The following is a 57,671-nucleotide window of genomic DNA, read 5'->3' on the forward strand; positions in this document are numbered from 1 at the left end:
TGCCCCCCCTTCTTTTTTTAAAATCACCCTCTTTTTTTTGGCGACCCCCCCCCCCCCCACCCAAAAAACTCTTTAAACCGGGGGGGTCGCCCGTGGGCCCCCCCCGACAGATGTTCCGGATGTGTGGACCAACAGCTGACGTGCGGGTTCCGTCCTGAAGACCGGGCGACGCAGGCCGAGGGCCGGCTTGACGGCCCAGCGCAACCACGCGTCAAAAACTTTTTGCCATCAGCGAACCGCGGAGCTCAGGCACCACGCCGCCGCAATTGGACACTCGAAAACCTTACAACCAAGGTGATGCAGACCAGCCACTCGTACCGGCTCAGGCGAACACCGCGCTCATCCCGCAAGACACGAGTCACATGAACGCTCCGGCAATCGCGAGGGAATCTCGCCTCGCTGATCGCTACCCTTCCAAACATCACGGGTGTCATTCAAACGGACGAGGACAGGCATCTGGTGTCCCCCTAGCGTGCACTCGGGCGGCATGCGCTCAGAGGTGATGAAGCCGGGCCATGGCAGCATGAGAGCCAATCGGCCATGTGCGCTTGGGAGAGGCAGATGAACCCGCACCTGGTCTGCGTGGGAGGCGAGGATCACGCCTTGAGAGTTCCCTTCCTCATCGCGCTGCGAGAGAAAGGCTTTCGCGTTACGGCGGTCTCGAGCGGTTCTCCCGTACCGTTTTTACGGCATGACATTTCGCATCACAGGTTCACCTTCGACCGCTTTGCAAGCGGAGGCGGGGAATGGCGCACTCTCGGAACGATGCGCCGCTTGATGCAGGAGCTTCAGCCTGACCTCATCCAGAGCTTCGACACCAAGCCAAATCTGTTAACGCCCCTTTCGGTACGGGGAACTGTTCCGGTCATTCGCACCATCAACGGACTGGGGTGGACGTTCTCATCGCTGGAGCCTCGAGCCCTGGCGTTGCGTCCGGTCTATTGCGCACTACAATGGCTTGCGTCTTCCTGGACGGCTGCGACCGTATTCCAAAATAGCGACGACCAACTGTTCTTCGAGCGCTTTCGGCTGATCGGTCGCGGAAGTTCGCGACTGATACGCAGTTCCGGAATCGATGTCGACGCGTTCGCAACGGTGCGCCATCTCGGGTCCTCAGCAACGAAGATGCGAAAGGACCTCGGCCTTCAGTCCGCCGAAGTGGTGATCTTCGTCGGCCGTTTGACGCGCCAGAAAGGCGTGGCGACCCTTCTCAATGCGATCCCTCGCATCCTGTCCGCAAGGCCCGCGGCACGGTTTGTGCTCGTCGGCCCACGAGAATCCGAAGGCTCATTCGCAATCGACAAGTCGGAGCTTGATCGGCATGCACCTCATGTGCTGGCCTTGGGTCCACGACGCGATGTCGCCGATCTCCTTGGCATGGCCGATGTATTCGCCTTTCCCACTCAGTATCGCGAGGGGGTTCCGCGTGTATTGCTCGAGGCGGGGCTGGCGGGACTGCCCATCGTGGCCTCAAGGATGCCAGGCTGCAGCGACGTCGTCGAAGACGGATGGAACGGCTACCTGGTTGCGCCGCATGATGCCGAAGCCCTCGCCTCGCGAACAATAGACTTGCTGTCCGACCGCGCGGCGGCCAAGGCGATGGGCGCCCGTTCTGTTGAACTTGTCCGGAGGCGATTTGCCCTGCCACTGGTGGTCGACCAGTACTGCGACCTTTACGACAACACACTCCGCGCGGGGCACATGCGACCGCTCCCTGCCGTTGGGCTTGGAGGCGGCCTCGCAAATCACCGAGGCGGGGCACATCAATGATCCGGGACGCCTTGCTCGCCCTGGGGGTTGCTATGTCCTATGCGACGCAACTAGGCGTTCCGGGATTGCCGCTCGGCTATGGCGAATTGTTCATCGCGATCTGGATCGTGCTGGCGATTGGACGAATACTCGCTGGCGGTCGTCTCCAGCTCACACCCGCTTTTGTCCAACTGGCGAGCTTCTGGCTGCTCCTGTCGCTCGCTTTGGGGATCGGCACGATCGTCGGTTACCTGACCACCGTTCTTTATCTGACCGGGTTTGTACATGACATTATGGCATATGTGTTGCTGGCAAGCTTTACGTGCCTGGCCGCGGCGGAGCCGGACGCCGATCGGCATCTGCGCCGCAGCGCATGGTACGTGGTCGCGTTTGCCAATGGAGCCTTTGTGATACAGCTTGGCTTGGCTTATGGTGCGATCCACCAATCCGGCGTCGATCCATGGTATTGGGACCGGTTCCGCGGCTGGTCAGAGAACCCGAACCAACTCGCGCTCTATTGCGCGCTCTTTGGCCCGCTGGCTTTGCATCTTGCCACGACCACGCGCAACCCATGGGCTCGTTTGCTAGCATTCTCATGCCTGCTCCTGACGTTCTATGTCGGCCGACTGACGAAGAGCGACACCTATCTCTATACCAGCATCCTGAGCTGCCTCATCTTCATCGGATTGCGGCTTCGTGCATGGATAGCAACGAGCGGCCGCGCCAGCATGCCCCGCCTGGCGGCAATTATGCTGTTGGCAGGCTCCTTCCCTCTAGCGCTTGCAATGACGCCGTACGCGCTCACCGAAGAGACCAGCGTCGCCAATTTTGCGAAGAGCCTTACCAAAGACGAAGGCGGGGAAGCGACCGTCGAAACGTTCGAACTCCGGCTTTATCTGTGGCAGGAGGCTGTGGAAAAAGGATTGAAATCCGGGTCCCTGGGACTGGGCCCTGGCCCCCACCTCGAGCGGCCTCCCGTGGCCGACCGTCAATTTCTACAGCGACCTTTCGAGGCGCATAACACCGTTCTCGACCTTTACCTGCAGGGCGGATTGCTTGCCGTGATGGCGTTGGTCTGGATCGTGGGCGCCGCCATGTCCTCCGCCTGGCGAGCGGGATTCGACGCCCTGCTGGTGCTCGGGGGATCGACGATAATCTTCAGCATGCCTCACCTGATCATCCGCCACCCGATCGTGTGGTTTTCGCTGGCTTTCTGCCTCGTTGCCGGAAATCCGACCGCACTTCGGCGGCAGCTTGCTGAACCGAGGGTGGCCTAATGTGTGGGATCGCGGGAATTCTATTGGCTTCGGACGCTCTGGACATAAAGCCGCTTGGAGCGATCGGGCGGATGACTGCATCGCTGCGTCACCGGGGGCCGGATGGCGAGGGGCTCTGGATCGACCGCGAAGCTGGAATCGCACTGGGCCACAGGCGGTTGGCAATTGTCGACCTGTCAGCCGCCGGGCACCAGCCGATGCATTCCGCCAGCGGTCGGTACGTGATCACCTTCAACGGTGAGATATACAATTTTCGCGATTTGCGTAGCGAACTCGAGTGTGCGGGCCAAACCTTTCAAGGTGCTAGCGACACCGAAGTGATGCTCTGCGCAATCGAGCATTGGGGGCTTGAGGCCGCCCTCAATCGCTTTGCCGGTATGTTCGTCTTCGCATTGTGGGATCTCAAGACAAGAACCCTGCATCTGGCCCGCGACAGAATGGGCAAAAAGCCCCTCTATGTCGCATCGACCCGAGATGCGCTGGTTTTCGCGTCTGAGCTGAAGGCGATCAATTGCTTTCCGGGCTTTTCTCCCGACCTTGATCTTGATGCCGCCGCGGCAATGCTTTCGACGGGATGGGTGCCGGACCATCGCTGTATCTGGCGAAGCGTGTTCAAACTGCCGCCTGGTTCTGTCCTTTCCGTCACGGCGGCGAATTTTGCCGAAGACCGCAGCGCGGACCGTCTTTCCCGATGCGTTCACCGCTGGTGGTCGCTGGCTGCCGTCGCTGCCGATGGGCGACGGAATCCCGCCATCGGCACCGACGAAGATCTGGTTGACGAACTGGACAACCGGCTTCGGCTGGCTGTGCGGGAACGTATGATCGCCGACGTGCCTCTGGGCGGCTTCCTGTCGGGCGGGATCGACAGCTCAGCCGTGATCGCCTTGATGCAGGCCCAATCCTGCAAGCCGGTTCGCAGCTTCACGATCTCGTTCGGAGAGGGCGGCTTTGATGAAGCTCCATACGCAGCGGCCGTTGCCCGTCATCTGGGTACCGACCACTCCGAACTTCACCTCTCGCCAAGCGCCGCACGTGACGTCATTCCCGAGTTGCCCCAGGTCTGGGATGAACCCTTCGCCGATGAATCACAAATACCGACCTTGCTCGTTGCCAGGCTCGCTCGTCAGCACGTCACCGTAGCGCTGTCGGGCGACGGTGGTGACGAATGCTTCGCAGGATACGGCCGCCACTTTATGGCGGAGCGGCTGAAACGGCACCTGCGCCTGCCCCGACAACTGCGCCGAACCTTGGCGGCAGGGGCAGGGTTTTTCGCACGCGCCGGACGTGACGATGCCGTTGGCAAACTGCCGCTCTCTGCGAGCGCGAGGCATTTTATCCGGAGCGACCGAATGGAACGCCTCGCCCGGCTGCTCACGGCATCGAACGAAGACGAATTGTTTCAGCGGCTGGCGCGGCCACAAGCTGAAAACCTTGGATATCAGCGGCCGACCGAACCAACCCACGGCTACGGCGGTCCGCCGCTTGACGACCTGCTCTCCCGTCTTCTGTACGATGACATGGCGGGCTACTTGCCTGGCGATATCTTGGTGAAGCTGGACCGTGCCACCATGGCCAACAGCCTTGAGGGTCGGTGTCCTCTGCTTGACCACCGCGTTGTCGAATTCTCCTGGCGGCTGCCATCCAACATGAAAGTTCGTGATGGCGCCGGCAAATGGATCCTTCGCCAATTGCTACGCCGCTATCTCCCGCAGCACCTGATCGAGCGTCCGAAACAAGGCTTCGATGTCCCTATCGCTGCATGGCTGCGGGGTCCGCTGCGCAACTGGGCCACCGATCTTCTCGCCGACATGCGAACCGAAAGCAGTGACGTATTGGACACCGCGAAGATCGACGCCTGCTGGCGCGATCACATTGATGGCCATAACCGCTCGCGCGAATTGTGGTCCGCGTTGATGTTCCAGGCCTGGCGGAGCAAGGCCAATCGGCAAGCACAGCAAACCGGCCCAACTCATGAACGCGACCTGGCAGGAGTGTAAGATGGTAGGTTCCGCAATCAGCCCGATCCAGCTGCCACGGGTCAATCAACTACCAGCACCGGTTCTCGAAGGCAGAGTGCCCGTGCGGTCATTGCGTGAGTATGTCGAGCCGCCCACCGCGTCGCGCCAACTCTTCGTGATTCTGGCAAGGAGAAAATGGTCTATTGTTGCCTTCGCTGTGTTGGGCGGCTTGTTGGCGGGGTTGCTGGGAAGCCTTCGACCAGTTCTCTACGAGTCAACAACCCAGCTTATCGTCGACGCCCCCTCGCGCGGTTCACTGCCCGTCGGCGCCCCGTCTTCGCAGGACCTCGTTGATTCAAGCATAGATGACCACATCACGATGTTATCGTCGCAAGATCACCTGCGCCGCGTCATGGCGGCACTGCGCAAGACAGGTGCGGCGGAAACCGGACAGGACAATTCCGCGAGCAGGAATTCCCGGCTTGAACCGTCTGCCACCCCTCCCCCAAGGACACGCTCACTTGCCGGCGGTCTACTGGACTGGCTGTGGCCAGGGGCGGACCAGGTAGCCAACGGTCCACAAGCCGAGGATGCCTCCGAGTTGAGAGCTTTGCGGCGAGGCATGCGGGTCGGGCAGGAGCTGCGATCGAGAGTAATCTCCGTCGCTTTTGCCGATGACAGCCCCGCGCGGGCGGCGCTCGTGGCCAACACATTCGCTCAGGTTTATGTCGACTCCCTAGCGAAGAAAAGGCAGGCATCCGACCAGCAAGAGCTCGATGCGATCACCGCCAGTTTGCCCGGGCTGCAAAATGATCTGCAGGCAGCGGCAGACCGCCTTGAGAAATATCGGCTGAGCCACGGAGCCATCGACCAAGGCTCGGCGGACAATGCAGCCAGGGAACGGGCCGACCTCAGCCAGCAATTGTCGATGTCAAAGGCGGACCTCGCCGCTGTGGAATCTCGGCTTCGATACGTCCAGGGGCTTCGAGAGCATGGGGCCTCTCTCACCGCCTTGGCCGAAGCTATTGGCGCGCCTGAACTTGCCGACCTTGCGGCTCGACAGGCTCTCGCGCCGGCAGACCAGGAACTCAGAGCCACGACGCAAAGCAAGATCGAACAAGGCGTCGACAAGATTGCTGCCGATGCAAACATTTTCCGTGCACAGATCGCCGCTCTTGAAAGCCGAAAGAACATCCTGGATGCGGTCATGGCCGACACCGCCAGCCGGCTTTCCGGTTTGCGGGCTCTCGAGCCGCAGGTCAGCCTGCTGACCCAGCGATATAACGAACTCCTTGGTCGACAACAGGATTTGACGCGGCGTATCGGAGTTCCCTCAGCTGGAATTTCCATCCTGTCCGCTGCTTGGCCGCCGACTATCCCGCAGACCTTGCCAGCCATCTTCCTTGTTCCCCCTGGGATGATCCTATTCGCCATTCTGGGGGCGATGTACGTCACGATGCGCAATCATTTCGACCGGACTTTCCGTGGCGAGGCCGAGGCAGAAGCGGTGCTCAAGGTTCCCTGTGTGGGGCAGATTCCCGAAGCAGGCGGAATGCATGCCAAACAACTGCGAAACCTCGTGCTGGGGGAGCGCAGGTCCGCATATAGCCGCGCCGTGACGTCGTTGCTGATTGCGGCGGCACCAAATGCGCTAAGGGCTCGTTCGTCGTACACGGCGCTTGTCACCTCCAGCGTGCCGCAGGATGGCGGGACCGAGCTCGCGTGGAGCCTGGCGCTCGCCGGCACGCGACTGGGCGGTCGAGTTCTGTTGGTCGATCTTGAACGCAAGGGCGTTCAGCTCACGCTCGAGTTCCTGCACCAGTTCAGCGAACGCAAGAACCGCCATTCCTTCGCTGACTATGTTTGCAATCGCTGCGACCTGGAAGGTGCCGTTGCCAGGCTGCATGAAATCGGGATCGACGTAATGACCGCCGCTCCGTCGGACGACCTGCTGGCGCTGCTATCATGCGAGGACGGAGGCAAAGTGATGGCGGATCTGCACGCGACCTATCGCATCGTGATCATAAACCTGCCGTCGGCGCTGGGGCAGCCGGAAGCCAAATTTCTGCCAGGATGGGCGGACGTGGTTCTTTTCGCCATCCGGTGGAGGAAAACGCCACGCACCCTCGCTCGCGGGGTGCTGGAACTCCTTCAGGGCAACGGTTCTCTTGCGATACCTGTTGGCAGTGTCCTCACGCGAGTGAATCTGAAAAAACATGCCGGATATCGGCTCGAGGACAGCGCTGACCTCTTGCGCGAGCAAATAGCATGACGGCCACAGGCTCGTCCTTGGGCTACGGACGATCCTGGGGCGGTTCATCCAGGGAGCGGCCAGGACGATTCACGGTGCAGCCTGTCAGCAGAGCGCGTCATTCAGGTGAATGATGGCAAGGTCCGGTGTGCATCGTAGGCTGCGGCAATCCCCGATATTTGCCTCTCTCGGAAGCGCGAACCGATGGCACCAAGCGACCTTCTGAGACCCAAGACGGTTCCTGCGGCAGGCACAGCCATCATCGTTGTTCGGCCGAGCCCGATCGGCTCGATCATTCGTGCAGCAAGCGGAGTGTCGGCAATGGCGATTGTCGGCCAGCTCACCCTTCTTGCCGCAATCCCGGTTTTGGCGCGGCTCTATTCGCCGGCCGATTTCGGCATCTTTACGATTTATCTGTCGATCGTGAACATACTCGCCGGGGTCGCGGCATTGCGCTTCGAGGCTTCGCTCTATGGGGTCAAGGGGAACGCGCAGGCCTATGTGACGGTCAAGCTTATTCTCTTGGCTGTGTTCGTGACGACCGTCCTGGCCTTTTCGGCCGGACAGATGCTGTCGAACCTTGCTCCCAATCGCCTCGGCTCGCTCGCCTGGCTCATTCCGATTGGAATGGGAGGCGCAGGTCTGGTCGAAGCCATGAACTGCTGGAGTCTGCGTGCCGGGCTTTTGCGCGATTTTGCTCTCGGGCGCCTGATCCTGCCGGCGAGCATGGCTGCACTGCAATTGGCTTTCGGCATCGCCGAACTCGGCGGTGAAGCGATGATCCATGCCCATATTCTAAGCCAGTTCGTCTTCATCGGGGTGATCGGCTATCGGGTGATGAGTTGGGAGGATTTGCGTGGCATCGCCTGGGCACCTTGGCGTGCGGTATTGGAAAAGGCTCGGCGGGAATACAAATTTCCTCTGTTCGATATTCCCGCAACGCTCGCGAGCATAGCAATCAACAATCTTCCAGCAGTCCTTGTCGGCGGGCTGTTCGGCACCGCATTTGCCGGATATTTGGGCGTGGCCGCGCGGCTGGTCACCGGTCCGGTGACGCTGATCGCCACACCGCTCAGCAATGTTTTTGTCGCCGAAGCAAACCGGAACAGCAATCGTGGACACCTGCTTGGTGTGGCGCGCGGGCTTCTCCTGCTGGCCGCCGCCTTTACCGCGGTGCCGATCTTGCTCCTCGGCCTCGCCGCGCCCTATGTGGTCGTTCCGCTTCTGGGCGAGCCTTGGATGCCCACTGCGGAAATCATGACCGCACTGGCGCTGATGGGCGCGGCACAGGCGTTGTCGACTCCGCTCAGCGACGTTCCCGCTCTGTTACGGCGGCAAGGAACAAGACTGGTCATCGACCTCGCACGGGCGGTTCTCGTGTTTGGCCCGCTGCTCGCCGGCGCCCAGGCGGGCTGGCAGCCAGTCACCGTCATCTATTTCATGGCCGCCGGCGGCGCGTCGGGTTTCGCTCTGAAAATGGCAGCATCACTGTATCTGTTGACCCACGACCCTCAACCAGCAGGCGCTGCAACGTGCATCCAACATGAATGTCTCGAGGAAAAAACACCATGAATTCGTCGTCGGTTGACAACCTTCAAGCGGCAGTTGCGGTCACCCAGCATGACCGGGCCGATCTCTCGTGGTCACGCCCTTTTATCTCGGTCGGGATACCAACCTTTCGTCGACCGGATACGATCCGCAGGGCGATCGACAGCGTCTTGGGCCAGGATTACTCCGATTGGGAGTTGGTCGTGAGCGACGACGAGGGGCCGGAGGGCGAGACCTGGGCTATCGTGACCGACTACGCACGGAGCGAACCTCGCATCCGCATCATCGAAAACAGTCGAGGTCGCGGTCAGGTGGAGAACACCAACAACGCTATGCTGGCTTGCTCCGGACGATGGATCAAGTTGCTACATGACGATGACTGGCTTGCGCCAGGTGCACTCAGGACATTCGCCGAAATTGCCAAACAGTACCCCTCAGTCGCCTTCATGACGTCAGCCGCAAACATAATCGAGGACAAGCGAGTGCGATTTCGCCAAGTCCCCAAGCAGCAGGAACCGATCTCGCTTTATTCCAGCCAGCAGTGCCTGATGGACCTCTATCTGGTGCGCGCGACACGCTGCCTGGGGATTATTCCATCCACATTGTTGATCAACAGCGACGTCATTCGTGCCGGCTGCTTGATGCGCACGCACAAAGAGATTCCGGCCGGAGTGGATCAACTGTTCTTCGTGGATCTAGCCAGCCATGGGGACATGGTGGCGATAAGCGATCCGCTTACCTTTTACGATGCAACGAACCATCCAAGCATTACAACGTCAAAAAGTTTCCGCGAGGTCGACGAAGTGACCCTCGCCGTCAAACAGCTTAACTGGAATCTCATCAAGGACCGCAACCATCTCCCGCCTCCCGAGACATTGCTGCGGGCATTGCGGGTTGCTCGTATTCCCATGAGGTTCCACCAGCAGTCCTGGTTGACCACGTTCCTGGACGGGATTCAGATCTTCCGGCCTTCCGTCATGAAGGTGGCGGGCTGGCACGTGCTTAACCACGTGTTTGCAATCCGCCCAAGATTGGGCCGGGTGCGCACACGACGGCGGTAGGGTGAGGCTGGCGGACAAGCACGCCGGCAACAGATTGCGCGCGCACAAGCCTGTTGCGCGCGCGCATGGTACGGCCGTTACCTCACGGCAAGACGCATATGCGCCCAAGAAGAGCTACCAGTTCCGCCTGGCGCCGTGTTTCGGTCTTGGCGAAGAGCGACGCCAGCTGTGACCTTATCGTGGTCCGGCTCAAGCGCCGCTTGCGGGCTATCTCCAAAGGGGCATCGCCCTGCGCCAAGCGCAGCGCGAGTTGCGTTTCGGCACTCGTCAGACCAAACATTCTTTGCAGCGTCTGGGGATTTGGCCCGGACCTGTTTTCACGATCCAGCAGCGCCACGATACTCGTCGCGTCAGGCGTTGCTATGCCCTTCTCGTTCAAAATCAAGGGCCTGTCGCCCATACCGCGGATCACCACCCATGAAAGCGTGCCAGGAAGAAAATTCCCCGGCACGTTTGCGATCAGCCGCCTCAGAGCAACCGACACCTTGCCGGCCGTATCAGCTGCCTCGCCCTCGCGCTCCAAGGTGTTTTGAGCGGCTGAATTCCACTCCATGACCTTCCTGTCGCTGTTCAGGATCAGATAGCCACACCCGATGCGATCAAGCATTCTCACAACAGATGCAAGGCTGCTCTGCTTTGGCTCGACAGCCACGCCGTCGAACCTTTGTGGTGCTTGGTGCCAGGCGGAACTATGGCCACCCTGCGTTCTCAAGGCCGAGACGGGCTTTCCCCCGAAACTTCCATATTGGCGACCAAGAATTCCATCATGCTGCCTACCAACCAGTGCCATTTTCTTACCTCCCGCAAAACGGCAACGCCTCCCTGTCAGGAGGTGCCTTAAACATGTCAGTCAGGTCGCTTGGAGAGTTGCGGTCCGATCCGCCCCCGACAACGGACAAAATGCGCGCTACAATCCCGGGGAACAATCCTGCGGTCGGACTAGTCTGTACGCTTTTCGGTCTAATCTCGACGGACTAGTCAGAAGGTTATAGTCTGGCACATGCGTTTGCATTCGCTCAGTTTGCATCCGAACAGCTCAGGCAAGTTGCTAACCCACCTTGCCTCGATGTCGCTCCTGGTCGCGACACTTGCGGTCGAGACAGCGCTGCCCGCCTCCATGGCATACGACATCGGCTTTTTTGAGTTTGTTCCCACCATTATTGCCATCTCATATCTCGAAGATCGCCTGATTGCCCTTGCGGCAACGTTTGTGATGGTGACTGTCGGCTTGTTGGCGCGGGATGTCCTTCACAATCCAACCGACGTCGACGTTTGGATTAGGGCCATCCTGCTGCTGGTTGCAGGGGGGATGATCGCCCTGACTTTCCACCGGCAGAGGCAGGACTACCGCACCCTTTTGCGGGTTGCAGAGGCTAGACTCGTGGCCTTGGAGGCGACCGAAAACAGTTATCGCTGGGCATTTGAACGTGCCGCTATCGGCTTTGCCAATATGAGCGAGAACGGAGAGTTGCAACGATCCAACAAACGTCTTTGTGAGATGACAGGGTATGCCGAGGAGGAGCTTTCTAGTTTGCCAGTCAGGGCACTCGTCCATCCTGACGACAACCACACTTTGGCGGAAGCATTGACTCGCCTCAAAGACACGACTTCGTTCGGCTCGGAGATCCGTCTCCTGAGAAAGGACGGCACGGTTTTGTGGACAAGATTGGCGCTGTCTTTGGCCGTGCCAGCTGATGCTCTCCCTCAAAGCATCTTTGTAATGGTGGACGACATATCGGGAGAGCGAACCGCCCGCGAGGCACTCCGGGCTCAGAAGGAATGGTTGGACCTGGCGCTGTCGTCCAGCCGGTTGGGAACATGGCGCATAGACTTCGAGAGCGGATCCGTGAACGGCTCGGCCGCGTTCTGGGAAATGATGGGACTGGCACCCGCGCCGAGCCGTCCGCTGCAGGAACTGGCTGCGGTCGTTCATCCAGCCGACTTGCCTAATTTGACGGCCCCGGGAGAGCTTGCATCCGGCGCCAACTATGACGCGGAGATCCGCATCAGGCGAGCTGGCGGACATATCCGCTGGATTGCTCTTCGCGGACGGGACGAATTGCGCGATGGTCGTGCACAGCGAATAGGAGTCGCCGCGGATGTCACCGATCGGCGCATAACCATTCTGCTGCGGGCTGCGGCGAAGAAGCGAGAGCGGGCCATGCTTGAACAGCGCCACAGGCTCAACAATCTGTTTCCGGTGATCACGGCGCTTGTGAATATGGTTAGTGCCCCCGACAACGATATCGCCCGCTATAAGCAGACACTGATCCAAAAAATCGGCGCACTCCAGGCGACGCATCTGCTTCTTTCACGCGATGGCAACCTGTCGGCGTCCTTGCGCGACCTCATCGTTCAGGAATTGCAGCCCTACATGGGGACGCACAACATCTCGATCAGTGGGCCCGAAGTAAAAATCGCAGAGGGTTCGGCTGAGAGCTTCGCAATGATCGTTCACGAGCTTACGACCAATTCCGTGAAGCATGGGGCTCTCGGCACTCCGGCAGGCCGGATCGAGGTCATGTGGCAATTCACAGCCCAGGAGCCCGGCGCCGACATCGTGTTTGAATGGTCGGAATCGGGAGAGCGCCGGGTCTCCACCTCGGCTCGGCGCGGTTTTGGGTCGTTGATCATTGGAGCCGACGGTGAGCCTATCGTGGGTCACTCTTCCAAGCTTGAGATGCTGGCTCACGGACTGAAATATTCGGTCCGGCTGCCGCCAAAAGCAATCGGCGCTAGTTGACGTCTCTGGCGGCCCATGTCTTCAGCAGAACCGCGGCCTCTGTCCGATTTCGTGCCCCAAGTTCGCGCAGGACGGCGGCGGCATGAATCTTCGTCGTCGCTTCTGCAATTTCAAGAGAGCGGGCAATCTCTTTGTTCGAGTAACCTTCGGCCATCAACCTGAGGACTTCCTTCTGTCTGGACGTAAGCCTGCCCAGATTGTTGACGCTGGTGGTCCTGTGGGGCATTCGCGTGGGAGCCTCGGATGGAAGGCGTACCGGCTCCTTGGACCTTTGTGAAAGAAGTGCCGGAACGTAAATACGGCCGGCCAGGATTTCCTTCACCGCCAGGACCACCTCCTCGTCCGTTTGGGACTTTACGATATAGCCATGAAGTCCAATCGAGAGGGCAGTTAGAATCTCGGCGCGTGAATCGGTCCCTGAAACAATTGCAAACCGTGTGTCGGGATGAGCCGGTAAGACGTCGCGAAGATCGTCCTGGCCGGACAGTCCTGGCATGTTCAGGTCGATGACGGCGAGATCAACGGGCGCCTGATCTTCAAGCAGGCTTATGACGGTATCAAAACACGCCGCTTCGAATATTTCCAAGTCTGGAATGCCGGCCATCAATGCCAGTCGCAGCCCACGACGATACAAGCCGTGATCATCGGCGATGATAATACGATACATGAACCACCCACCTTTTGGCAGCCCGCATGTGTCCCTAGCTGCCGAACCCTCCCTTTGGATGGACTGTACGGTGACCCAACACAGATCAGCCGCCCGCTGATCCCCCGTATGTCGACGCTCGTCGCCGCCCATCCGCACATTTCAACCTGCTAATATAGCTTACAATCGCACACATTTCAGGGCCAGATGGCAAAGTGTTTTTTTCGTACGAACGGTAGCGATGCCCTTCCGAGAAGGTCGTTACCGGCGCCGGACATGCGCACAGCAGTTGCCAATCGAGCGGCTACAGCTCCCAGCTCTGATTGACCGCCCTGCCGCGCCCATGCCCTGCCGGCTGGAATATTGAAATCAAAACGCCGGGAAAGTGCCATTCAAATGCACGACGACGCCTTCTCGGGCGCCACTTACCATCGCTGCACCCGGAGAGGCGAAACCAACACTGGCGTACCTTCCGGCCGGTGGGCTGGACCCATCACACCGCGACAGTCGTATCAATAGGAGGACGAGATGAAAGCGGTCATTCAGTGCGGTGGAATGGGAACACGCCTTCGGCCTTTCACATCCATCTTGCCCAAGCCTCTCATGCCGATCGGTGCTCGACCGGTTCTTGAATTGCTTTTGAAGTGGCTGCGACGGAACGGCATTCAGGAAGTCTACGTCACGACCGGCTATCTGGGGCACTTGATCCGCACCGTATGCGGAGACGGATCACAGTGGAATCTAAGGATACGCTATACCCAGGAGCTGGAACCTCTCGGCACTATCGGCCCGCTCTCCCTGATCAGGGAGGAACTGGACGAGCCGTTCATTGTTCTCAATGGGGACGTACTTACCGATCTCAGTCTCAGCCGGTTTGTGGCATCACACCGGACTCACACGGATCCAGTCACCATAGCCACCGCTTCCCGCGTTATCAAGATGGACTTCGGCGTCATCGACGAGATCGACAATACTGTTAAAGTATTTCGTGAAAAACCGACTCTATCTCATCTGGTAAGCATGGGTATATATTGCATGAACCCAGATGTTTTCCGTTTTATACCTGACGGTATCGCCTTCGGATTCGACGACCTCATGCTGCAGATGATGCAAAACGGCACGAATGTGCACGTCTACAAACATGATGGGCTTTGGCTGGATATCGGACGCGTTGAAGATTTTCAAAACGCACAAACCATTGCCTGGGAAGAGCAGTCCGCATCGATCGAGGTCTCGGCAGCGGCCGCTTGAGGGCCGAACGCTCGGCCGCGCCAACATGAGGAGGTCGTAATGCTCTTGGTCAGCGCTCCTATTCTTGGCTTTCCGGAAAAGGCGGCCCTGGCCAAAGTTGTCGACAGTGGGTGGCTGACGATGGGGGACCAGGTACGAGCCTTTGAAGAGGCCTTCGCGGCCGTGCATGATGCGGTCGATTGCGTCGCCGTCAGCTCTTGCACCGCCGCCCTGCATCTCATTCTCCATGCACTTGGGATCGGCCCTGGAGACGAAGTGCTGGTTCCCTCGCTGACCTTCGTGGCGACCGCGAATGCAGTGCTCTACGTAGGAGCAACACCGGTATTCGTCGACATAGAGTCGGCCGAAGTGCCACTGATGTCTCTAAGCGACGCGGAAGCCAAGTGCACCGGACGCACCAAGGCAGTCATTCTCGTCCATTTTGCCGGCTACCTCGCCGACCGGGAAGAATGGCAGAGATTTGCCCGTGTGCGAGGACTGCATATCGTCGAGGATGCCGCGCATGCTCCCGGCCTTAAGGAGGTGGGGACTTACGGTGCGGCCGCGGCCTTTAGCTTCTACGGCAACAAGAACATGACCACCGCGGAAGGCGGGGCCGTTATCGCCCGGGATGCACAGCTCCGTGAAGCGATCCGCCAGGCTCGCGGACATGGGATGACCAGTGGCACACATCAGCGGCTGAACAGCCGCACGCCGCAATACGACGTGACGATGCTCGGTTTCAATTATCGCATGGACGAATTGCGCGCCGCTATCGGCTTGGTCCAACTTCAGAACCTGCAGGAATGGAATGAAATCCGGCGCATATTGGTCGTCCTCTATCGGCGTCTGATCGCAGATTATTGCTCGGCTGTGACAGTCCCGTTCGGCAAACCGCGGACCTCGGCCTACCACATCATGCCTGTCCTCCTGCCGCATGACGTCGACCGGCAAACGGTAATCGACCATCTGCGAACGAAGGGTATACAGACCACAATCCACTATACGCCCGTGCACCAGATGACGTTTTATCGCCAGATGTTCACTGAAATCCATCTGCCGAAGACCGAGGACTTCGCGCAGCGGGAATTGACGATTCCACTACACCCGCAAATTACGGCAAGTGCGATCGAGTCGGTGGTTGTTGCGTTGGCCACGGCGATTGAAGGCAGCGGGCGGGCGGGAGCCGCGGCATGAACGCACTCGACGTGACGATGCATCGGCCCGCCGTAGCTGGCACCAGCCACGGAATTGCCAGACGCGCTATGGACATCATCCTCGCCGCAGTAGCGGGAATGGTACTCGCTCCACTGATGCTCCTGATTGCCGTTGCACTCTTTGTCGAGGGCGGTTGGCCCGTGCTTTTCGCACAGACGCGCCTGGGTGCCGGCGCAAAACCGTTTCGCATGTACAAGTTCCGCAAATTCAAGACGACAGCCGATCCTTTCGGCCTTGCGCTGACCATGAACGATGACAGCCGCATGACGCGGGTAGGCCGTTTTCTCGCGGCAACGAAACTTGATGAGCTGCCCCAACTGTGGAACGTTTTCACGGGGGACATGGCAATTGTCGGGCCGCGGCCGGAAAGCCTTGCCTTCGCCGATTGTTTCCGCGGCGGCAATGAAGCTGTCCTACAGTGGAAGCCTGGCCTGCTCGGCCCAACCCAGGTTCTCTTCCGTCACGAAGCCTGTTTTTACCCGCCCTCCCTTGATCCGCTCCTGTTTTATCGAGAGGTCCTGTTCCCGGCCAAGGCAACGATCGACCTCGCCTACTATCCGCGGCGCACCATTGCATCGGACCTCGTCTGGATAATGCGGGGCTTCAGGGCGGTTTTCGGCGTGTCCCTGCCTCCCGCGGCAAGTGGGTAGAGTTGGCAAGTGAGGAGAGTTTGGCATGAATGGATTGTTGTTCGTTCGCCAGTTTGACGGCTCACATGATCGAAGGAGTGCACGGTCGTGAACTATCACGGCAGGAAGGTCCTGGTCACGGGTGCGGATGGATTTATCGGATCCCACCTCACGGAAGCGCTGGTGCGCGAAGGTGCCGATGTCACGGCACTGGCCCTCTACAACTCGTTCGACAGCCATGGCTGGCTGGATGATTTGCCCGACCACGTTCGAAGCCAGTTGCAGTGCATTCGGGGGGACGTTCGTGACAGCGCCTTCATCAACCGGATCGTGCGCGGCCAGGCGGTGGTGTTTCATCTGGCTGCGCTGATTGCGATTCCCTATTCCTATGCGGCTGCCCAATCCTATGTGGAAACCAATGTGCTGGGTACCGTGAATGTCCTCGAAGCGGCACGCCACTGGGAAACCGAGCGCATTGTGCATACGTCCACAAGCGAGGTTTATGGCACCGCTCTGACCATGCCGATCCACGAATCCCACCCGTTGCAGGGACAATCCCCCTACTCCGCATCCAAGATCGGCGCGGACATGATGGCGGCGTCCTATGCCAGGTCCTTCGATGTGCCGGTGGTGATCCTGCGACCGTTCAATACATACGGGCCGCGCCAGAGCGAGCGGGCCATCGTGCCGACCATCATAAGGCAGGCTCTGGACGAGAACTGTTCGGCGATCATGGTCGGCGACACCAGCCCTATCCGCGACCTTACCTTTGTGGAAGACACTGCGGCGGCATTTGTGGCGGCAGGGGCGGCCAAGCTTGAATTTGGCCATGCCTACAATGCCGGCAGCCAGCGCGCCGCCAGTGTCTCGGACGTTTTGGAGTTGGTGCTCGAGTTGAGTGGCACCAGGAAACCGGTCCGCCGCGATGAAAGCCGGGTGCGGCCGCAGAACTCCGAGGTTCGTGCGTTGCTCGCCGATTCCTCAAACCTTGAAAGTAAAGTCGGATGGCGGGCACATACGAGCCTGCGTGATGGTCTGGAAAGGACCATCGAGTGGTGGCGCTCGCGCCTCAGCGAAGGCCGCGTCCGTCGTGAAATGAGCTATATGACATGACCTTTCCGCGGCTCATACCGGCTGTGCTGCTGATGGCCGCTCTGCTGGCGCTGCACACAGCCGGAAACCGGCCGAGCGGTGCGGCAGGCACGGAGCCGTCAATGGATCTGCCCGCTTACCTGAAACCTGTCACTGATCCGGCGACAGGGATCAGCTTTACTCGGATTACCCAGCCCGGAGCTCTTGGCAGCGGAATTGTCTGCGGCAAGATATATTGCAGTCACCGATACTCGAGCGCGCAAGCGTGGAATGCGGATCAGAGCCTCCTCGTCCTCATGAACGGCTGCAACGGCATGTGTTTCCTCGACGGGAAAACCTACCTCCCTTTGTTTCACCGCAACAAGTCGGGTGAGTGCGAATGGCGCCCTCGAAAGGCGGAGATGATGATCTGTGTCGACGGTCAAAAGATCTCGACTTGGGCTCCCCGCACCAATCGTGAGGACATAGTGTATGCCGCAACGAAATATCGGGATCTCGAATTCGGCCCGTCCAAGGGAAATCCTAGTCGTGACGGCAACCGCATTGCCGTACGCGCGACCCGCGATGATGGAGCTGCCGTCGTCTTCGCATACGACATCGACCGGCGTCTGAAATACCCGGACATCGATCTCGCCCAGGTTGCCGGAACGACCAGTTCCTGCACCATTTCTCCGCTTGGAGAAAACATCCTGTGTTTCCAAAACCTGGTCGACGGCACCGAGCAGCGAGCCATTTTCGCAGTCGACGGCACCCTGCGCCAGAGGTGGAAGGACCATCATCGGCCCGGCCATGGCGATTTGACTCTCGATGCGGATGGTAGCGAGATTTACGTCGGAACCAGCAAATCCGCTCCGGACGAATATCAGGTGATCAAGCGTCGGCTGTCCGATGGAAAGGTCACGTCGCTCACGAAGTACGGTGAGGCCGAGCATACGTCGCTGCGTGCTTTGGACAGGCCCGAATGGGCATTTATAAGTTACGGGGGCAATCCCGATGAGGTTCGGAGCCATCCAAACTGGGCGCCATACACGCGCGAAGTGATCGCGCTGCGTGTTGACGGTCGTCAGGAGGTCCGACGCATCGTGCAGACGCGAAACGCTCCATTTGACTATTGGAGCGAGACACATGCCTCACCGTCCCCTGATGGGTCGCAAGTGATCTGGTCGAGCAATTGGGGGGTGCCTGGTGGGCCGGTCTACGAATTCGTCGCCCGTCTCGATTGGCCGCAGCAGCCGAGCTTGAATTAAAGGGAGATTGCCATCAATGGCCTTCGTTAGCCGAATTTTCTTTGCAGCGCTTGCCGGCTGCCTGGCCCTGGATATCGCAGCCGCGGCTGAAGCGCCGGTGGCCTACAAGCTTTCCCCCGGCGACACGGTAGAGATAGGAATTGCCTCCATAGCGGAACGAACGCAACGCGCGATTGTCCAGATGGATGGCTCGATCGCGCTGCCCGAGTTCGGGATGATCCCAGTTGGCGGGTTGACGCCGGCTGAATTGCAGACGCGCATGGAAGCGGTGCTGCCAACCAAGATCGTCCACCAGCGTCTGCCTGATGGACGGGAGCAAATGATCGTCATCAAGCCGAGCGACGTCACGGCCGTGATCGCGGAGTACCGGCCGATCTACGTGACTGGCGATGTGCTGACGCCAGGGCAGCAGGCTTACCGGCCACTCATGACAGTCCGGCAGGCGATTGCGGTCGCCGGCGGTTTCAGCCTTCTGCGGTCGCGGGCAAGCCAAAGCGGACCTGATCCCGTTGATCTGCGACGCGACTACGAGTCGATCTGGGGGGATTATATCAGGGACTACTTTCATGGCGCCCGTATCCGCGCCGAACTTCAGAACCAGGCAGAATTTGACATGCAGCCGCCGCAAGGTTCACCCCTGTCGAATGCATTGATATCGGCGGTCGCGCAGGCGGAAGCGGAGGGTCTCAGAATTTCGCTGAACAATTTTCAACAGGAGCAAAGCTATCTCGACAAGACCGCCAAGGATGCCGAGGCTGAGGTCGAGGTTCTGCTCAAGCGCGAGCAGACGGAAGCGGCCGCGGTGAAACAGGATGAGGACGATCTGGCGCGGGTCACCAAATCGTTCGAATCGGGCAACCTGACCAACAGCAGGCTCGCCGACGTCAGACGTGCCGTGCTGATGTCGTCGAGCCGGGCGCTCGAGACGTCGGTCGAACTCATGAGAACGCGACGCCAGCAGGAAGACTTCGTCAGGCAGCAGGAACGCAATGAAAATCAACGAAGGATCGGCCTTCTGAACGAGTTGAGGGACACCGACCTTCGCCTCGCCGAGACCACTGCAAGGCTCCACGCAGCCAGCCAGAAGCTTCAGCCATCAGGGGCGTCCGCTCTTCCACTGCCGGTCGCCGGCGAAACCTTCCAGGCGCGGATCACAATAACCGGCGGGGCCGGCGACGCGTCGAGAAGTCGACCGGTCGACCAGGACACTGAGGTCGCGCCTGGAGACACGATCGAGGTGAGGTTCAGCAGCGACCTGCAGAGTGCGGCGATCCAGTAGCTACGCGGACGTGAACCTAGCCGGGAACGATGAGGCTGATGCCTCGCCTCACAGCATGAAGACATGGGCGACCTGAGAAATCGAGCATGGGAAAATCAAGAAAGCGGGTTTGTCGTGATTGGTGAAATAGATGTCGCCAGCGCCTACAGCACCGGCCGCACCGACTTCATGGGACTGAAGTTGGTTGTCGCGCCCGGCGTGCTCGTCCCTCGCCCGGAGACGGAATTGCTCGGCTGCACCGCCCTCAATGTGCTGCGTGAACTTAATCGGCCGGTCCCGCGTGTCGTCGACATGTGCTGCGGGGCAGGCAATCTCGCCTGCGCCATTGGATACAAGGTCCCCACCGCGCGCGTCTGGGCGAGCGATCTCACTGACAGCTGTGTAGAAACCACGTGCCGGAACGTCGCCCATCTTGGCCTGGCCGGACGCATTTCGGTGCTGCAGGGCGACCTGTTCAATTCCTTCTCGGGTCTGGAGCTCGAAGGCACGATCGATCTGGTCGTTTGCAACCCGCCTTACATCTCCGAGAAGCGGCTCGAAAACGACCGCGCGCATTTGATGGAACTTGAACCACGTGAGGCGTTCGCTGCCGGGCCCTACGGCCTGAGCATTCACATGCGGGTGATCAAGGAGGCGCGGCGCTATCTGCGGCAAGGTGGTATGCTGCTTTTCGAGGTCGGGCTTGGCCAGGACCGGCAGGTCATGAGTTTGGTTGAACGTTCCAAAGGCTACGAGAGCATTCGCACGGTTGCGAACAATGCTGGTGAAGCCAGGGTGGTTTGTGCACGAGCCAGAACGCCAGCGTGAGCCGCGCCATGGGTTTGCGCGCTCGGTTGGGAAGACGCCCTTATTACCATCGCCCGGCGATCAGTTTTCCTTGCTCACCACGTAACGTGCAATTCCCTGGATGGAATCGAAATTCTCAGGCAGAAGTTCACTGTCCTCGACAGTGATGCCGAATGTCTCCTCGACGAAGCCGATAACTTCAAGCACTCCAGTCGAGTCTATGATGCCCTGGTCGAGCAACGACGTTTCAACCTCCAGGGCACGCGGGTCGGCCACGTAGAAATTTGACGCCAGAAAGGCGCGTATCTGATCGCTGTAGGTGTCAATTCTGTTGTTCGTGCTCAGCATTGAATTGGCCTCCGATCCAAATGATTTCCAGGTATCGCTTTATGACAGCGCTATTTTCTTGAGCTTGCCCGTGTCCGTCATCGGTAGACTGGACACAATTTGGATGGACTTCGGAATCATGAAGTTTTCCAACCGCTTCTGACATTCCATCCGCAGCTGCTTTTCGCCTATGATCGTTCCTTGCTCCATGACGACAAACGCTTTCACTGCTTGCCCCAGCAGGTCGTCGGGAACTCCGACAACCGCGGCTTCCCGTACTCCCGGGATTTCCATCAGCACGTTTTCGACTTCCCTAGGCGCCACCTTTTCTCCCCGCGATTTTATGATCTCATCGCTGCGGCCGACAAAATAGAGGTACCCTTCCTCGTCCATTCGGCAGTAGTCGCCGGTGTACAGAACCTGCTCGCCGGGCAAAGGGCCAGGCTTGAGCTTCCTCGCGGTAGCCTCCGGCTTACCCCAGTAGCCCTTCATGACCGTTGCTCCGCGGATGACCAACTGGCCGACGACATTGGGACCGACCTTTCGGTCATCCTCATCGACAATCCACATTTCGGTGTTCGGGATGGCGATCCCCACGCTCAACGGTTTTCGCGCAAGATCTTCCGGCGGAAGATAGGTGCAGCGTTTGCATTCGGTCAGGCCGTACATCGAATAGATCCGGGCATCGGCAAACAGTTCCTGGAGCAGGCGAATGTGCTTGAGCGGCAGTGCCGCAGCAGTGTTCGTGACATACCTTATGCTTGCAAAATCATTTGCCTTCAGCGTCTTGAGATCCGACAGCGCGGCAAAGATGGTCGGCACGCCGGGAAAGCCTGTAACTCTCTCCCTTTCGATGATCGCAAGTATCTGTGCGGGGAAGGCAAACGAGCGCTCGAGGACCAACCGCGCCCCGGTACGGAATGCCATTATCATCTGATAGAGGCCGTAATCGAAGGCCAGGGGCAAGACATTGAGGATCACGTCGTCTTCGCCAAGCTCGAGGTACGAGGCGATAGACGCGCAGGCTGCCATCATGTTCCTGTGTGTCAGCATCACGCCTTTGGGTTCGCCGGTCGAGCCCGACGTGTAGATGATGGCTGCGAGATCGATATCGATGCGGCGGCGGGCCGGCGCTTTGCCGTGGCCGGCAGCCGCCTCATCCCAGCGCACGGCATGCGGCAATCCCCGGAGCTCGGCGTCGTCCACCTGACCGGAGACGATGAGCCGCCGCAGCGACGGACAGTTACGCGCCGGCTCAGTAAAGATCGGCTGCAAATGTTTGTCGGTGATCAATGCCGCCGGCAGGCAATCGTTGAGCAAATACCCCAGCTTGTCGCTCTTGGTGAGCGGATTGACGACGCACACAACGGCGCTCGCCTTGAGAACCGCCCAGAAGCTGACCACGGTCTCGACGGTGTTGTCGGCGAAGATCATGACGCGGTCACCGGGGGCGACCCCGGACGTGACGAGATGATGGGCGACCGCGTTGGAACGTGTCTCAAGCTCATCATAGGCGAGCCGGTGCCCGCCGCACACCAGCGCCACCTTGTCGCCGAGCCGGCCGGCCGAATGGCTGAGGTAGTCGTGCAGCAGAGGGACGGCGCCATGCATCATACCAGCACCTCTTGCCTGTGCAGGTGATCGACATCTATCCTGAGGTCGACCGCACACCCGCTCGAAGGGCGGCTTGCGACAAACTGCTGATGGAGGAGCTGCGTCGACAGCACGCCGACCAACGCCATGTTGTCCGAGTTGGACAGATCCCCATCGCCGGTCTTGGCAGCGCATTTGTCCAGCAGGCGCGCGACCGAGTTCGGATCAAAGACATTCGCTGCGCGCAGGGCAGTCTCCGAGAGTGCTTCGCGGACATAGGCGGGTGCGCTATCGCCGATGAAGCAAAGTGCGTTGGGCGCCCGGTAGGGTTGCTTCTTGCGGGCCACGACTTCCGCGGGCACGATCGATTTCGCCACACGCTTCAGCACGTGTTTCTCATCCAGAATGCGCAGCTTGTAGTCGGCCGGTAGCGAATTCGCCAAGGCCACCAGCCTGTCGTCCAGGAACGGGAACCGCCCTTCGACGGAATGGGCCATCAGCATCCTGTCTCCCTGCGAGGAGAGCAGGTAGCCCGACATCAGCGTCCTGATCTCAAGATACTGGTCCTGCGCGAGAGGACCCCATCGTTGAAACTCTTCGGGCAGGCGGCAGAGCAGGTCCGCCACCACGTCGTGACGCGCCGTTTCGGCGTGCATGTCGGCCGAGAACAGCCGTTTGATGGCGCTGGTGGTGCGCCAGCGGGTATCATGCGCGAAGCCGGGCGCGCCAAATGCATGGATACCATGTCCAAAGAACTGGCGCGCCATCGCCTGCTGCTTGACCGGCGAGCGGCTCAGATAAGGGTAGAGGCGTTCCAGCAGTCGCGCGCGTCGGGCAGAGGCGGGCTGCCGCCCCCAGAAGCGGCGGACCTTGCCTTCCCGGAACAGGTCGTAGCCGGCGAACATCTCGTCGGCCCCTTCGCCGGTCAGCACGACCTTGATGCCATGTTCGCGCACCAGCCTCGAGAGAAGGAACAACGGCGCCGGCGCCGTCCTGAGAATCGGACGCTCGGCGTGACGGATCACATCTGGGAAGATGTCGGCGATGTCACTGCGCGAAACCATCACCTCGTGGTGCTCGCCGCCGCTCGCACTTGCAACCAGCCGCTGGTAACGGGTTTCATCATATTCGGCGTCAGCAAAACGCAACGAGAAAGTCTGGAACGGCGCGCCGGCGAAGCGCCTCCCGAGCATGGCGACAAGTGAGCTGTCGAGCCCGCCGGAAAGGTAGCAGCCGACCGGCACATCCGCCTTCACCATCCTAAGCGCCGTCGCGGCCTGCAAGGCGCCGCGCACTTCGTCCACCGCATCCTCCAGCGAGCCCCTGAAGGTGCCATGGGACAGGTCCTCGCTCTCGGGATAGCAAGGTTTCCAGAAAGCCTGCTCACGAACGCTGCCATTGTCGTAGATGCGGACATGGCCGGGGGTAAGTTCCTGTACTCCCTGAAATACGCCTTGCGGCGGTACGACGGTCCACAGCGTGAAAGTCTGGTCGACCCCCGCCGGATCGAAGGCCCGCGGTATCGCCGGGTCGGCTGCGAAGATGGCCTTAACTTCGCTGGCGAAATGCAGGCGGCCAGCGTGTTCGCACAAATGCAGCGGGCAGATGCCGAACCGGTCGCGCGACAGGACGAGGCGGCCTGTCAGCGAGTCCCAGATGGCGAGTGCCCACTGCCCGTTCAGCCGCTCGAACGCGCCCACGCCCCAGGCGCGGTAGGCATGCACGACGACCTCCGTATCGCTGCGGGTGCGGAAACGATGTCCCAGGGCTATGAGTTGGTCACGCAACTCGACGTAGTTGAAGATCTCGCCGTTGAACACGATCCAGGTGGTATTGCCTGTGTCGGCGAGAGGCTGCTGTCCGGTCGAGAGATCGATGACCGACAGGCGGGTATGCGCCAGCCCCGCTCGCTTGTCGCGGTAAAGGCCGCTTTCGTCCGGACCTCGATGGGAGAGCGCGGCTGCCATTCTCAGAAGCGCGGCTCGTGACGGAGGCTCCGCAGCCGCTTTCAGCGCCACAATTCCGGCGATGCCGCACATGGGTCAATCCCTGTCCATCGCAGCGGACAGCTGCGGCCGTGCGTGAAGGTAGCGTGCGGCGCGGCGTTTGCTGACGATATCCTTATAGACCTTCTCGACCTGCTCGGCCGTGAGGCCGGCGGCGGCGGCGACCGCGCCGGCCGAAATTCCGTGATTCATGCCGTAGAGGCACAAATCCATTAACTGATAGGGCAAGGCGAAGTAGAACTCCTCCTGGGTTTGCGCCATGGAAAACGTGTCCGTGGTCGGCGGCCTTGTTCGGACCTCCGTGTCAATCCCGAGATATTCCGCCAGCTGGTAAACCTGGGTCTTGTAGAGATGGACGATAGGCATCACATCGGCGACGCCGTCGCCCTGCTTGACGAAGAAGCCCTGGTCGTATTCGAGCCGGTTTGGCGTGCCTGCCACTGCATAGTTGAGGCGGTCCGCATGATAATATTCGGTCATCTTGCGAACCCGCTGCTTGTAGTTGGTAGCAGCGACGATCTGCAGGTAAGCCGCCGGCGACAGACGCACGGTGTCGATCTTTCCGTCCGGATCCTCGACCGTAAGGCGCGTGATATTGAGGCCGCTGCTCTCCAGCACCGATGCCATGACCAGCTTGCATTTCCAGCCTTCGCCATATCCAGGGACGGCAGTTCGGATGGCCTCGATCTGTCGGGCGTAGGCGCCAATGCCTTCGAGCGCCGGCTCGATATCTTCAAGGATGGTGTCGATGCCAAGCTGCCCAGCGACGCTGCGGCCAAGCCTCAACGAGTCGCCTGACGAATCGCGCTCCGGCATGAACAGGCCCAGTACCTTGTACTTTCCGAACGCCCGTGCGCACACCGTTGCGACGACCGAACTGTCGATGCCTCCGGAGAGCCCGACGACCACTCCGCGACGCCGTTGTGTGCCGAGAACCTGTTCGCGCAAAGTCTCGACGATGCGATCGATCTCCAGCCGGGCATCGAGCGCCAGCACATCGCTGCTGAATTCGCCGATCAGGTCGATGACACTGCCTCCTGTTTGCGTGACTCGATTGAAGAGTAGGTCTCGGTCACAGCGTTTTCGATGAGTGGGCGATTGACGGTCAGATGAGGCTCCACGACCATGTCGATGTGGGTGCCGGCGATCGGAATGACGTCCAGATGGACGAATGCCCGATCCCACCCGAGTGCAAGGGGCATTCCGGGCCGCGCGCAACGGAACAAGGTGCCGGTGATCGGCAGTATCGGCCTAGGTTCTGTCAGCCATTGGAAGAAGGCCCGCGCCCGCAGAACCTCCTGCAGTTCAAGTTTGGTTCTGAAGCTCGTCGGATTGAACTGACCCTCGGCATAGCGGTCGAGGAAGCCGGCAAGCCGGGATTCGCAGTGCATTTTGACCGCGACCTTGGCAAGCGCGCGACACGCCACCCGACTAGCCGATATACGATTGGTTCGGATCCGGTGAAATGTCCGGGTAATGGTCTCCCAACGCTTGCTGCGCTCGCCAACCAGGCTGGTATCCAGAATGCCCGTGAACGCTACCGCTCGCCCTTGATCAAGCAGACGAGCGGCAACCTCAAAAGCGACCGCTCCTCCGAGCGAGTGGCCAAGCAGGCGAACACAGCCGGTCGGCTGCACGCGGTTGATATGATCAATTGCAGCTTCGACCATTGCGGCGACAGTGTTCTGACCTTGCAGGATCATGCCCAGGGCCGGATATCTGATGGGAGACACCCTGGCGACCTTGCTTATTGCTGATGCGAACGAAGCAAGGCTCGGACCATAGCCGACCGACCCGGGGAAAAGGAAAAGCAGCGGAGGCTCGTGTTTCCAGGCGGGCGCGTGCTCTCCGCCTCCTTGAGCGGAAATGACCGCTGCAACCATCTCATCGAAGCTCATTCCAACCGTGAAGGCTTCCAATCCGAGCTCTTGCCCGATCGCGCTTTCGATTTCCATCACGCAATGCAGCAGCTTCAGCGAATCTCCCCCCGCTTCATCCCAGCACCCCAGTGCGACCCGCGTTTTAAGGACCTTGGTCCAGGCACGCCGTACGATCTGATGAGCAGGAACTTCATTTCCCGCATGGGCGATTTGCGGTGGGGGCGTTGTTTCCCGCACCGAAAGGTCGATTGCAGCCAGCATTGCCATATCGATCTTTCCGCTGGCCAGCCGCGGTATCTCGGCGCTTGCATGGAGCCGCAGCGGGCAAAGCGCCGGCGGCAATTTTGTCCTGGCAAATTGGCGCAGCTCGTCGCAAAAACTGACTCCCGCCCTGCCGTGCGGTACGGCGAACGCAACCAGTTCATTCGCCGGGGTGACGATAACCACGGCATCCTTCACCGACGGCGCGCCACGCAGAACCCGTTCGAGTTCGGCCGGCTCAACGCGCCGCCCATTGACCTTTATCTGGCGCCCTTTGCGACCGATGATCCGCAACAGGCCATCACTCCCAATTTGCACAAGATCGCCCGTTGCAAAGATACGAAGCGTCTGGTCGGCGGGATCTATTTCAAACGGAACAACTGCCCCGTTTTCCCAATATCCGAGTGCGACATACGGGCTTCTGATCAACAGTTCTCCGATCTTGCCGGGCTGAACCGGGTAACCCTCTTCATCGACAATTGCGAAGCTGATTCCCGGAAGCAGCCAACCGACGGGAGCTGAGGAATCGAATTCCGGCCAATCGTGCGGCAAGAACCACTGCGATCCAGTCGTTTCCGTCGATGAATAGCCGATCTGCACCAGGCAAGTTGGCGGGACAGCCTTGCGCACCAGGCGGATGTCGGCCGAGGACACCTTCTCGCCTCCAATTCGGGCAACCCTGAGTGAACCAAAGGCGTCCGCGGGCTCATCCGCCAGGAGAGCGCGAAGCAATGCCGGCACCAGATACGTGATCGTCACGCCTTCCGATTGCATGCGGCCGCGAACCGAGCGCAGGCCGACGGCTTCGACCTCCACAAGCTGCAACGTAGCACCCGTAAGAAGAGCAGCAAGGATTTCCCGGCAACCGGCGATGGTTGCCGGGCCGGTCAGGGGCAGGAAAACATCCTGCGCATTGATGTGGCAGGCGTCGACATATTGCTGCACTCGGCACAGCAAGCTCCGCTGGCTGTTGACAATCCCCTTGGGGCGGCCCGTGCTGCCGGAGGTATAAAGCACCATTGCCGGTGCATCGACAGAAACGGTACGGTGTTCAGCTGGACGAAGCGTTGCCTGCAACGATTGCGCTATCTCGATCCGGGCAACGTGCTGGGGCAGATCAAGGCCATGGATGCCTTTGTCGCCAATTATGGCGGAGAGCCTCGCGTCGGCGACGATTTCGTTGATGCGCGAGTCCGGATCTCGCACGTTAAGCGGTACTGACGGTCGACCGGATGCCATGCTGGCCAGCATCGCAACTGTGTACCAGACCGAGTTGGCCTGAAGTATTCCAACCGCATTTCCGTCGGGAACGACGGCTTCAATCCGGCTGGCCAAGGCCTCGACCGCCCGAAAAAGCTCGGAATAGGTCAGTCGGTTGGTGCCGTCGCTGGCGGCTAATTTTTCGGAATAATGCCCGGCGATTTCCCTCAGGTGATCAAAGACCGGAATGTCGACGAAGCCAGTTCCCATCCGTTGATGCAGACGTAGAACGGGCCCGCCCTCGTCAAGAGCATGATCGGGAACTTTTGACCATCGACAAGAGACCACCGGTTGGTAGTCAGTCTGCACCGTTCGAATCGCCCTCGAAGATTCTAAATGCGCCAGAGACATAAGGGCCCCACGCTAGGATTGTTGCCGCTTATCGCCCCGCGGCATGATCTTTTCATCAATCATTCGGATGATGCGCCAGGCGGTCTTGATCGCTTGAATCGTTCGAAGTTGAGCATGCAAGCCTGCGCCCGCCCGGGCTGTGGGACTACCTTACCGAGGTGTCGGGCTGTGCGCTGCTGTCCGCTTCGCCGGCGCCTGAAACGAAGCAGTATGCGAATACTTCCCCTCCAAGCTCATCCGTGACACGAACCCAATTGTTTTCCCATGTCCGCAGGGTAACTTGGCGTCCTGTTGATATAGTCGCCGCCGTGAACGGGCTGGACGCATTGACATTACTCGCCGCAACTACGTCGTCCCCTTCCATTTGCTCTACCAGGTATGTTTGCATCACTGCTCCTGACTGCAGGGCATGGCCGGCTCAATTGCGTGTAGCTGGAGGCATGAACTCCAACCGCAAGGAACGGATTTCGTTCCATGCAACAGGCAACACTACCGCCGGCAGTCAGCGTTCAGACTGCCCCTGGCAGGACCATGGCCTAGCCGCTGAATGACTTGGTCAGGACTGAGCTATGCTTTGGCGGAGATGGACCCTCGCGTTGCGAAGCCCCATACTTCTGGAATAGTGCAATCTTGTCGGGATAAGTAATCCGGATTTCGCTGTGACACCCCTCGCAGCGATATTTGGATGCAACCTGAAACCAGCGCCCGGGTTTCAGCAAAGCCAATCCGCAACGTGGACATTTGAATGTCATTTCAAGAGGGCATAGATTCTGACACAGCGGCATTTCGCAACTTCCATAAGAGATATCTAATGTTAGGCAACGGCAGCCGGCCGGAATCGTTCCTAGACGCCGTTCTTTTCGTCAGGCCGATGACCAACCCGGACGTCAGGGACTATTCGTTATCCGCGATGCCATATTCACTGACGCAGGTCTGAACTGAGGCGCATCACGCTTTCATGGTGACGTCGCGCCTGAGCGCCGATCGAACGGCTGTCAGAAGGTTTTATGAGAACTTGTTCACCGGGCCTCGGCACCGAGCGTGATGGCCTCGGGGCGACGACGGGCCGCACGGTCGACGACACGACCTCTAATCCGGACGCTGAAACAACGCCGCGCGCCAGCATGTCGAACAGCACTGCCGCGATCAGTGAAACAAGAAGGACGAAAAGCGGCGTAACCAGGCGGCGATCCTTGAGCATCTCGCCTATATCGTTGTGCTCGGGAGCCGCGATCCCGACCGAATTTATGGATATGGAGGCGCTGTTGAAAGCAACCGACGCATCCCTTGGCGAAATGCGTCGGTTCCAGAAGCTTATGCGTGGCGGATTTCCGTTCCCAGCACCTTCAAACATTCGCGGATGAACGCGGCAAGCGCCGTCCAGCCTTTGGCAGAAACCATTGTCCCGTCCACATAGGCCTCGGTCGGCGACAGGTCGATATAGGTGCCACCCGCCAGTGTCACCTCAGGCTCGCAGGCGCCGAGTGCTGCGACCTTCTTGCCACGCACCACGCCGTCAACAGCGATCAGGATCTGCACACCGTGGCAGATGGTGAAGATCGGCTTCTTGGCCTCGTGGAAATGGCGCACGATCGCCTGCACGCGCTTGTCGGTGCGGATGTATTCCGGGCCGCGGCCGCCCGCGCAGTAAACGGCATGATATTGATCGAGCTGCCTCTCGGCTTCCGAGAAAGTCTTGTTGATCAGAGCATAGTGGCCGAGCTTTTCGGTGTAGGTCTGGTCGCCCTCGAAGTCGTGCAGCGAGGTCTTGATCAGATCTCCGGCGTTCTTGTCTGGGCATACCACGTGGATGGTGTGACCGACGGCTTCCATGGCTTGCTGATAGACAAAGATTTCGTATTCTTCGGTGAACTCACCGGTCAGCATCAGTATCTTCTTGCCTGGCATGGCTCTTCCTCTCAGTGTTTGAGCTAGGCAAGGCGCAGACCGCGCCCTGCCTTTCGGTGAAATCGGATAGGGTTAGAATGGCGAGTCGGGGAAATAGTATTCCTTGGCGTTGGCTTGGGTGATCAACGGCGCGTCGAGCTTGACGGTGCCACGGACGGGTGCCTGGCCGATCAGGTTGGCGACGGTCATGTAGATCGCGGTCTTGATCATCGACGGCGGATATGGCGTCTCGACCGGCGTCATGGCGTCACCGTCGATCACCTTCTTGACGATGTCCTTCATGCCGTTGCCACCGAGCGCCAGCTTGATATCGGTCCGGCCCGATTGCTTGACCGCTTCGAGCACGCCAAGCAGCATGTCGTCGTCATTGGCCCAGACCGCATCGATATGCGGGTACTTGGCCAAATAGTCCTGCATCAGCTTGAAGGCCTCGTCGCTGTTCCAATGCGCGTACTGGATGTCGAGAACTTTCAGGTTCGTACCCTTGATCGTGTCCTGGAAGCCCTTGATGCGCTCGTCGTCGATGACGGTCGGAATGCCGCGCAGCACAACGACGTCGCCCTTGCCGCCGAGCTTATCGATCATGAACTTGGCTGTGTTGGTGCCAACCGCGATATTGTCGCCGGCGAGGTAAAGATCCTGGACGGAGGCGTCAGTCAGACCGCGATCGACGACGGTGATGAACGTGCCCATGTCCTTGATAGCCTTGACCGGCTGGGTCAGCTCTTCCGAGCTGTAAGGCAGGATCACCAAAGCATCCAGCTTGCGGCTGGCCGACAGGTCCTCAAGCGCGCTGACCTGCTCCGCCGCGGACGGCGACGTCTTCACGACCACTTCGACGTTCGGGAACGCGGCGTTGATTTCCTTGGCCGCTGCTTGTGCGTGATAGACGATGCCCGCCGTCCAACCGTGGTCGGCTGCCGGTATCGACACCGCGATGACCTTCTTGTCTTGCGCCATGGCCTGGCCGGCCAGCAGCAGCGCGCCAAGTGTCGCCGCCGCAATCCATTTTCTACTGAACATTGTCTTCTCCCTTGGACCTATAAGAACGTTGATCCGCGTGGTCCGGACGCGGCGCTATTTCGAATTCGAAAACCGCTGGATGAGCATGGCGATGATGATGATGACGCCCTGAACAGCGGCAACGAGGTATTCGGAGACGAAGTCCGACAGCACCATGAGGTTGGCGATGAGCTCCAGGATGACGGCTCCGGCGACCGTCCCCCACACATGGCCCTTGCCGCCGCGCAGCGCGGTGCCGCCAATCACCACGGCTGTGATGACCTGCAGTTCCCAAAGCTGTCCGGTCGTCGGCGTCGCGGCGCCCAGGCGCGGCACGTAGCAGATCGCGGCAATGGCCACGCAGACACCCTGGACGATATAGGCGACGGTCCGTGTCCTGATCACCGAGATGCCGGAATAGCGGGCGACATCCTCATTGGCGCCGACCGCCGCGCATTTACGGCCGTATTTCATCTTGTACAGGATGAAGGATGCGACCGCGGCGACGGCGACGGATATGAGGATTGGAACCGGGATGCCGGCAACCGTGCCGAAATAGACAGGCCGGTAGGCCTCGCGCAGCGACCGGTCGATCGGTATCGTGCCGCCGTCGGTCAGATAGGTTATCAGCGCCCGGAAAATCCCCATCGTGCCCAGCGTGGCGATAAATGGTTCGATCCTGCCGACCGTGACGATGAGGCCGTTGGCAAGCCCGCACAGCAGGCCGACCAGGATCGCCACCGCCATGCCGGCGGGAATAGCCCAGATACCGGCATGCGGCGCCACCGTGTTCATGAACATGATGGTGATGCCGGTGATGAAGGCGGCCATCGAGCCGACGGAAAGATCGAGCCCGCCGGACGAGATCACAAATGTCGCGCCGACCGCGATAATGGCGATGAAGGCGCTGCGGGTGATGACGTTGGCGAGATTGGTGGCGGACAGGAAATCGGGGTTGATGAGGTAACCCACGATCAGGAGGGCCGCCAGCGCAAGGAAGGGTCCGATGTCGGTCCAACTGACATTGAGATCCAGGGGGCGACGCTTGGGTGCGGATTCGGTCATGACAGCCATTCTGTGCCTCCCTTGGCTTTTGGCCCTGGCTTGGGGCCACTGGTCGCCAGTACCGCCACGTTGCTTTCGGTCATTTCGGCGCCGCTGACCTCGCCGGTGATGCGGCCTTCGCGCATCACCAGGATGCGGTCGCAGATGCCGATCAGTTCCTGCATCTCCGAAGAGATGACGATGCAGGCCTTGCCCTTGGCCACAAGCTCCTGGATGAAGGCATAGATCTGCGCCTTGTTGGCGATGTCGATGCCACGCGTGGGCTCGTCGATAATGACCACCGAAGGATCGGTCAGCAGCACCTTCGCCAGCAGCAGCTTCTGCTGATTGCCCCCGGAAAGCTGGCCCGCTTTGGCACCGAGGCTCTTCAGCCTGATGTCATATGTCTCCACGGCCTGTTCCAAGGCCTCCGCTTCGCGGCGCCGACCCATCGAGAGGCCGGGATGGAACACACCGAGCGCCGACAGCGTCAGGTTAGGCGCCAGGTGCTCTTGCAGCAGCAATCCCTTGCCCTTGCGATCCTCGGTCAGGTAGCCGACGCCGGCGTCGATCGCCGCGCGCGGCGATTGGAAATGGATCGACTTGCCCTCAAGTTCGACTTTGGCGGCCGCCGGGCGCAGGCCGATAATGCCTTCGAAGAGTTCGGTTCGGCCTGCGCCGACCATGCCGGCGAACCCGAGGATCTCGCCTTTGTGGACCGTGAACGACACGTCCTCCGCATAGCCGGGAACGGAGGCGTTCCTCACGCTCAGCATCGGTACATCCGAAGGCGCTGCGGTCCTTTCAGGATAGAGTGCGGCCAGTTCGCGACCGACCATCAACCGCGCCATATCCATCTGGCTCAGCGTCTTGCCGGGATAGGTGCCGACCATCTTGCCGTCGCGCAGAACGGTCACCTTGTCGGCGACCCGTTGCACCTCGTCCAACCGGTGGCTGATATACAGCACGGCGGTGCCGTGAGCCTTCAGTCGCAGGACGATCTCCAGAAGGCGCTCGACCTCGCCACCGGTCAGAACGGCGGTCGGCTCGTCGAAGATAACCAATTTATAGTCGTCAAGCAGAGCACGAGCGATCTGCACCATCTGCCGGTCTGCCAGCGAGACGTCTCGCACCAGTGCCCTTGGCGAGACCGCGCAGCCGATCTGCGCCAGTTTGTCGGCCGCCAGCCGGCGCATGGCGCGGTCATCCACGACGAGGCCACGCGAAAGCTCTCGCCCGAGAAACAGATTGTCGGTGACCGTGAGCCCCTCTGCGAGCAGGATCTCCTGATGGACCAAGGCGATACCGGCATCCTGTGCCTGGCTGGGCTTGGCAAATTTCACCGCGTGTCCGTTCATCGACAATGTGCCATGGCTTGGCTCGACATAGCCGGACAGCAGCCGCATCAACGTCGACTTGCCGGCACCGTTCTCGCCAATGATGGCGTGGACCTCACCGGGCAGGATGTCCAAAGTGACGTCCGACAACACCGTCACCGGGCCGTATTGCTTGGACAATTGCTGGGCGCGCAGCACCGGTTCGAGCGAACCATGCGCATTGCTGGACAACGTGCTCCCGCCCTCCCCGGCGATATTAGCGGCAATGGACATCCGTTCCGACCTCAATCGAATGCCGGGAGCAGGCGATCGCGCGAGTGCTCTATATGGATGCGCATCGCCTTTGCGGCGGCATCGGGATCGGCAGAGCCGAACGCGGCAAGAATCGCCTCATGTTCGTCAAGTGCCTCCTCGGTCACACGTGCATGAAACATCAGGCGGAAGATGTGGAAGTGCGTGTGCTGGTGGCCCAACGTCTCTCGGATGAGTTCGTTTTGAGAAAACTCCAAGATCTTGTCGTGGAAGATCGCATCCTGCCTGGCGAAGTTCGAATAGCGTACGCGATCATCCTTGCCTTCGCGGCGTGACATCACGCCGGCGGCTTCGAGCAACACATTGAACTTGGCCTCGTCCATCATTACGGCGGCCTTTGCGGCGCCATGCGGTTCGAGCAGCAGACGCATTTCGTACAATTCGTCGAAACGGCGCCGGGTGATCTGGGGTGCAGCACGATAACCGATCAAATGCGTCTTGAGGACGAGGCCTTCGCCTTCGAGCCGGCCAAGGGCTTCGCGGATCGGCGTGTGCGAGACGTTGAATTCCTTGACCAGGCTATCGACTGTAATACGTGAGCCTGGCGGGATTTTCAGCGCCATCAACTGCGCGAAGATGGCTTCATAGACATCTTCGACGAGACTGTTGGCGCGCTGGATGCGACCAACTCCAATGGTGGCGTCGCTTGGGTCGGGTAAGTTTGCGGTCTGCATATTTTGCCTCTTGACAGTCAGGACTGCTAACACGATGGTTCCGTCGATGCAATCCTATATCCTATACGATTTTAAAGCGGATATGTTTTAGGGGCGAGAGACACGCGCTTAGACCGTCCGATCCCAAGCCCAGTTCAATGCCTCCGTTTCCAGTCAGCCGCCGTCAAAGGACCGATCATGACCCTCTTCGCCGCCCTGCGGTTGCCGCGTGAAATCCTGTTCGGGAAAGGGCAGCGCCATGTGCTGCCGACGGTCGCCGCCCGGTTCGGCCAACGTGCGCTGGTCTGCACCGATGAGCGTTTCGCGGGCACAACGGTATTCGTCGACATCATCAAGTCCCTTCAATCAGCCTCGATCGAAGTCCTTGTGCATGACCGCGTTCTGCCCGACGTGCCACGCGACACGGTCGGCATCTGTGTCGAGGAAGCCAAGGGGTTCAGGCCGGACATGGTGATCGGCATCGGCGGCGGCAGCTGTCTCGATTTCGCCAAATGCGCCACGCTGCTTCTCAGCCATGGCGGCAAGCTCCAGGACTATTACGGGGAGTTCAAGGTGCCGGGTCCGACACTGCCGCTGATCGCCGTACCCACCACGGCCGGCACCGGCTCCGAGGTGACGCCGGTCGCGGTGATTTCCGACCCGGACCGGACGCTCAAGGTCGGCATATCGAGCCCTCACCTTATCGCTGCAGTCGCCCTGTGCGACCCCGAACTGACAATGACCTGCCCCCCTGGCCTGACCGCGATCGCTGGCGCTGACGCTTTGACCCATGCGATCGAGGCCTTCACCGCCATGCGGCGCGGTGAAGACCCCAATCTGCCGCAACAGCATGTCTTCATCGGCAAGACTGCCCTGACCGACCATTTCGCGTTGCTCGCGATAAAACTGCTTGGCCGGAGTCTGGAGAAAGCCTGCAGCGACGGCACCGATGTCGACGCGCGTGCCGATGTCATGATGGGCGCTCTGGCAGCGGGCTGCGCATTCGGCACCGCCGGAACGGCGGCGGCGCATGCCGTGCAATATCCGGCAGGCGCCCTCACCCACACCGCCCATGGTTTGGGCGTGGCGACAATGATGCCTTACGTAATGACCTATAACAGCCGCGTCGCCGCTGACGAGATGGCAGAGATCGGCGCGGCACTTGGCTTGGAAACGAAGGCGAGAACCACCGCCCAGATGGCAGCCGCCACAATCGAGGAGATCAGGCGATTGTTCGCGGCGATCGGCATTACGCCAACACTGGCGGATCTAGGCCTCCCCGCCGACAAGCTTGACTGGACCGCTGAGCAAGCGCTCGGCATCGACCGCCTGATCAAGAACAATCCGCGTGCCTTCGATCTCGGCACGATGCGACGCCTCGTCCAGGCTGCCCATGACGGCGACATCGCCGCCTGCGTTATGTGAAGAACGGAACAAAGCGATGAATTTGAACGCTCAGCAGCTCGACCAGGATGGCTATGACGTGCGCGGTTTTTCGCACGGACTCTACATCGACGGCACTTGGCGACCGTCCTCCGACGGTCGGCTCATCGATGTCGTCGATCCCTCCTCCGGGGCGGTGATCGCGGCGGTTCCCGATGCGACAGTCGAGGACGCCACCGCCGCCGTCGAGGCCGCGGCCAAAGCAGCTAAGGGATGGCGGGAGACGGCGCCGCGCAAACGCTCGGAAATCCTTCGGCGCTGTTTTGAGCTCATGGTCGAACGCTCCGAAACGCTCGCCATGTTGATCTCGCTGGAGAATGGCAAGGCGTTGCGCGACGCGCGCGGCGAAGTGGCGTACGCCGCCGAGTTCTTCCGCTGGAATGCCGAAGAGGCGGTCCGGATTACCGGTGAATTCGGCACTGCGCCATCCGGCACCAACCGGATCGTGGTCGATTATGAGCCGATCGGAATCTGCGTGCTGATCACACCGTGGAATTTTCCGGCCGCGATGGCGACCCGCAAGATCGCGCCGGCGCTGGCGGCAGGCTGCACTGTCGTCCTGAAGCCGGCCAGTGAAACACCGCTGACGGCCTATGCGCTGGCGGCACTCTACAGCGAAGCCGGCGTGCCTGCCGGCGTCGTCAACGTGCTGACCACGACCAGTCCCGGGCCGCTGACTTCCGCCATGCTCGCCGATCCACGCGTCAGGAAACTGTCCTTCACGGGGTCGACGGGTGTCGGCCGAACCTTGCTCGGCGAGGCTTCAAAGCATGTCATTTCCTGTTCGATGGAACTCGGCGGCAATGCCCCGTTTGTCGTCTTCGACGATGCCGATCTCGACGCCGCCCTCGACGGCGCGATGATCGCCAAGATGCGCAACGCCGGCGAGGCCTGCACCGCCGCCAATCGCCTCTATGTGCAATCGGGAATCTATGATGCTTTTGCCGACGGGCTCCGCAAGCGCATGGCGGCACTTAAGGTGGGAGCAGGCCCGAATGCAGACACAGAATGCGGGCCGATGATCACCAGAAAGGCTGTCGACAAGATCGACCGCTTGGTCAAGGACGCCGTGGGCCGGGGAGCCAAGGTGCTTTGCGGCGGGGCGATTTCGGAGGAAGAAGGATTCTTCTATCCGCCCACAGTGCTGTCCGATGTGCCGCCCGATGCGGAGATGGCGCACGAGGAGATTTTCGGCCCGGTGGCACCCATCACACGCTTCGACACCGAGGCCGAGGCGATCGCACATGCTAACAACACGGAATATGGTCTGGCCGCTTATATATACACACGCGATATTGGACGCGGCATGCGGGTGGCGTCGGGGATCGAGGCCGGCATGATCGGTCTCAACCGGGGACTGATGTCGGATCCGGCCGCACCATTCGGAGGCGTCAAGCAGAGTGGCCTTGGCCGCGAAGGCGGCCAGCACCACGGCATCGCCGAGTTCATGGAGGCTAAATATATTGCCGTCACCTTCTGAACCGGCAGTCATGTCAAAAGACCCTTTCCGCACCCGCGACCATGTGGCCGATTTTGACTATATCGTGGCCGACATAGTGACTCGCAGCGCGGAAACCCGGGCGAACCTGCCGATGTCGGCTGATATCGCCTATGGCGAGGGCGAGGCCGAAAGGTTGGACCTGTTCTTTCCGCCCGGCGAGCGCAGGGATCTTCCCGTGCACATCTTCATCCATGGTGGCTACTGGCGCATGTTCTCCAGAAGCGACTATTCTTATGTAGCGAACACAGTCACCAAAGCTGGGGCGATCGCGGTCATCGTCGACTATGCGCTGATGCCTGAAGTCAGGATGGCGGCAATCGTCGACCAGATCCGGCGTGCCAAACAATGGGTGCTGGACAATATAGCCGCCCATGGCGGTGACCCTGCCCGGCTAAGCGTAAGTGGTCATTCGGCGGGCGCGCACCTGGCCACATTCCTGTTCGAAAAGACGCCAATGCCATCGCGCATACGTGCGGCGCTGCTGCTAGGCGGCCTTTACGACCTCAAGCCCCTTCAGACGTCCTTCCTCCAGCCGCTAATCGGAATCACCGATGAGGAGGCAACTGCCTTCACCCCGATGACGCGGTGGCATGACCCGGAGACGGCAGCGACCATTCTCGTCGGAGATCAGGAAACGTCACCTTTTCACCAGCAGGCCGCCGACTTCGGAAAGCGCTTGCGCGCGCAGGGGCACCTTGTCTGCGACCTCCGCCTGAATGACCGAAACCACATGAACAGCGTGCGTGATCTGGGCATCAGCGGCACACAATCTGGCGATTGCCTGATGGCAATGATCGAGGGAAACGGCCTATAGGACGGAAGCTGGGGAAAGTAGAGCCGCTTGACTGCCGGGCCAGACACTCCCGTCACTCAAGAAAGTACCGTCACGGGATCGCGGCACGCTACCGGCATCGGGCTGAGCTTTGCGGCAGGTGAAATCCGGCAGAGGACACAACCGACGATTCCTCATCCTCTTTCTCCACACTGCATGCGGGCGGAGCCGATCGACCATGCTCAGTCGGCATCATCACCGCGCGGGGCTATGTGCACCACTCTTTCTCCGAACAGCTGATGGGCCTCATCCGCACAAATTTGCGCGAACTGGCAAACTGAACATCGCGCCTTCGGACAGGCACCTTGCACGAGCGCCGAGAATGGTGCGTTGCGAACGCCGCCATTGGCAGTCCGGCCTCACCTGAATATCATCGCACGCTCAGTCGGTCTGGATCCAGATCGACTTTGTCTCCAGATATTCATGCAGATGTTCGATGCCGCCCTCGCGGCCGTAGCCGGACATCTTCATGCCGCCGAACGGCACCGCCGGGTCGATGGCGTGGTACATGTTGACCCACACCGAGCCGGCCTTGATGCGGCGGGCGAGCTTGTGGGCGGTGCCCAGATGACTGGTGAAAATGCCGGCCGCCAGGCCATAGGGCGTCGCATTGGCCCGCGCCACGGCTTCGTCGAGCGTGTCGAACGGCATCGCCGAAATCACCGGACCGAAGATTTCTTCACGCGCGATGGTCATCTTGTCCGACACCGCGCCGAAGACGGTCGGCGCGATGAAATTGCCGCCGTCGTAGGGCTCGCCGGTCAGTCGCGACCCGCCCGCTATCAGTTCCGCGCCTTCGTCGCGGCCGGCCTTGATATAGCCCACCACCTTGCCGGCCTGCCTGGCATTGATGAGCGGGCCGATTTCGGTTTCCGCCTCAATGCCATGGCCGATGCGAAGCCTGCCGGCAAACTCGGCGACCCGGCGCACGAATTCGTCATGGATTTCGCGCGCCACGAACAGCCGCGATCCGGCGATGCAGATCTGGCCCGAATGAACGAACACCGCCATCGCGGCGACAGGAACCGCCTTGTCGATGTCGGCATCCCGGCAGACGATGATCGCCGATTTGCCGCCGAGTTCCAGGGAAACGCGCTTGAGGTTGGTCACGCTCGCCCGCGCGATGGCCTGGCCGGTCAGCGTCGAGCCGGTGAAGACGATCTTGTTGACGTCGGGATGTTCAGCGAGCCGCGCACCGGCCTCCGCCCCGGTGCCGGTGACGACGTTGACGACGCCGTCGGGAACGCCGGCTTCCTGCATCAGCCTGGCGATCAGCAGCGGCGTCAACGAGGCATCCTCCGAGGGCTTCAGCACGATCGTGCAGCCGGTGGCGAGCGCCGGCGCGATCTTCCAGATCGAAGCGGCGGTCGGAGCATTCCAGGGGATGATCGCGCCGACAACGCCCACCGGCTCGCGCCTTGTGAAGCTGACGATCTCGCCGGGGATCGAATTGTCTATGGATTCGCCATGCAGCGCGGTCGCCATGCCCGCATAGAAGCGCAGCATGCCGATGACGCGCCGCCGGTTGGCGAGCGTGCGCGTGATCGGCAGCCCCATGTCGAGAGTGTCCGAAACGCTGAGCTCTTCCCAATGGGTCTCGAAGAGATCGGCGATGCGCAGAAGCACGCACTGCCGCTCATAGGGCGAGAATTTTGACCATGGCCCTTCGAAAGCCGTGCGCGCAGCGGCCACCGCCGCATCGACGTCGGCCGCCGAGCCACGCGGCACGGTGGCCAGCACTTCGCCAGTCGCTGGGTTGAACGCCTGCATCTCCTGGCCGGACTGTGCCGGAATCCACTTGCCGCCGACGAACATCGGCCGGAATTCGCCATGGTAGAGCGCCGTGGCCTTCGCCCGCGGGTCGAAATTCAGCGTCATCCCTTCCTCCTCACAATCCGTGGTGACTATGCCTCCCACGCCGGTCGACCTCAAACAAGGAAAGCTAAAAGGGCGTTCAGATAATCGGACTGTGCAATGTACCCGACTTCCCCGATGGTGGCGTCAATGGAGGAACAGATATGAGACTTGCTGGCAAGGTCGCCATCGTCGCTGGCGGCGGTTCGGGATTTGGCGAAGGCATCGTCAGGAAATTCGTCACCGAAGGTGCGCGGGCCGTGTTGATGGACCGGGATGAGGCCGCCGCGGCCCGCGTTGCTGCCGAAATCGGCGAAATGAGCGGCCAATCACTGGCGACCTCTCGACACTCGCAAGCTCGAAGCGGCGGCAGACCTGGCCCGCTCGGCCTTTGGCGGTCTCGACATACTGGTCAACAATGCCGGCGTGGCCCAGCCGCCCTGGCGCTCGAGACGATGGACGAAGAGATGTTCGACCGGATCGCCAACGGCGGCGTCTCGCCTCGCCCGAATTTGACTTGGTGCAATGCTTCAAGGGCTGGGCGATTGCCGCCACCCGGGCCATGGCCGTGGAACTCGCACCGTTCGGCATCCGCGTCGTCGCCACCATTCCAAGCCTGTGCCATAGCGCCTGCCTGACGGCAGGCGGTTAGCCGCCGCCGCCCATGGTCACGGACATGAAGGCCCGGAAGGCCGCCGCTGCCGGTTCGATTGATCTGTCACGCGACCAGGCCAGGCCGACATCCATAGTGGGGATGGGCTCGACAAGCCCGCGCACTTCGATGCGCTGCCCCTCCAAGGACCAGGGGCGGTAAACCATGTCGGACAGGACAGTGACCCCCATGCCGGCAGCCACGAGCGACCGCACGGCCTCGACCGAACTGGTGGTAAGGACGGCGCGGAGCGAAAGCCCCGCGGCATCCCAGTAACGGGCGGCCGTCGTACGTGCCTCGTCAACCGTCAGCATGACATAATCTTCCGCCGCCACATCGGTGAGGCTGATTTCCTGTCGCGCGAGCAGGTGATGATCAGCCGAAAGCCAGAGCCGGCGGTTCGACCGCATCAAGACCTCCTGCGCCAACTCCTTGGTGTGCTCCAGGTTCGACACCAGCATCACGGCCATGTCGATGTCCCCGCACATCAACCCGCTTTCGAGAGCGTCTCGGGGCAGTTCCAGCACCTCGACCTCGATCTCGGGATAGGTCTTTCGAAACCGGGCGTAGTGGCGCGACATGTAGTAGCCGACGACCGTGTAGGTCATGCCCAGCCGCAGCTTGCCCGCCAGGCCTTTCCTATCGCGCAACGGGCTTCGGACGGCGGCAGCGACGGCCCCGGTGATAACCCGCGCATGTTCAAGAAACCGCGCGCCCTCCATCGTCAATCTTACGCCAGCGTGGTTACGCTCCAAAAGCCGTACGCCCAGGTCAGCCTCAAGCGTCTTTATCGCCGCAGTGACCGCCGATTGCGAGATGTTGAGTTCCACCGCAGCATGACTGACCTGTCCGCTCTCGGCGGTCGCGATAAAATAATCAAGCTGTTTCAAGGTGATGGTCATGGTGCGCTCCGGCCCAGAACCATTATCTGTTTTTTTGATATGACAATCAATAAACTACTATTTCACAAACGCCTTCGCATGCGCAAAAAATGCTGCAACGCCGCAAAGACGGCAGCTTCGAGGGGTAACAATGCGATGGCGGTGACGCTAAACTGCGACATGGGCGAAAGCTTTGGCCTCTACAAGGTTGGCGATGATATGGGCATGATGCCCATCATCGACGTTGCCAATGTCGCCTGTGGTTTCCACGCTTCTGATCCGGATCACATGCACGCCGCCGTCCGCAGCGCCAAGGCGAGTGGCGTCAAGATCGGCGCCCATCCAGGCTTGCCCGACATTCAGGGTTTCGGCCGGCGCGAGATGCGGATGACCCGCGAAGAAGTCAGGAACACCATCATTTACCAGGTGGGAGCGCTTGCCGGCTTCCTCAAGGCCGAGGGTGTGGAACTCCACCACATCAAGCCGCATGGCAGCCTTTACTTCATGGCCATGCAGCAGGAGGCAATCGCCCATGGCGTGTGTGACGCGGCAGAGGTTTTCGGCGTACCCCTCTTCGGCATGACGGGCACCCTGCATGAGAAGATTTATCAAGAGCGCGGTATCCCATTCGTCGCCGAGTTCTATGCCGATCTCGACTACGATGCCTCCGGCAAGCTGATCTTGACACGCGTTCATGACGCCAAGGACCCCGCAGAGATGGCCGAGCGGTGCGTACGCGCCATCAGGGAGGGCGAGGGCACGGCAGAGGACGGCAGTTTCTTCCCCGTACGCTGCGAAACCATCTGCGTGCATTCCGATACGCCGAACGCCATCGAAATAGCCAGAGCCGTGCGCACCGCAATCGCCCCCTGGCACTGAACTCGACCGAACCCGCCCGCGCGGGCGGTTCCAAATTAGTCTGTCCGCAGTTTTCCGGAGCTTTTTATGGCCCAGATTCTTTCGCCTCTTCCCGGCACTTTTTATCGGAGCGCTTCGCCAGACCAGCCGCCCTACAAGGCGGATGGCGACGCGGTTTCCGCCGGAGACGTAATCGGTCTCATCGAAGTGATGAAGTCGTTCCACGAAGTGAGGGCCGAGACGGCCGGTACGAACATCCGCTTCATTGCCGACAATGAAGACCCCATCATGGCCGGCGCACCTATTGCGGATCTCGACTGATGCTGAAAAAGCTTCTGGTTGCCAACCGGGGCGAGATAGCGGTCAGGATCATCCGGGCCGCGCAAGATTTGGGGATCACCACCGTGGCGGTGTATTCGGCCGCAGACGCCGAGTCGCTCCACGTCCAGCTTGCGGACGAAGCGGTCAACATCGGCCCACCAGCAGCAAAGAAGTCCTATCTCAATGTCGAAGCAATTCTGAAGGCTGCCCGCGACACCGGTTGCGACAGCGTTCATCCAGGCTATGGGTTCCTTGCCGAGAATGCCGCGTTTTCCGACGCGGTCACAGGCGCTGGATTGGTCTTCGTCGGCCCGTCGGGAGATGCGATCCGGATGATGGGAGACAAGGTCTCGGCGCGATCCGCCGCCGCCGCTGCAGGTGTCCCTGTGGTGCCTGGCTCGGCTGGCCGGGTCGAGGGCCTCAAGGCTGGCCAAGAGGTGCTGACCGCAACCGGTTTTCCGGTGATGATCAAGGCGGCGGCAGGCGGCGGCGGGCGGGGCATCCGCATCGCCAACTCGCTCGCCGAGTTCGAGCAAGCCTTTCCTCAAGCCGAAGCAGAAGCCCTCGCCGCCTTTGGCGACGGTGGCCTCTACATGGAAAAGGTGATCGGCAAGGCCCGCCATATCGAGGTGCAGGTGCTGGCGGACGGAAGCGATGCCATCCACTGCTACGAGCGGGAGTGCTCGCTGCAGCGGCGACGCCAGAAGGTTTGGGAGGAGGCGCCGTCGCGCGCACTTTCAGACAGGCTGCGCGAGGAGCTCTGCGCTTCGGCGGTCGCTTTGGCCAAGGCGGTCAAATACTCTGGTGCCGGCACGGTAGAGTATCTTTATGACGATGAAGCAGACCGCTTTTACTTCATCGAGATGAACACCCGTATCCAGGTCGAGCACCCGGTCACCGAAGCGATCACCGGCATCGACCTCGTTGCGGAGATGCTTCGCATCGCCGGCGGCGAGAAGCTGCGGTTCAGGCAAGGCGATGTCTCCGTCAAGGGGCATGCGATCGAAGTCCGGCTCAATGCCGAAGACCCGGCGAAGGAGTTCGCTCCCTTCCCGGGGCAGGTGGCCGAGCTTCGCATTCCCGGCGGTCCGGGCGTACGCTTCGATTCGATGCTCTACCAAGGCTATCAGGTGCCGCCCTTTTATGACTCGCTGCTTGCCAAGCTGATCGTGCATGCAGAGACGCGCGAGGCGGCGATAGTGCGCCTGATCCGCGCGCTCAACGAGTTGAAGATCGGCGGGCTCAAGACCACCAAGCCGCTGTTTCTTGCGCTGGCCGCCGATCCGGCGGTGCGGGCGGGAGACGTGCATACCCGCTGGCTGGAAGGCTGGCTCATCGAAAACGCCGCAGCATTGGCGGGTTAAGGAGGGACCGATGTCGATACGATTCAACTTCGGCGGTGACGAACATATCTTCGGCGAGGTGTCCGAAGAAATGTCGCTCACCTCCTTCTTTACCGGCCTTTCGATGACCAACGCGGTGCGTACGGCAGGCATCCGAGGTGTCACCGAGATCTGCCCAGCCAACGCCAGCTTCCAGATTCGCTTCAACCCCGACATCGTCAAGCCGCAGGATTTGCTCCGCGAACTGAAGTCGATGGAAGAGGCGGCCTCGAAGGCGGACCCGGAGCTGAAGACCCGGATCATCGAACTGCCGGTTTATTTCCAGGATCCATGGACGCGTGAAACCTGCCTGCGCTTCCGCGAGCGCCATCAGGACCCCTCCTCCACCGATCTTGAATATTCGGCACGCATCAACGGCTATGCCACGGTGGAAGAGTTTATCACGGCCTATTCCGGCCAGCCCTGGTTCGTATCGATGGTCGGCTTCGTCGCCGGACTGCCCTTCCTGTACCAGATGGTTGAGCGCAAGAAACAGATTCAGGCGCCGAAATACTTGCGTCCACGCACCGACACTCCCAAGCTCACCATTGGCCATGGCGGCTGCTTCGCAGCGATCTATTCAGTACGCGGCGCTGGCGGCTACCAGATGTATGGCATAACCCCGGCCCCGATCTACGACCCGACCAGGAAGGTGCGCTACCTCTCCGATGACATGTGCCTGTTCAAGCCAGGCGACATCGTCAAGTTCAAGGCCATTGGTCGCGATGACTACGACGCCACGCTGGAGGAAATTGAAGCCAATCGGTGGCAGCCGACGGTTCGCGAGTGCACCTTCAGCCTGAAGGACTTCAACAGCGATATTTACGGCACCAATGCAAAGCTGATGGAGCTTATCAATGGCCGTTAAGGTAATCTCTCCCGGCCTCTCCACTTCCGTGCAGGACCTTGGTCGACCAGGCCACTATCATGTCGGCATTCCCGAAGGCGGCGGCATGGACCGCTTTGCCACACGCATCGCAAACCTGCTTGTCGGCAACAATCCGGGTGCCGCGGTGCTCGAAGCCACCTTCATGGGCCCCGAACTCGAATTCACCCAATCCGCGGTCGTCGCCGTCACGGGTGGAGAGCTCCCACCCAAACTCAATGGCGAGGAACGGCCTACTTGGGAAAGTTTTCCGGTGAAGGCCGGTGACCGGCTTTCCTTCGGCTTCCTCAAGGGCGGCGCGCGCGCTTATCTGGCCGTCTCCGGCGGCATCGACGTACCCGTGGTTCTCGGTTCGCGCTCGACTTACATTCTGGGCGCACTCGGCGGCCATCAGGGCCGCACGCTGAAGGCGGGTGATGAGCTTCCCCTCGGCGAAGGTTCCGGCAAAGCCGGTCTTTCACTGCCTGCAAATCTGCGCCGCGCGGGCAATAGTCCGGCGGAACTCAGAATGCTTCCCGGCATGTACTGGCATCGGATCACCGAGGCTGCCGGCAATCGGTTCTTTGAGGAAACCTGGAAGGTCGCGCCCGAAGCCGACCGCATCGGCTATCGCTTCCGGGGCGGGACGCCACTGGAGTTCGTCGAGCGCGAGCAGCCTTTCGGTGCGGGCTCCGACCCCTCGAACATCGTCGATGCCTGCTATCCCTACGGATCCGTCCAGGTGCCGAGTGGCACGGAGCCGATCGTTCTTCACCGGGACGCGGTTTCGGGTGGCGGGTACATGATGCTGGGCGTGGTGATATCGGCCGACATGGACCTTATCGCCCAACTCCAGCCGCACACCCCGGCGCGCTTCGTTCCGGTGACGCTGGAAGACGCGCTTGCCGCGCGAACCGAACAGCGCGCCGCGCTGGCGCGTGCTGAAGGACATCTGGCCGGCTGACGTCAGCCGGAAAAATGCCGGCGGAGGAGCCGGTGGCGAGGAGATCGGCCGGCCAAAACCGACCGTGCGTGGCGGAAGACAAAATCCGGTGCGCGAAACGACAAGACGACGCCGGGCAACGGCGTGAATTTGGCATCCGAGCAGTCCGCTAGAGACCGCCGGAACCGACAGGGGAAGACATTTGCAACGTGACTGGCCGCAAGGCCGGATGCTTCGCGCCTTTCCGTCGGTAGAAAGAAGGAAAGGGTCATGAGTCATCTGAGCGCGGAGAACGTCTCGGTATCGTTTGCGGGGCTGAAGGCCCTGTCATCGGTAGACCTCCAAATTACGCCCGGCCGCATTAGTGGCCTCATCGGCCCGAATGGCGCTGGCAAGACCACGCTCGTCAACGTGCTGACCGGCTTCCAGGCACCGACGGAAGGCACCATCAAGCTCGACGGCGCAGCACTCACGGGTCTCAAGCCGCATCAGGTCCGGCGGCGCGGCATCGCCCGCACCTTCCAGGGTGGGCGGCTCTTCCGCGACTTGCCTGTGCTGGACAATTTGGAGGTAACCGGCGTTGGCCTGGGAATGAGCCGGCGCGCTGCCATCGCCGAAGCGGAAGCGATGCTCGACTGGATAGGCATCGGTGCGCTGAGCACCCGCATCGCCGGAACGTTGCCATATACGGACGAGCGCCGCGTCGCCATTGGCCGCGCCCTGATGGGACGGCCCGCATACATCCTGCTCGACGAGCCCGCGGCTGGCATGAGTGCACTGGAGGCGCGGGAGCTTTCGGCCCTGATAAGACATATCGCCAGCGATCTCGGCTGCGGTGTCCTGCTCATCGAGCACAATGTCGGGCTGGTGCTCGGCCTTTGCCAGCATATCGTTGTGCTCGATTCCGGAGCGATCATCGAGGAAGGCCCGCCTGCGGCCATCCGCGACAGCGAGAAGGTGCGCCACGCCTATATGGGCACGGCCGCGAACACCGACTTGCCTGTTCTGGAGGCGATGGAATGAGCCTGCTCGCCCTTTCCGATATCACTATTCGCTATAGCCGTCTCACGGCGGTCCGAAATGTCTCCTTCTCCATGGCCGAGGGAGAAATCCTGTTCATCACCGGCCCGAACGGAGCCGGGAAGTCTTCGCTGCTGCGCGCGATCGCCGGTGTTACGCCGGTGGCGGGCGGCCGGATCGACCTTGCAGGTCATGAGATCACCGGCCAGGCGCCGGAAAACATCGCCCGGCTCGGATTCTCCATGGTGCCGGAGGGGCGCGATGTCTTCGGCTCGCTGACGACCGAAGAGAACCTCCTGGTCGGAACCGGCATGCACGCCCGCGAACGCGGCTGGCGCAGCCGAGCGGCCGACGAACTCGAAGCCGTCTACGCAACCTTCCCGATGCTGAAAGAGAGGCGGCACGGGCAGGCGGGATTGCTGTCCGGCGGGCAGCAGCAAATGCTGGTCATCGGACGCGCGCTGATGACCAATCCGCGGCTTGTAGCCATTGACGAGCCTTCGCTGGGCCTCGCCCCCAACATCAACGACCAGGTCTACGAGCGGCTGATCGCGCTGCGTGCGCAGCGCCAACTCACGCTCCTGATCGTTGAGCAGAGCTCGGCCCGGGCGATGATGGTGGGCGGGAGGATGATCCTGATGCGTGGCGGACAGATCGTGCTCGATGGCGACGCGCGGACGCTCGGCAACGGCGAGGCGATCCAGGCTGCCTATTTCGGCTACGAGGACAATTGAGATGCTTCAGATCCTGTTCGACGCACTCTCGCTTGGCTCGCTGTACGCGCTCGGCGCGCTCGGCATTGCCCTCATCTTCGGCGTGATGCGGCTCGTGAACTTCGCGCATGGCGACGTCATCGCCTTCTGCGTCTTCGCGCTGCTATGGCCGTCAACAGACGCCATGGCCATCGTCTTCGCCGGCCAATTGCCGTGGTACCTGCTGGTGCCCTTCGTGCTCCTCTGCGGGGCCGGGCTGTCGGTGCTGTGCGAAATCGTCGTCTTCAGGCGGTTCCGCCAGGCAAATCCGGCAACCATGATGATCGCCTCCTTCGCGCTCGGTTTCGTTATTCGCTACTTCCTGCTCATGCTTTTCTCCAGTCGGCCGAAATCGATTTCGCTGCTGCCCGAATTGTCCCAGCCGGTGGAGATCCTTGGTGCCCGGCTTCCCCTCCTCCAGCTCATAACGATCGTCGCCACGATGGTCATCCTGATCGGCCTGACATTGTTCCTGCGTCAAACCCGCTTCGGCCTGGAGATGCGGGCGGCGGCCGAGAACTTCTCGATGGCCCGCATGCTGGGTGTGCGTGCGAACCGGGTCATCATGGGTGCGTTCGCCCTCTCCGGCGCGTTGGCCGCCGCCATTGCGCTGATCTTTGGCGCCCAGACAGGCACGCTGGACATCCAGATGGGCGCCTCGATCATGTTGATGGCCTTCATCGCCACCGTCATTGGCGGCCTCGGCAGCCTCGGGGGAGCCGTGCTCGCCGGCTTCCTGCTGGGTGCCGCCTCGGTGATCATGCAGGTCATGCTGCCCATCGACGCCCGGCCATTCCGCGATGCCTTTGTCTATGGAGCGGTCATCCTCGTCCTCCTCTTCCGCCCGCAAGGGCTTATTGCCGCGCGCGGCACCAAGGAAAGGGTCTGATTTCATGGCTGTCGCCGCCTCCCTAGCCAACTCTACCGCTCCCGGTGCCGCGGCTGCCAAGCAAAAGCCCGCCCGCTTCGCACTTGCGCGCCGCACAATCCTGACGCCGGTCCTGCTTTCTCTGCTGCTGCTGGCCATCGCGCTGATCACGGTGATGACCGGATCGCGGCCCTTCAACCAGACGGTGATCGACGTGTTCGTCCGTGTCATCCTCGTCGTGGGCCTATACATCTTTATCGGAAATTCGGGCGTTCTCAGCTTCGGGCATATCGGCTTCACCTGCCTTGGCGCCTACGCGGCCGCGTGGCTCACCATCAACCCGATGATGAAACGCGGTTCGTTGCCGGGACTGCCCGAATGGCTGCTGGCGACCCGATTGCCTTACTGGCAATCGGCCGTGCTGGCGGCATTGTTCGCCGCCCTCGCCGCTCTCATCTTCGGGCGGGTGCTGATGCGATTATCGGGCATCGCAGCATCGATCGCGACCTTCGCGATGCTCGCCATGATCAACACAATTTATTCCAACTGGGAGAGCGTGACCGGAGCGACCTCGTCGGTCGTCGGCATTCCGATCGTGCGCGTGATCTGGCCGTATCTCATCGGCGCCGTGGTCGCAATCTTCATCGCCTGGGTGCACGCGATCTCCCGGTCCGGCCTAGCCCTTCGTGCTGCCCGCGACGAGCCCACCGCCGCCGCGGCTTCCGGTATCGACATTCCCAGGGAAAGACTGGTGGCGTTCGTCGTATCGGGCGCGGTGATGGGGCTGGGCGGTGCGCTGATGGCTCATTCCATCGGCGTGGTCACACCCGATACATTCTATCTCGGTCTCACCTTCATCACCCTTTCCATGCTCGTCGTCGGCGGCATGGGCAGCCTGTCGGGTGGTGTGGTGGGTGTCGTCCTGCTGTCCGCCCTCATCCAGGCGCTGCGTTGGCTGGAGGCAGGCGTATCGCTCGGCGAGTCCACGTTCGCCCTCCCGAAAGGGGTTCAGGAAATAGCCCTCGGCGTCATCATGATCGTGATCCTCGCGCTTCGCCCATCCGGACTCATGGGCAACCGCGAACTCACCTTACCTCGCAGCAGTCGCAACAAGTGACCGGCGGCACAAGCCCGACCGGAAAACAAAAAAGGAGACGTGCATGGCATACAAAATGAGAATTGTCGCAACCGCTCTGGCCTCGATGTCCATCGCATACCCGGCCCTGGCCGATGACAAGACTATCGTCATCGGCTTCGCCACTGCGGAGTCGGGCTTCATGGAAGCCTATGACAAGCCTGCCCAGGAGGCGGCTTTGATCCGCATCGACGAGATCAATGCGGCTGGCGGTCTGCTTGGAAAGCAGATCAAGGTCGTCAAGGCCGACACCAAGTCCGACCGGGCCGAAGGCGCCAAGGCTGGCCTCTCCGTGCTCGACCAGGGTGCGGATCTCGTGGTCGTGTCCTGCGACTACGACTTCGGATCGCCGGCTGCGCTCGCGGCCGAGGACGCAGGCCGTATCTCCTTCTTCCTGTGCGCGGAATCGGTCAAGGCCGGCATCCAGGGTGTCGGCCCGCACAGCTTCTCCGCGTCGGTGCTGGCGGCCGTGCAGGGAGCGACCATGGCCGAGTGGGCATTCAAGGAAAAGGGCGCAAAGGACTTCTACCGTCTGCTCGATACCTGGACGGCCTACAACAAGGGCATCTGCGACGGCTTCGACTGGATGATGCCGAAGCTCGAAGCCCAGGGCGCGAAGCTTGTCGGTGAAGACACCTTCAAGAACGAGGATGCCTCCATCGCCGCGCAGATCACCCGCATCAAGTCTCTGCCGAAGGAGCCGGATGCGATCATGCTTTGCACGATGATGCCGGGCGCCGTCTCGGCCATCAAGCAGCTTCGCGCCGCGGGTATCAATTCCATGATCCTGAATGGATCGGGCGTCGACGGTAGCTATTGGCTCTCGGCTGTGCCCGATCTGACGAACTTCTACGTCCCCGTTCAGGGATCGATCTATGGCGACGATCCCAATCCGGCCGTGCTGAAGTTCAATGCCACCTACAAGCAGAAGACAGGCGCCGATCCCTCGAGCCAGTATGTCTTTCCGGGTTACGTCATGGTCGACGTCTGGGCCAAGGCGGTGGAGCGTGCAGGCACGGCCGATGCCGACGCGGTCGTCGCGGAACTGGAAAAGATGAAGAATGAGCCGACACTGTTCGGGCCTCGTACCTTCACGCCGGAACTGCATCACCAGAACCAGACGCGGTACCTGATCGTCGAGACCAAGGCCGGCAAGCCGGGTGTTGTAGGCAACTGGACGATTTCCGAGCCGGTACCGATGGAAGCCTTGCTCAAGTAGGAGAAGATGGGCCGGGTAAGCCCGGCCCTTCATATGCGGAAGGCCCTGTTCCTTTGGGATGACCGGGCCTTTCGTCTTTTGAGGATATTGCCTTTGAGCAAAAAACGAGGGCGGCCCGTTTGGACCGCCCTTGTCGCCCGATGAATCCAGATTTTCGCTACCCTCGCGCTTTGCGGTAGGAATCCTTGAGCGCTATGAGCTCCCCCGAGAAAGCGAAGATATCGCAGCCGTCGACTTCGATTTGCTGCCCCGCTGCCGTGGTGCCGACGAAGCGCCATGATGAAAGCCCGGTGTCGCCCGTCACGATGTGCCGTCCCCTGATCCACGCGGCTTTCGGGAAGGCATCGAACAGCGCTGCATAGGCGACGCGCACTGCGTCACGCCCCACATGCTTGCGCCCTTCGGCATCGGGGCCGGCCGAGCCGTGGAAAGCGCAATTCTCAACCATGCAGTCCATCAGCGCGCCCACGTCGCGAGCGTTCCAGGCCGCGAGGAACCGGTCGAGCACGGCGAGCCGCCTGGCTGCGAGATCGCCAGCCTCAACGACCTCGACCTCGAGAAAGGCGAGCGGCGCATCGCCGGCATTGATGACATTGTGGGCCACACCCGTCCGCCGCGAGTAGGGCACCCCTTGAGTGAGAGCGGCTTGCGACTGCGCGCCGTCGGGGCCTTCGAGACCGAGCTTGCCGTCCGTAAGCGGCACGATGACGTAGTCATGGCCATGGATGTGCCAGCCGGTCTCGGCCCCGGTGGCAAAGCGCCATTCGGTGACCCGAAAGCGTTCGTCGTCGATATGGATGACCGGTTCGGCTTTCATGCGGGTCATTCAAGTCCCTCCTTGGCAACCGCACCGGTCAGGCGCTCAAGCGTCCGGCCCATGCGCGTCATGATTTCCTTCACATCGTCTTCTGTCGAGATCATCGGCGGACAGAGCGCGAGCTGGTCGCCGATGGCGCGGAAGATGAGGCCTTCCTCGTGGCCGATTCCCGCTGCGATACTCCCTGCGCGCCCAACCTTGGCGAAGGGGCGTTTCGTCGCCTTGTCTGCCACCAGCTCCACGGCGCCGATAAGACCGGTGCCCCGCGCTTCGCCGACAAGCGGGTGATCGGCGAACGAGCGGATGCCGGCCTGGAACGACGTCTCAAGGCGGGCCGCGTTTCCGATCAAGTCCCGCTCCTCGAAGATGGCGAGGTTTTCGAGACCCACCGCCGTCGCGACCGGATGACCCGACGCCGTGAAGCCGTGGCCGAAATTGCCGATCGTTGCGGTGTTGTCGGCGATCGCCTGATAGATCGCATCGGAGAAAATGACGGCGGCAAGCGGCATATAAGACGACGTGATTTGCTTGGAGACCGTCATGATATCAGGCGTGAAGCCGTATTTCTGAGCGCCGAAAGGCGTACCAAGCCGCCCGAAACCACAGATCACCTCGTCTGCTATCAGGATGATATCATTTGCCCGGCAGATTTTCTCCACGCCTTCCCAGTACCCGACCGGCGGCGGCAGAACGCCGCCGGCTGCCATGAGCGGCTCTCCTATAAAGGCTGCAATGGTGTCAGCCCCTTCTTCCGCGATCGCCGCTTCCAGCTCGGCGAGCAGACGCGCCGTGAAGGCGGCTTCGTCTTCGCCTTCCATGCCGAAGCGATAGAAGTGCGGGCAGGTCAAATGGCGAACGGGAATCGCCGGCAGATCGAAGTCGCGATGGTTGACCGGCAGGCCCGTCAGGCTGCCGGAGGCGACGGTGATGCCGTGATAGCCCTTGGTCCGTGCCAGGAATTTCTTCTTTTTTGGCCGGCCCAGCGCGTTGTTCATGAACCACATCATCTTGACGATGGTGTCGTTGGCTTCCGAGCCCGACGACGTGAAGAAGACACGCGTCAGGTTTTCCGGCGTCATCTCCACGAGTTTCTCAGCGAGCCGGATGGATGGCTCATGCGCCTTGGAGGAGAAGGTGTGGTAGTAGGGCAGCTTCAGCATTTGCTGGTAGGCAGCGTCGGCCAACCGCTTTTCCGAAAAGCCGACGCCCACCGACCACAGCCCGGCGAGCCCTTCGATGTATTCCTTGCCGCGTTCGTCATACACACGGATGCCGTCGCCGCGGCTGATGATCAGCGGCCCGGTTTCCTCGTGCTGACGCAGGTTTGTGTAGGGGTGCATGGAGGTGGCGATGTCGGCGGCGGCGAGAGAGTTGGAAAGCGCATCCATGGAAGTCCTCAGCGGCTTGGGGAAATGGTTCGGGAGGTGAGTGCGAGATAGTCCTCGATCCCATGCGTGGAGCTTTCACGATTCGGGAAATGAATCATGGCAGGCTGTTGGAATGGGTGTCGATGATCCGCCGCATCAGCGCGGCGACGTCGCGCGCATTCGGAGGATCGGAGTGGATGCAGACGGTGTCGAAGTCGACCGGGCGGATCGTACCGTCTGTCGTGACGAGTTCGTGTCGGGTAAGCGCCCCCACCATGCGGTGCTCGGCAAGCGTCAGGTCGATGGCCGACTGGACGCGCGGAATGATCAGGCTGCCGCCGGGAGCGTAGGCAAGATCGGGAAAGAACTCGCCCACGAAGGCAACGCCAAGTTCAACTGCTGCCGTCTCGTGACAGGTTCCCGCCATGCCGAAGAGAGGGACGCCGAACGGCTTGACCGCCGCGGCAATCGCCCGGGCAGTGTCCACGTCGTGCGCGGCCATGCCGTAGATGATGCCATGCGGCTTGACATGGCTGAGCTGCCCGCCCTCTGCGGCCAGCATTCCTGTCAGCGCACCGATTTGGTAGAGGAAGGCGGCTGTCAGTTCCTCGGGCTGAAGTTTCATCTCGCGCCGGCCGAACCCCTCGCGATCGGGAAGGGACGGATGCGCGCCAACCTGCTTTCCGTGCGAAAGCGCGAGCCGCACGGTCTTCAGCATCGTCCATGGATCGGAGGCGTGGAAGCCGCACGCGATGTTGGCGCAATCGATGTGAGGCATGATGCCGGCATCGTCGCCGAAACGCCAGTTGCCGTAACTTTCCCCCATGTCGCAGTTCAGGGTGACCATGGTTTGCTTGCCTCAGCCCAGAGTGTTCGACGCCCAGCCGTGGGCGATGTGGGGGAATTCCGGCGGCGGTTCGCGCTCGTGCAGCAGTCGAAGCACGCGCGGCGGCGTCAGTGGCAGCTGCCGCACCGGCTTGCCGATAGCGCGTGCCACAGCGCAGCCGATCGCCGCGCCCACGGCCAGGATCGGGACCTCGCCCGCGCCCTTGGTGCCTAGAGGCCCCATCGACGGAGCGCCCTCGTAGAGGTCGGCGGCGACCGGAACCACGTCCTGCGCCAGCGGCAGGCGATAGGTCTCGAAATCGTCCTGCGCGATGCGTCCGTCAGCGGTGATCGTCACCTCCTCATGCAGGGCGTAGCCGAGACCCTGCACGACACCACCCTGTATCTGGCCCATGACCGCGCGCGGGTTGAGTGCGCGGCCGACATCCTGCACCACGCGATAGGCCAGCACCTCGACATGACCGGTGTCCGGATCAACCGCCACCTCGGCCTCGTGAACGACGAAGACGGGGATGTCGAGCGCATCGATGAAGTGCCCCATCGCGCAGCCGGACATTGCCGGAGTGTTCCTGGCGGTAAAGGCTCCGCTTCCGGTGATCGGGCCGGTGGTTGCCTGCGCATGGGCGACGACAGCGGGGATCGACATGCCGGAGCCGGGACGTCCCGCGATCTCGACACGACCATCCCGCAGCACCAAGTCTTCCGGTCGGGTCTGGAGCATCTCGCCGGCGGTCCGCAGCAGCTTCTCCCGCACTTCCGCGCAGGCAGCCACACTTGCCGCGCCGATGGACACGGTGGTTCGTCCGCCGCCAACGCCGACATCGAGACCGGCGGCATCGGTGTCGGCTTCGCGCACGATCACCTGGTCGGGAGCGAGGCCGAGTTGCCCGGCCACGATCTGCGGCAGGGATTGCACCATCGTGCCGGAACCAATCTCCACACCCGACGTGACCAGTGTTGCACTGCCGTCGGCGTTCAAATTCACCGTCGCCGCCGAAGGCCCGACGAAAACGAACCATGTGCCGACCGTGGTTGCAATACCATAGAGCCTGCCGTCGGCCTCGGCCTCTGATGTACCGGTACTGGCGCGCAGTGTCTCCATGCGATCGAGCATCGGACCCAGCACGTCGGCCTCGAAAACCTGGCCCGTGGCACCGAGATCCCCATCTCCCAGGACATTTTTCTTCCGGAACTCCATCGGGTCGAAGCCTAGCGCATCACAGATTTCGTCGGTGTGTCGCTCCAAAGCGAATGTGTTGTAGACGCCGTTGCAAGCCCGGAAAGCACCGTTGGGTGGTGTGTTGGTGTATACGGCGCGGCTGACGAGCCGCGTTGCGCCAACCCTGTAATTGCCGCCCAGCGTGTGCGCCGTCATCGTCGTCAGAAAAACCTGTTCGCCTCCATACGCGCCGCAGTCCATCAGCACGACCGCCTCGCGCCCGGCGATGTATCCTTCGGCAGTGACAGCGGACCGGATGCGGATTTCCGCATTCTCGCGGCAGAGGCAGGTTGCCATCTCTTCCTGCCGGGTATTTTCCAGGACCACCGTGCGCCCGGTCATCCGCGCCAGAAGTGCAGTGATAGGCTCGATGGATGCATCGAATTTCAGGCCGAACCCGCCGCCGACAGGGGGTACAGTGACCCGCACACGCCCGGGCGGAAGCTGCATGACCCTTCCGGTGACGTTGCGCACGGTCCAAGGCACCTGCGTCGAGGTCTGTATGTGAGCACGGCCGTCCTCCCAGGAGCCGATGGCAACGCGCGGTTCGAAGGGCAGATGGCTCTGTCGGCCGACGGTAAAGCTGCTCTCGACAATGCGTATGTCGGGACGGGCGAAGGCCGCATCGACGTCACCGCGGCTGGATTTTGCCTCCCATGCGATGTTGCCGGCACGTGCACCGCCCTCGGTGATCACCTCGTAGCCGCGCCAGCCCTCGTGGACGAGACGGGCGCCGGGCTGGAGCGCGTCGGCCATGGTGAGCACCGGTGCCAGCGGCTCGACCTCGAGCATGATGGCGGCAAGTGCCGCCCGCGCCTGCTTCTCCGTCTCGGCGGCGACGACGGCGATTGGTTCACCGTGATAGCGGATCGTGTCGATGGCCAGGAGCGGATGGTCGGCAATGCCGATGCCGTAGAGCCCTGGCGCGTCGGCGCCGGTCGCCACCGCGCGCACGCCAGGACAGCGAAGTGCCGCCGAAACGTCGAGCTTGCGGATACGCCCCGCGGGAACGGTCGACCGCAGCAGCACGGCATGCAGCATGTCGGGGCGAATCCGGTCGTTGGTGTATTTCGTCCGCCCGCGCAGCTTGTCCTGCGCATCGCGGCGGGGAAGATTCATCACCGTGGCGGACAGCTCAGACATGGATGCCTCCTACCACCTGGCCAGCCATCCGCGCTTGGTCGAGGCAGTCGGCCACGGCGTCGACTATCCGCTCATATCCCGTGCAGCGACAGATGTTGCCGACCATCGCCGCCTTGATTTCGGGACGGCTCGCATGCGGATTGTCACGCACGAACGCCGAAAGGCTCATGACCATTCCCGGAAAACACATGCCGCATTGCACGGCATCGGCCGCCTCGAAATTGGCCTGGAGCGGGTGCAGCGCCTGGCTTCCGAAACTCAATCCCTCGATGGTCGTCACCGCGCATCCCTGGACCAGTCCAACCGGCTTCAGGCAGGACGGCACCGCTTCGTCGTCGACATGCACCGTGCACGCGCCGCAAAAGCCTTCGCGGCACACGGCTTTGGTCCCCGTCAGGAATCGTTCCTGCCGCAAGATGTCGACGAGCGGCGTCATCGGATCGCCATCAAAGCGGCAGTCCTCGCCATTCAGCTGGAATGTCACGGTCATGCCAGGCCCCAGTCTTGAGAAGTGCGGCAACACCGCGTTTGACCAGCGGCGGAAGAACCTGGCGGCGGTACCAACCCTCCGCTTCCTTGCCGTCGCGGCCCTGAAAATCATTGTGCTCCAGCGCAAGCCCGGCGGCGCGTTCCGGATCGAACGCAGAGGCCGAGTCCGCCGCCATGGCCTGTTCGAGCGCCGTCCAGCGCCGCGCTACCGGCTCCACCGAGCCGACGGCGATGCGACATCGTTTGTCTTTGTCTACCGCAAGCGAGACGATGGCGACCGGATAGTCGCCGGCTTTCCGAAGCGGCAGGCGGATATGAGCACTTGCGACAAGGTCGCGGCGCAGATGAATTCTCGTCACAATCGCTTCGGCCAGCAGCGTATGCCTGTCTTTGAGGAAATCTGAAATACCGAGAAGTTTTGGGCCTTCGAACGTCTCCAGTTCCACCGCCGCCTCACAGACGAGAAGCGCAGGGGCGAGATCGGCGGCGGCAAAGTCGAGGGCACAAAGGTTGCCGCCCACGGTGGCGACCTTTCGGATGCCGGGATTGGCCGCATTCTCCGCCGCGGCAACCAGACCTTCGAAGCCCGCTGCCCCGTGCAACGCGCGGCCAACGA

General features: G+C 61.2%; 50 protein-coding genes (1 of these 50 running past the window's edge). 28 read left to right on the forward strand and 22 right to left on the reverse strand.

Annotation, left to right across the window (positions count from 1 at the left end; genetic code table 11):
• Nucleotides 1–561: 561 nt before the first annotated feature.
• The 6 genes from NKH97_RS04965 (at nucleotide 562) to NKH97_RS04990 (ending at nucleotide 9,844) form a co-directional block, all read left to right on the forward strand.
• Nucleotides 562–1,770, forward strand: a complete 1,209-nt coding sequence (locus NKH97_RS04965; RefSeq protein ID WP_352795606.1) for a glycosyltransferase family 4 protein — start codon at nucleotides 562–564, stop codon at nucleotides 1,768–1,770.
• The gene (locus tag NKH97_RS04970; protein ID WP_352440666.1) at nucleotides 1,767–3,026 is read left to right on the forward strand and encodes an O-antigen ligase family protein; all 1,260 of its coding nucleotides are present in this window, start codon (nucleotides 1,767–1,769) and stop codon (nucleotides 3,024–3,026) included. Before NKH97_RS04965 ends, NKH97_RS04970 begins: the two co-directional genes overlap by 4 nt.
• Nucleotides 3,026–5,023: an asparagine synthase (glutamine-hydrolyzing) gene (asnB, locus tag NKH97_RS04975; protein ID WP_352440667.1), complete on the forward strand. Its 1,998-nt coding sequence runs from the start codon at nucleotides 3,026–3,028 to the stop codon at nucleotides 5,021–5,023. The genes NKH97_RS04970 and asnB (NKH97_RS04975) overlap by 1 nt, the downstream gene beginning before the upstream one ends.
• 1 nt (nucleotide 5,024) lies before the next feature.
• Complete coding sequence (locus tag NKH97_RS04980; protein ID WP_023808944.1) at nucleotides 5,025–7,256, forward strand: GumC family protein; 2,232 nt, start codon at nucleotides 5,025–5,027, stop codon at nucleotides 7,254–7,256.
• 300 nt (nucleotides 7,257–7,556) lie between these two features.
• Nucleotides 7,557–8,807, forward strand: coding sequence for an oligosaccharide flippase family protein (locus tag NKH97_RS04985; RefSeq protein WP_245486033.1), 1,251 nt, complete (start codon nucleotides 7,557–7,559; stop codon nucleotides 8,805–8,807).
• Entirely contained in the window at nucleotides 8,804–9,844 is a 1,041-nt protein-coding gene (locus NKH97_RS04990) for a glycosyltransferase family 2 protein (protein WP_023808946.1), read from the forward strand. The genes NKH97_RS04985 and NKH97_RS04990 overlap by 4 nt, the downstream gene beginning before the upstream one ends.
• Nucleotides 9,845–9,926: 82 nt before the next feature.
• Here NKH97_RS04990 and NKH97_RS04995 read toward each other — a convergent pair whose 3' ends face one another.
• A complete protein-coding gene (locus tag NKH97_RS04995) occupies nucleotides 9,927–10,634 on the reverse strand; it encodes a helix-turn-helix transcriptional regulator (protein WP_031212340.1) in 708 nt (235 codons plus the stop codon).
• A 210-nt stretch (nucleotides 10,635–10,844) separates the two neighbouring features.
• Between NKH97_RS04995 and NKH97_RS05000 the strand changes: the two genes are divergently transcribed.
• Nucleotides 10,845–12,587 (forward strand): PAS domain-containing protein, encoded by a 1,743-nt coding sequence (locus NKH97_RS05000; RefSeq protein WP_023808948.1) that lies wholly within the window; start codon nucleotides 10,845–10,847, stop codon nucleotides 12,585–12,587.
• Here NKH97_RS05000 and NKH97_RS05005 read toward each other — a convergent pair.
• Entirely contained in the window at nucleotides 12,580–13,254 is a 675-nt protein-coding gene (locus NKH97_RS05005; RefSeq protein ID WP_023808949.1) for a LuxR C-terminal-related transcriptional regulator, read from the reverse strand. The genes NKH97_RS05000 and NKH97_RS05005 overlap by 8 nt on opposite strands.
• Nucleotides 13,255–13,761: 507 nt before the next feature.
• Here NKH97_RS05005 and NKH97_RS05010 point away from each other — a divergent pair.
• The 7 genes from NKH97_RS05010 (at nucleotide 13,762) to NKH97_RS05040 (ending at nucleotide 20,735) form a co-directional block, all read left to right on the forward strand.
• On the forward strand, nucleotides 13,762–14,484 hold the full coding sequence (locus tag NKH97_RS05010; RefSeq protein WP_023808950.1) for a nucleotidyltransferase family protein: 723 nt from the start codon (nucleotides 13,762–13,764) through the stop codon (nucleotides 14,482–14,484).
• A 39-nt stretch (nucleotides 14,485–14,523) separates the two neighbouring features.
• On the forward strand, nucleotides 14,524–15,660 hold the full coding sequence (locus NKH97_RS05015; protein WP_352795610.1) for a DegT/DnrJ/EryC1/StrS family aminotransferase: 1,137 nt from the start codon (nucleotides 14,524–14,526) through the stop codon (nucleotides 15,658–15,660).
• A complete protein-coding gene (locus tag NKH97_RS05020; RefSeq protein ID WP_023808952.1) occupies nucleotides 15,657–16,331 on the forward strand; it encodes a sugar transferase in 675 nt (224 codons plus the stop codon). The genes NKH97_RS05015 and NKH97_RS05020 overlap by 4 nt, the downstream gene beginning before the upstream one ends.
• Before the next feature lie 87 nt (nucleotides 16,332–16,418).
• On the forward strand, nucleotides 16,419–17,423 hold the full coding sequence (locus NKH97_RS05025; protein WP_023808953.1) for an SDR family NAD(P)-dependent oxidoreductase: 1,005 nt from the start codon (nucleotides 16,419–16,421) through the stop codon (nucleotides 17,421–17,423).
• Nucleotides 17,420–18,649 (forward strand): hypothetical protein, encoded by a 1,230-nt coding sequence (locus tag NKH97_RS05030; RefSeq protein WP_031212341.1) that lies wholly within the window; start codon nucleotides 17,420–17,422, stop codon nucleotides 18,647–18,649. The genes NKH97_RS05025 and NKH97_RS05030 overlap by 4 nt, the downstream gene beginning before the upstream one ends.
• A 97-nt stretch (nucleotides 18,650–18,746) precedes the next feature.
• Nucleotides 18,747–19,928 (forward strand): polysaccharide biosynthesis/export family protein, encoded by a 1,182-nt coding sequence (locus NKH97_RS05035; protein ID WP_352628441.1) that lies wholly within the window; start codon nucleotides 18,747–18,749, stop codon nucleotides 19,926–19,928.
• 63 nt (nucleotides 19,929–19,991) lie between these two features.
• Entirely contained in the window at nucleotides 19,992–20,735 is a 744-nt protein-coding gene (locus NKH97_RS05040; RefSeq protein ID WP_050592622.1) for a N5-glutamine methyltransferase family protein, read from the forward strand.
• A 60-nt stretch (nucleotides 20,736–20,795) separates the two neighbouring features.
• Here the strand turns inward: NKH97_RS05040 and NKH97_RS05045 are convergent, their stop codons facing one another.
• From NKH97_RS05045 to NKH97_RS05095, 11 genes are all read right to left on the reverse strand, one after another.
• A complete protein-coding gene (locus NKH97_RS05045) occupies nucleotides 20,796–21,062 on the reverse strand; it encodes an acyl carrier protein (protein WP_013533122.1) in 267 nt (88 codons plus the stop codon).
• A 39-nt stretch (nucleotides 21,063–21,101) separates the two neighbouring features.
• Nucleotides 21,102–22,655: a class I adenylate-forming enzyme family protein gene (locus tag NKH97_RS05050; protein ID WP_031212342.1), complete on the reverse strand. Its 1,554-nt coding sequence runs from the start codon at nucleotides 22,653–22,655 to the stop codon at nucleotides 21,102–21,104.
• Nucleotides 22,652–24,673, reverse strand: a complete 2,022-nt coding sequence (asnB, locus tag NKH97_RS05055; RefSeq protein WP_023808957.1) for an asparagine synthase (glutamine-hydrolyzing) — start codon at nucleotides 24,671–24,673, stop codon at nucleotides 22,652–22,654. The genes NKH97_RS05050 and asnB (NKH97_RS05055) overlap by 4 nt, the downstream gene beginning before the upstream one ends.
• A 3-nt stretch (nucleotides 24,674–24,676) precedes the next feature.
• A complete protein-coding gene (nadE, locus tag NKH97_RS05060) occupies nucleotides 24,677–25,660 on the reverse strand; it encodes an NAD(+) synthase (protein WP_032908690.1) in 984 nt (327 codons plus the stop codon).
• Nucleotides 25,657–28,392, reverse strand: a complete 2,736-nt coding sequence (locus NKH97_RS05065) for a non-ribosomal peptide synthetase (protein WP_023808959.1) — start codon at nucleotides 28,390–28,392, stop codon at nucleotides 25,657–25,659. Before NKH97_RS05065 ends, nadE begins: the two co-directional genes overlap by 4 nt.
• Before the next feature lie 919 nt (nucleotides 28,393–29,311).
• Nucleotides 29,312–29,593: a hypothetical protein gene (locus NKH97_RS05070; protein ID WP_352610084.1), complete on the reverse strand. Its 282-nt coding sequence runs from the start codon at nucleotides 29,591–29,593 to the stop codon at nucleotides 29,312–29,314.
• 113 nt (nucleotides 29,594–29,706) lie between these two features.
• Nucleotides 29,707–30,300 (reverse strand): DJ-1/PfpI family protein, encoded by a 594-nt coding sequence (locus NKH97_RS05075; RefSeq protein ID WP_013533129.1) that lies wholly within the window; start codon nucleotides 30,298–30,300, stop codon nucleotides 29,707–29,709.
• A gap of 72 nt (nucleotides 30,301–30,372) precedes the next feature.
• Nucleotides 30,373–31,323: a substrate-binding domain-containing protein gene (locus NKH97_RS05080; RefSeq protein ID WP_023808960.1), complete on the reverse strand. Its 951-nt coding sequence runs from the start codon at nucleotides 31,321–31,323 to the stop codon at nucleotides 30,373–30,375.
• 54 nt (nucleotides 31,324–31,377) lie between these two features.
• Entirely contained in the window at nucleotides 31,378–32,367 is a 990-nt protein-coding gene (locus NKH97_RS05085) for an ABC transporter permease (protein WP_352795760.1), read from the reverse strand.
• A complete protein-coding gene (locus NKH97_RS05090) occupies nucleotides 32,364–33,956 on the reverse strand; it encodes a sugar ABC transporter ATP-binding protein (RefSeq protein WP_352795615.1) in 1,593 nt (530 codons plus the stop codon). Before NKH97_RS05090 ends, NKH97_RS05085 begins: the two co-directional genes overlap by 4 nt.
• Before the next feature lie 11 nt (nucleotides 33,957–33,967).
• Nucleotides 33,968–34,669 (reverse strand): GntR family transcriptional regulator, encoded by a 702-nt coding sequence (locus NKH97_RS05095; protein ID WP_352795617.1) that lies wholly within the window; start codon nucleotides 34,667–34,669, stop codon nucleotides 33,968–33,970.
• 177 nt (nucleotides 34,670–34,846) lie between these two features.
• Between NKH97_RS05095 and NKH97_RS05100 the strand changes: the two genes are divergently transcribed.
• From NKH97_RS05100 to NKH97_RS05110, 3 genes are read left to right on the forward strand one after another with little or no spacing between them, the layout of a single operon-like run.
• The gene (locus NKH97_RS05100) at nucleotides 34,847–36,073 is read left to right on the forward strand and encodes an iron-containing alcohol dehydrogenase (RefSeq protein WP_352553534.1); all 1,227 of its coding nucleotides are present in this window, start codon (nucleotides 34,847–34,849) and stop codon (nucleotides 36,071–36,073) included.
• Between the two features lie 16 nt (nucleotides 36,074–36,089).
• Entirely contained in the window at nucleotides 36,090–37,571 is a 1,482-nt protein-coding gene (locus NKH97_RS05105) for an NAD-dependent succinate-semialdehyde dehydrogenase (RefSeq protein ID WP_292694426.1), read from the forward strand.
• A 10-nt stretch (nucleotides 37,572–37,581) separates the two neighbouring features.
• Nucleotides 37,582–38,406 (forward strand): alpha/beta hydrolase, encoded by an 825-nt coding sequence (locus NKH97_RS05110; protein ID WP_352440672.1) that lies wholly within the window; start codon nucleotides 37,582–37,584, stop codon nucleotides 38,404–38,406.
• Between the two features lie 399 nt (nucleotides 38,407–38,805).
• Here the strand turns inward: NKH97_RS05110 and NKH97_RS05115 are convergent, their stop codons facing one another.
• A complete protein-coding gene (locus tag NKH97_RS05115; RefSeq protein ID WP_352795620.1) occupies nucleotides 38,806–40,302 on the reverse strand; it encodes an aldehyde dehydrogenase family protein in 1,497 nt (498 codons plus the stop codon).
• A gap of 50 nt (nucleotides 40,303–40,352) precedes the next feature.
• Complete coding sequence (locus tag NKH97_RS05120; RefSeq protein WP_352610114.1) at nucleotides 40,353–40,607, reverse strand: hypothetical protein; 255 nt, start codon at nucleotides 40,605–40,607, stop codon at nucleotides 40,353–40,355.
• Here NKH97_RS05120 and NKH97_RS05125 point away from each other — a divergent pair.
• Nucleotides 40,503–40,916: a Rossmann-fold NAD(P)-binding domain-containing protein gene (locus tag NKH97_RS05125; protein ID WP_352610109.1), complete on the forward strand. Its 414-nt coding sequence runs from the start codon at nucleotides 40,503–40,505 to the stop codon at nucleotides 40,914–40,916. The genes NKH97_RS05120 and NKH97_RS05125 overlap by 105 nt on opposite strands.
• A gap of 10 nt (nucleotides 40,917–40,926) precedes the next feature.
• Here NKH97_RS05125 and NKH97_RS05130 read toward each other — a convergent pair whose 3' ends face one another.
• Nucleotides 40,927–41,832, reverse strand: coding sequence for a LysR family transcriptional regulator (locus NKH97_RS05130; RefSeq protein ID WP_127294331.1), 906 nt, complete (start codon nucleotides 41,830–41,832; stop codon nucleotides 40,927–40,929).
• Nucleotides 41,833–41,967: 135 nt separating this feature from the next.
• Here NKH97_RS05130 and NKH97_RS05135 point away from each other — a divergent pair, with 135 nt between their 5' ends.
• The 10 genes from NKH97_RS05135 to NKH97_RS05180 all read left to right on the forward strand — a co-directional run bounded on the left by NKH97_RS05135 (nucleotide 41,968) and on the right by NKH97_RS05180 (nucleotide 51,174).
• The gene (locus NKH97_RS05135; RefSeq protein ID WP_127255327.1) at nucleotides 41,968–42,690 is read left to right on the forward strand and encodes a LamB/YcsF family protein; all 723 of its coding nucleotides are present in this window, start codon (nucleotides 41,968–41,970) and stop codon (nucleotides 42,688–42,690) included.
• Between the two features lie 66 nt (nucleotides 42,691–42,756).
• Entirely contained in the window at nucleotides 42,757–42,990 is a 234-nt protein-coding gene (locus tag NKH97_RS05140; protein ID WP_013533152.1) for an acetyl-CoA carboxylase, read from the forward strand.
• Nucleotides 42,990–44,354: an acetyl-CoA carboxylase biotin carboxylase subunit gene (locus tag NKH97_RS05145; RefSeq protein ID WP_352795623.1), complete on the forward strand. Its 1,365-nt coding sequence runs from the start codon at nucleotides 42,990–42,992 to the stop codon at nucleotides 44,352–44,354. Before NKH97_RS05140 ends, NKH97_RS05145 begins: the two co-directional genes overlap by 1 nt.
• 10 nt (nucleotides 44,355–44,364) lie before the next feature.
• Nucleotides 44,365–45,240: a 5-oxoprolinase subunit B family protein gene (locus tag NKH97_RS05150; RefSeq protein ID WP_127397599.1), complete on the forward strand. Its 876-nt coding sequence runs from the start codon at nucleotides 44,365–44,367 to the stop codon at nucleotides 45,238–45,240.
• Nucleotides 45,230–46,201 carry a 5-oxoprolinase subunit C family protein gene (locus NKH97_RS05155; RefSeq protein ID WP_023808979.1) on the forward strand — a complete coding sequence of 324 codons (972 nt, stop codon included), beginning with the start codon at nucleotides 45,230–45,232 and terminating at the stop codon, nucleotides 46,199–46,201. Before NKH97_RS05150 ends, NKH97_RS05155 begins: the two co-directional genes overlap by 11 nt.
• A 249-nt stretch (nucleotides 46,202–46,450) precedes the next feature.
• Nucleotides 46,451–47,203, forward strand: coding sequence for an ABC transporter ATP-binding protein (locus NKH97_RS05160; protein ID WP_352440674.1), 753 nt, complete (start codon nucleotides 46,451–46,453; stop codon nucleotides 47,201–47,203).
• Nucleotides 47,200–47,934: an ABC transporter ATP-binding protein gene (locus NKH97_RS05165; RefSeq protein WP_023808981.1), complete on the forward strand. Its 735-nt coding sequence runs from the start codon at nucleotides 47,200–47,202 to the stop codon at nucleotides 47,932–47,934. Before NKH97_RS05160 ends, NKH97_RS05165 begins: the two co-directional genes overlap by 4 nt.
• Before the next feature lies 1 nt (nucleotide 47,935).
• Nucleotides 47,936–48,841, forward strand: coding sequence for a branched-chain amino acid ABC transporter permease (locus NKH97_RS05170; RefSeq protein ID WP_027036291.1), 906 nt, complete (start codon nucleotides 47,936–47,938; stop codon nucleotides 48,839–48,841).
• 4 nt (nucleotides 48,842–48,845) lie between these two features.
• Nucleotides 48,846–49,937: a branched-chain amino acid ABC transporter permease gene (locus NKH97_RS05175; RefSeq protein WP_352440675.1), complete on the forward strand. Its 1,092-nt coding sequence runs from the start codon at nucleotides 48,846–48,848 to the stop codon at nucleotides 49,935–49,937.
• 43 nt (nucleotides 49,938–49,980) lie between these two features.
• Nucleotides 49,981–51,174 (forward strand): ABC transporter substrate-binding protein, encoded by a 1,194-nt coding sequence (locus NKH97_RS05180; protein WP_023808984.1) that lies wholly within the window; start codon nucleotides 49,981–49,983, stop codon nucleotides 51,172–51,174.
• A 157-nt stretch (nucleotides 51,175–51,331) separates the two neighbouring features.
• Here the strand turns inward: NKH97_RS05180 and NKH97_RS05185 are convergent, their stop codons facing one another.
• From NKH97_RS05185 to NKH97_RS05210, 6 genes are all read right to left on the reverse strand, one after another.
• Nucleotides 51,332–52,000 (reverse strand): nuclear transport factor 2 family protein, encoded by a 669-nt coding sequence (locus NKH97_RS05185; RefSeq protein ID WP_127294316.1) that lies wholly within the window; start codon nucleotides 51,998–52,000, stop codon nucleotides 51,332–51,334.
• The gene (locus NKH97_RS05190; protein WP_352440676.1) at nucleotides 51,997–53,379 is read right to left on the reverse strand and encodes an aspartate aminotransferase family protein; all 1,383 of its coding nucleotides are present in this window, start codon (nucleotides 53,377–53,379) and stop codon (nucleotides 51,997–51,999) included. Before NKH97_RS05190 ends, NKH97_RS05185 begins: the two co-directional genes overlap by 4 nt.
• Nucleotides 53,380–53,473: 94 nt before the next feature.
• Entirely contained in the window at nucleotides 53,474–54,205 is a 732-nt protein-coding gene (locus tag NKH97_RS05195; RefSeq protein WP_352628430.1) for a LamB/YcsF family protein, read from the reverse strand.
• A gap of 12 nt (nucleotides 54,206–54,217) precedes the next feature.
• A complete protein-coding gene (locus tag NKH97_RS05200) occupies nucleotides 54,218–56,566 on the reverse strand; it encodes a xanthine dehydrogenase family protein molybdopterin-binding subunit (protein WP_352795626.1) in 2,349 nt (782 codons plus the stop codon).
• Nucleotides 56,559–57,056: a (2Fe-2S)-binding protein gene (locus tag NKH97_RS05205; RefSeq protein WP_352795628.1), complete on the reverse strand. Its 498-nt coding sequence runs from the start codon at nucleotides 57,054–57,056 to the stop codon at nucleotides 56,559–56,561. The genes NKH97_RS05200 and NKH97_RS05205 overlap by 8 nt, the downstream gene beginning before the upstream one ends.
• Nucleotides 57,013–57,671 carry the 3' portion of an FAD binding domain-containing protein gene (locus NKH97_RS05210; protein ID WP_352795630.1) on the reverse strand. The gene runs 232 nt beyond the window's last position, so only the last 659 of its 891 coding nucleotides appear in the window; its start codon lies beyond the right edge, outside the window; it ends in the stop codon at nucleotides 57,013–57,015. The genes NKH97_RS05205 and NKH97_RS05210 overlap by 44 nt, the downstream gene beginning before the upstream one ends.

Source organism: Mesorhizobium sp. M0870, assembly GCF_040319775.1.
Classification (GTDB): Bacteria; Pseudomonadota; Alphaproteobacteria; order Rhizobiales; family Rhizobiaceae; genus Mesorhizobium.

Bases quoted from the DNA above. Each gene is read 5' to 3' on its own strand.
- asnB (WP_352440667.1), top strand. From the start codon at position 3,026: ATGTGTGGGATCGCGGGAATTCTATTGGCTTCGGACGCTCTGGACATA.
- NKH97_RS05085 (WP_352795760.1), bottom strand. From the start codon at position 32,367: ATGACCGAATCCGCACCCAAGCGTCGCCCCCTGGATCTCAATGTCAGT.
- NKH97_RS05045 (WP_013533122.1), bottom strand. From the start codon at position 21,062: ATGCTGAGCACGAACAACAGAATTGACACCTACAGCGATCAGATACGC.
- NKH97_RS05105 (WP_292694426.1), top strand. From the start codon at position 36,090: ATGAATTTGAACGCTCAGCAGCTCGACCAGGATGGCTATGACGTGCGC.
- NKH97_RS05130 (WP_127294331.1), bottom strand. From the start codon at position 41,832: ATGACCATCACCTTGAAACAGCTTGATTATTTTATCGCGACCGCCGAG.
- NKH97_RS05195 (WP_352628430.1), bottom strand. From the start codon at position 54,205: ATGGTCACCCTGAACTGCGACATGGGGGAAAGTTACGGCAACTGGCGT.
- NKH97_RS04990 (WP_023808946.1), top strand. From the start codon at position 8,804: ATGAATTCGTCGTCGGTTGACAACCTTCAAGCGGCAGTTGCGGTCACC.
- NKH97_RS04995 (WP_031212340.1), bottom strand. From the start codon at position 10,634: ATGGCACTGGTTGGTAGGCAGCATGATGGAATTCTTGGTCGCCAATAT.
- NKH97_RS05140 (WP_013533152.1), top strand. From the start codon at position 42,757: ATGGCCCAGATTCTTTCGCCTCTTCCCGGCACTTTTTATCGGAGCGCT.
- NKH97_RS05050 (WP_031212342.1), bottom strand. From the start codon at position 22,655: ATGATGCATGGCGCCGTCCCTCTGCTGCACGACTACCTCAGCCATTCG.
- NKH97_RS05155 (WP_023808979.1), top strand. From the start codon at position 45,230: ATGGCCGTTAAGGTAATCTCTCCCGGCCTCTCCACTTCCGTGCAGGAC.
- NKH97_RS05015 (WP_352795610.1), top strand. From the start codon at position 14,524: ATGCTCTTGGTCAGCGCTCCTATTCTTGGCTTTCCGGAAAAGGCGGCC.
- NKH97_RS05115 (WP_352795620.1), bottom strand. From the start codon at position 40,302: ATGACGCTGAATTTCGACCCGCGGGCGAAGGCCACGGCGCTCTACCAT.
- NKH97_RS05100 (WP_352553534.1), top strand. From the start codon at position 34,847: ATGACCCTCTTCGCCGCCCTGCGGTTGCCGCGTGAAATCCTGTTCGGG.
- NKH97_RS04985 (WP_245486033.1), top strand. From the start codon at position 7,557: ATGGCGATTGTCGGCCAGCTCACCCTTCTTGCCGCAATCCCGGTTTTG.
- NKH97_RS05000 (WP_023808948.1), top strand. From the start codon at position 10,845: ATGCGTTTGCATTCGCTCAGTTTGCATCCGAACAGCTCAGGCAAGTTG.
- NKH97_RS05170 (WP_027036291.1), top strand. From the start codon at position 47,936: ATGCTTCAGATCCTGTTCGACGCACTCTCGCTTGGCTCGCTGTACGCG.
- NKH97_RS05190 (WP_352440676.1), bottom strand. From the start codon at position 53,379: ATGGATGCGCTTTCCAACTCTCTCGCCGCCGCCGACATCGCCACCTCC.
- NKH97_RS04980 (WP_023808944.1), top strand. From the start codon at position 5,025: ATGGTAGGTTCCGCAATCAGCCCGATCCAGCTGCCACGGGTCAATCAA.
- NKH97_RS05075 (WP_013533129.1), bottom strand. From the start codon at position 30,300: ATGCCAGGCAAGAAGATACTGATGCTGACCGGTGAGTTCACCGAAGAA.
- NKH97_RS05145 (WP_352795623.1), top strand. From the start codon at position 42,990: ATGCTGAAAAAGCTTCTGGTTGCCAACCGGGGCGAGATAGCGGTCAGG.
- NKH97_RS04970 (WP_352440666.1), top strand. From the start codon at position 1,767: ATGATCCGGGACGCCTTGCTCGCCCTGGGGGTTGCTATGTCCTATGCG.
- NKH97_RS05005 (WP_023808949.1), bottom strand. From the start codon at position 13,254: ATGTATCGTATTATCATCGCCGATGATCACGGCTTGTATCGTCGTGGG.
- NKH97_RS05160 (WP_352440674.1), top strand. From the start codon at position 46,451: ATGAGTCATCTGAGCGCGGAGAACGTCTCGGTATCGTTTGCGGGGCTG.
- NKH97_RS05020 (WP_023808952.1), top strand. From the start codon at position 15,657: ATGAACGCACTCGACGTGACGATGCATCGGCCCGCCGTAGCTGGCACC.
- NKH97_RS05010 (WP_023808950.1), top strand. From the start codon at position 13,762: ATGAAAGCGGTCATTCAGTGCGGTGGAATGGGAACACGCCTTCGGCCT.
- NKH97_RS05165 (WP_023808981.1), top strand. From the start codon at position 47,200: ATGAGCCTGCTCGCCCTTTCCGATATCACTATTCGCTATAGCCGTCTC.
- NKH97_RS05065 (WP_023808959.1), bottom strand. From the start codon at position 28,392: ATGTCTCTGGCGCATTTAGAATCTTCGAGGGCGATTCGAACGGTGCAG.
- NKH97_RS05090 (WP_352795615.1), bottom strand. From the start codon at position 33,956: ATGTCCATTGCCGCTAATATCGCCGGGGAGGGCGGGAGCACGTTGTCC.
- NKH97_RS05080 (WP_023808960.1), bottom strand. From the start codon at position 31,323: ATGTTCAGTAGAAAATGGATTGCGGCGGCGACACTTGGCGCGCTGCTG.
- NKH97_RS05040 (WP_050592622.1), top strand. From the start codon at position 19,992: ATGGGCGACCTGAGAAATCGAGCATGGGAAAATCAAGAAAGCGGGTTT.
- NKH97_RS05030 (WP_031212341.1), top strand. From the start codon at position 17,420: ATGACCTTTCCGCGGCTCATACCGGCTGTGCTGCTGATGGCCGCTCTG.
- NKH97_RS05180 (WP_023808984.1), top strand. From the start codon at position 49,981: ATGGCATACAAAATGAGAATTGTCGCAACCGCTCTGGCCTCGATGTCC.
- NKH97_RS05135 (WP_127255327.1), top strand. From the start codon at position 41,968: ATGGCGGTGACGCTAAACTGCGACATGGGCGAAAGCTTTGGCCTCTAC.
- NKH97_RS05095 (WP_352795617.1), bottom strand. From the start codon at position 34,669: ATGCAGACCGCAAACTTACCCGACCCAAGCGACGCCACCATTGGAGTT.
- NKH97_RS05200 (WP_352795626.1), bottom strand. From the start codon at position 56,566: ATGTCTGAGCTGTCCGCCACGGTGATGAATCTTCCCCGCCGCGATGCG.
- NKH97_RS05110 (WP_352440672.1), top strand. From the start codon at position 37,582: ATGTCAAAAGACCCTTTCCGCACCCGCGACCATGTGGCCGATTTTGAC.
- NKH97_RS05175 (WP_352440675.1), top strand. From the start codon at position 48,846: ATGGCTGTCGCCGCCTCCCTAGCCAACTCTACCGCTCCCGGTGCCGCG.
- NKH97_RS05185 (WP_127294316.1), bottom strand. From the start codon at position 52,000: ATGACCCGCATGAAAGCCGAACCGGTCATCCATATCGACGACGAACGC.
- NKH97_RS04965 (WP_352795606.1), top strand. From the start codon at position 562: ATGAACCCGCACCTGGTCTGCGTGGGAGGCGAGGATCACGCCTTGAGA.
- asnB (WP_023808957.1), bottom strand. From the start codon at position 24,673: ATGTGCGGCATCGCCGGAATTGTGGCGCTGAAAGCGGCTGCGGAGCCT.
- NKH97_RS05205 (WP_352795628.1), bottom strand. From the start codon at position 57,056: ATGACCGTGACATTCCAGCTGAATGGCGAGGACTGCCGCTTTGATGGC.
- NKH97_RS05070 (WP_352610084.1), bottom strand. From the start codon at position 29,593: ATGCTCAAGGATCGCCGCCTGGTTACGCCGCTTTTCGTCCTTCTTGTT.
- NKH97_RS05150 (WP_127397599.1), top strand. From the start codon at position 44,365: ATGTCGATACGATTCAACTTCGGCGGTGACGAACATATCTTCGGCGAG.